Here is a 55,091-nt window from a genome sequence, read left to right on the forward strand (position 1 = left end):
TGGCGTCCTTGACCGTGTCGTAGACGCCGTAGCCGGCGGTCGGGATCTCGTGGCGTTCAAGGAAACCCTTCGAAAAGGCCTTGGAGGTTTCCAGCTGCGCCGCCTTGGCGGTCGGCCCGAAGCAGGGAATGCCGGCAGAAGCCAGGCGGTCGGCGAGACCGGCAGCCAGCGCCACCTCGGGCCCCACGACGACCAGGTCGGCTTTGATCTCTCTGGCCAGGGCGGCCAAGCCGTCGGCGTCGTCCGCCTTGACGGCGCGCAGCTCGCACAGTTTCTCGATGCCGGGGTTGCCTGGCGCCGCCACCAGGCGCGTGACCAGCGGCGACTGGGCGATCTTCCAGGCCAGGGCGTGTTCGCGGCCGCCCGATCCGACGAGAAGAATGTTCATGAGATCGGGCAATGACCGGCCGGCGCCGGCCGGTCAAGCGCCCGTCAGACTTAACGCCACATTCAGCGTCCTATCAGCGCGCCGGCGGAGTCCAGGCCGGCAGGGCCTGAAGCTGACCGGGCGTCAGATCGGTGACAAGATCCCGGTCGCCGTTGCGGTTGATCGGAGACACATCCGCGACTGGAACCAGCACCTTCATGTCGCCGGGTCCCTCCAGTTCGACGACCAGATGGGTCAGGGCGCCCGAGGCGTCCAGCACCAGGGTTTCCACGTCGCCCAGATCGACGTTGGCGCGCGAATACAGGTCCGCGTCTTCCAGTTGATCGCGCGTCATGTTGAACGCCAAGGCGGCGTTCGAGGCTGCGGCGTCGGCCTGCTGGTCCGGCAAGGCCACGGGCGCTGCGCCCGGCGCAGGGGCCTGGACCACATCGTCGTCGCGATCTGAGCAGGCGACGACGCCGCCGGTCAGGCAAAGAATGGCGGCGAGCGGGACGATGCGGTTCATACGGCCTCCTTGGGCGTTAGAGCAGGGCCGAGACGACATAGACGCCTAGCCCCAGCAGAATGATGCAGCCGATGATCAGCCACGGGCTCATGGCGCCGCCGCCCCCGGCGCGGCGCGACAGATCGCGCTCGTGCGGATCGCGGTCAGAAGGATCGGTTCCGGGCGGGTCGGCGGGCATGAAAGTCGAACGACAGGGCGCGCGCAGCGTTCCCGGACGGATCGACGCAGGCTAGGGTGGGCCCCATGAGCGACGACTCCTACGTATTCGAAGGCCCGGCCGAGGTCCCAGCCCCTCGCGACAACAATCCGCCCCTGTCGATCTCGGAGCTGTCGTTCGCGCTGAAGCGCACGCTGGAAGACCGTTTTGGCCATGTGCGGCTGCGCGGCGAGGTCTCCAAGGTCAACCGCCACGCCTCGGGCCACGTCTATCTAACGCTGAAGGACGACAAATCGGCTATCGACGGCGTGATTTGGAAGGGGTCGGTGCGCGGCCTTGGCGTTCAGCCCGAGGCGGGGCTGGAAGTCATCGTCACCGGCAAGATCACCTCCTATCCGGCGCGGTCGTCCTATCAGATCGTGATCGAGAGCATGGAGGCGGCCGGCGCCGGCGCCCTGCTGGCTCAGTTGGAGCGGCTGAAGGTCCGGCTGCGTGAGGAAGGTCTGTTCGAGCCGGGTCGCAAGAAGCCCCTGCCCGCTTTTCCCGCGACCATCGGCGTAATCACCAGCCCGACCGGGGCGGTGATCCGCGACGTGCTGCACCGGATCGCGGAACGCTGGCCCTGCCGCGTCATCGTCTGGCCTGTGGTCGTTCAGGGCGATTCGGCCTGCGGTCAGGTGTCGAACGCCATCCGCGGCTTTGATGCGATGACGCCCAACGGGCCGATCCCCCGCCCGGATCTGCTGATCGTCGCGCGCGGCGGCGGGTCGGTCGAAGACCTGTGGTGCTTCAACGACGAAGGCCTGGCGCGGACCGTGGCGGCGGCGCGCATTCCGATCATCTCGGCCGTGGGGCACGAGACCGACACCACCCTGATCGACTTCGTCTCGGATCGCCGGGCGCCGACCCCGACGGGCGCGGCCGAAATGGCGACGCCGGTGCTGGCGGACCTGCGCTACGCCGTCGCCGACATGGACCGGCGCATGGTGCAGGCGGGCGGACGGCTGATCGAGGATCGACGCACGCGCCTGCGGGCGGTTGCGCGCGGTCTGCCGGCGCGGCCCGAGGACCTGCTGGCCCTGGCGCAACAACGGCTGGACCATGTGTCGAGCCGGCTGGGATCGGGTCTGCAACGCAACATCGCCCTGCACGAGCGGCATCTGGCGGTGACCGGCGGCAAGCTCAGCCCGGCCCTGCTGCGCACCCGGATCGAGCGGGGGCAGGACCGGCTGCGCGGCGCGGGCGACCGGCTGGGCGCCGCGCTTCAGGCGAGCGTGGCGCGCGGCGAACGGCGGTTGTTGCAGGTCTCTGGGCGGCTGTCGCCCGAACCGCTGCATCGGCGGCTGGACCAGCGTCAGGCCCGGCTTGAAGCCGTCGGCGCGCGACTGGACGGGGTCTTGCCGCGCCGGCTGGAGCGCGAAGCCGCTCGCCTGGCGGCGCTGTCTCGCGCGCTGACCACCCTGGACCCCGGACGGCCCAAGCCCGGCTTCGCCCGCGTGGAAGATTCAGACGGCGCCTGGATCACCTCGGCCAAGGCGCTGGAGGCGGGTCAGGCGGTCCGGCTGGTGTTCGGCGACGGCGTTCAGCCCGCGACAATCGACGGCGGCGAACCCCGTCCGTTCCCGCCGCGTCCGGCGGCCAAGCCGAAGCCGTCCGCCGCCGATCAGGGCAGCCTGTTCTGACGGCGGCGGATATGATCCGCGTTTTCCGCTTCGCCCCGGCGCCGCTTCCTGCTAACCGCGCCGCATGAAGATCACGCGCCTCGCCGTCACCGCCTATGTGTTCGCCCTCCTGATTATCGTCCTGGATCAGCTGACCAAGGCCTGGATCATCAGCGGCCTGTCGCTGCAGGAAGTCGGCCGCATCCCCGTCTTCCCGCCGATCCTCAACTTCAGCTGGGTCGAAAACACCGGCGTCAGCTTCGGCCTGTTCGGCGGCGGCGAAGCGCGCTGGGGCCTGGCCATCTTCTCCATCGTCGTCTCGGTCGGCCTGGCCTGGTGGGCGACGCAGTCGAACCGGCGCCTGCTGATCACCGCCATCGGTTTCGTCATGGGCGGGGCGCTGGGCAATGTGATCGATCGGATCCGCTTCGGCTATGTGGTCGATTTCATCGACTTCTCGGGCACCGGCGTGTTTCCCTGGGTGTTCAACATCGCCGACAGCGCCATCACCATCGGCGTCGTGCTGCTGATCATCGACAGTCTGGTGTCTGACAAACCCGCCAAGGTTGGCGCGGCCGTCGAAAAGTCGTAATCACCCCGTCTTCACTATGCCGACTGCGCCATCGCGGCGCTTCCTGCATCAGCCGACCAGAGCCTGAAACCATGCGTATCCGCAGTGTCGCCGTCCTGACCCTCGTCGCCTCCTCCGCGCTCGCCGTCTCGGCCTGCGGCAGCATCAAACAGGGCATCGGCCTGACCAAGGTGGTGCCGGACGAGTTCGTCACCGTCTCGACCGCTCCGCTCAGCGTTCCGCCGGAATACGGCCTGCGTCCGCCCGCGCCGGGCCAGCCGCGCCCACAGGAACTGGCCCCCGAAAGCGCCGCGCGTCAGATCCTTCTGGGTCAGCGTCAGGCCGTCACCCGCACGCCGGGCGAACAGGTCCTGGTGGCCCAGGCCGGCGGCGATCAGGCCGACCCGCTGGCCCGCTATGTCGTCGATGACGAGTTCGGCGATCTGGCGCACAAGGACGAAAGCTTCGCCAACCGCCTGATGTTCTGGCGCAAGGACGACGCCTCGACCCAGGCCCCGACGGTTCGCCAGACCGCCGAAGGCCAGAAGACCATCGACGCCTCGACCGAGGCCGCTCGCCTTCAAGCTCTGACCGGCGGCCAGCAGGCCATCACGATCCAGCCGCGTCGCAGCAACGGCTTCAAACTGCCGGGCCTTTAAGAACCGACCGACGGACGCTTGCCACGGCGGCGTCCGTCCTTATTGTAAACGGACCTGACCAGGAGCCGTTTGCATGACCGAAACCGTCGATATCGCCGCCCTGTCCGGGATCGACCAACTGCGTCTGGGCATGACGGGCGCCTTCATCGCCCCCATCGCGCGCACCGTCGGCTTCGAACTGACCGAAGTGGAAGAAGGCCGGGTGGTGTTCGAGGCCATCCCCACCACCGCCGTTTACAACCCGCTGGGCACAGTCCATGGCGGCTGGATCGCGACGGTGCTCGATTCGGCCTGCGGCTGCGTCGTGCATTCCACGCTTCGGCCGGGCCAAACCGATACGACGCTGGAACTGAAGACGGTTTTTCACAAGGCGCTGACCGCCGGCACGCCCGTTCGGGCCGAGGGCCGGATCGTTCAGGCCGGTCGCCGCGCGGCCTTCTCGGAGGCCGATCTACGCGGCCTGGACGGCAAGCTCTATGCGACCGCGACCTCGACCTGCCTGGTGATGGAGCGCTGAGGGCAGCAAGCGTTTGCCGCGCCTCGCTTTAGCCGCTATCAGCGGCGAGCGTTGATGATCGGCCGCCGATCGTCGTGCGCCCTCTCTCGCTGTCGGAAAAATAAGCTGATGCGTCGCGTGTTCACCGCCCTGGCCGCCCTCTCCATCGCGGCCTCCGTCCTGCCCGTCGCCGCCGAGGCCCAGACCTCCCAGCGTCAACGCGAGCGCGGCGGGCAACAGCAGCAGGCTTCGGGTGAAGACGCCGCGCCGCGTCGTGCTCCCCGCATCGCGCCCCTGCGTCGCCGCGCCAACGCTGGCCCCTGCCCCTATGTGAAAATCCTCTACGACGCCGCCCGCTTCGTCGAACTGGAAGGCGGCCGCGCCGCCGTGGCCAACGTCGGCTACACCGGCGAGATCGAGGGCATCGCCTCGGACTGCGAATATCGCGAGGCTAATCCGATTCGCGTCGACATGGACGTGCTGTTCAACCTGGGCCGTGGTCCGCAGGCGGCGGGCGAACAGCGCACCTACCGCTACTGGATCGCGGTGACGGAGCGGAACAACGCCATCCTGTCCAAGGAATATTTCGACCTGCCGGTGAACTTCGAAGGCCAGCGCACCGCCTCGGTGACTGAAAAGCGCACCATCGTCATTCCGCGCGCCGGCATTGAAACCAGCGGCAGCAACTTCGAAATCCTGGTCGGTTTCGACGTGACGCCTGAAATGGCCGAGTTCAATCGCTCGGGCAGCCGCTTCCGCGTCAACGCCGGCACGACGCCGGCCGCGCCCGCGCCTGCCTCCGCACCGAGCCAATAATGTCTGATCTGAAGACCGTCCTCAGCGAAGCGGTCGCCGCCGCCTTCGCCGCCGAAGGCGTGGATGCGGCCCTGGCCCGCGTCACCCCGTCGGACCGCCCCGACCTGGCCGATTTCCAGTCCAATGGCGCGCTCGCCGCCGCCAAGGCGCTGAAAACCAATCCGCGCGAACTGGCCGGCAAGATCGCCGGGCGCCTGAGCACGGATGCCCGCTTCGCCTCGGTTGAGGTCGCCGGACCCGGCTTCATCAATCTGAAGCTCTCCGACGCCCTGCTGGCCGAACGGGCGACCGAGGTGGCGAACGACGCAGACCACGCGGGCGCCGCGACTGTGGCCGAACCGCGCCAGGTCGTCATCGACTACGGCGGTCCCAACGTCGCCAAGCCGATGCACGTCGGCCATTTGCGCAGCGCCATCATCGGCGAGAGCCTGAAGCGGTTGTTCCGCTTCCGCGGCGACCACGTCACCGGCGACGCCCACTTCGGCGACTGGGGCTTCCAGATGGGCCTGCTGATCGTCGCCTGCGGCGACGAGGGTCTGGCCGAGGCCTTCATGGCTGAAGGCGACGGCCCCTTCCCGGCCGAAAGCCCGGTCACCCTGGCCGACCTGGACCGCCTTTATCCGCAGGCCGCCGGCAAGGCCAAGGAGGATCCGGCCTTCCGCGACCGCGCCCGCAAGGCGACGGCGGAACTTCAGAACGGACGTCCCGGCTATCGCGCGCTGTGGCGGCATTTCGTGGCGGTCAGCCGTGAGGCGCTGAAGCGTGAATACGGCGACCTGTCGGTCGATTTCGACCTGTGGAACGGTGAAAGCGACGCCGATCCGCAGATGCCGGAAATGCTGGCGCATCTGAAAGAGACCGGCCTGCTGGTCGAGGACGACGGCGCCCAGGTGGTCCACGTCGCCAAGTCCGGCGAGACGCGCAAGAAAAAGCTGGCCGACGGCTCGGTGATCGAGGCCCCGTCCCCCCCGCCCCTGTTGGTCATCAGCTCGGAAGGCTCGGCCATGTACGGCACGACCGACCTGGCCACGATCCTGGACCGCAAGAAGGCCCTCTCGCCCGACCTGGCCCTCTATGTCGTCGACGAACGCCAGGCCGAGCATTTCGAACAGGTCTTCCGCGCCGCCTACCTGGCCGGTTACGCCGAAGAGGGCGCGCTGGAGCATCTCGGCTTCGGCACGATGAACGGACAGGACGGCAAGCCCTTCAAGACCCGCGCGGGGGGGGTGCTGAAGCTACGCGACCTGATCGATCAGGCGACCGAAAAGGCGCGCGAGCGTCTGCACGAGGCCAAGCTGGGCGACGACCTGTCGCCGGAAGAGTTCGAGGCCATCGCGCACAAGGTGGCCATCGCGGCCCTGAAGTTCGCCGACCTGTCGAACGCGCGCACGACCAGCTACGTTTTCGATCTCGACCGCTTCATGAGCTTCGAGGGCAAGACCGGCCCCTATCTGCTGTATCAGTCGGTCCGTATCAAATCCCTTCTGCGCAAGGGCGCCGAACAGGGACTGACGCCCGGCGCCATCGTCATCTGCGAACCGGCGGAGCGCGATCTGGCCCTGACGCTGGATGCCTTCTCGACGGCCGTGTCGGACGCCTACGACAAGCGAATGCCGCATCTGGTCGCCGAACACGCCTATCGCGTGGCCCAGTCCTTCTCGAAGTTCTACGCCGCCTGCCCCGTGCTGATCGCGCCGGACGAGGCGACCAAACGCTCGCGCCTCGCCCTGTCGGCGGCGGCGCTCAGCCAGTTGGAAATCGCCCTGAACCTACTGGGCATCGACACGCCTGAGCGGATGTAAGCAGGTCTCGATCCTCCCCCGTTCACGGGGGAGGGGGACCGCGAAGCGGTGGAGGGGGCGGATACGCCCCGCCGCCCGCCGGTCAGAACCGAGCCTGTTTTCGCCCCCTCCACTATGCTGCGCATGGTCCCCCTCCCCCGCCATGCGGGGGAGGATCGCCGTTTCGGATGACGCATCGAACCTGATCCTTTAGGCTGGCGGCCGTTACGGAGCCTCCCCTCATGTCTAATCTCGACGCCTATATCGCCGGCCTGCCCAAGGCCGAACTGCATCTGCACATCGAGGGCTCGCTGGAGCCCGAGCTGATGTTCGAACTGGCGCAGCGCAACGGCGTGTCCATTCCCTACGACAGCGTCGAGGCGGTGCGGGCCGCCTATGATTTCTCGAACCTGCAGGACTTCCTGGACATCTATTACGCGGGGGCCGCCGTCCTGCTGACGCGGCAGGATTTCGAGGATCTGGCCTTCGCCTATTTCCAGCGCGCGGCGGCCGATAATGTGCGCCACGCCGAAATCTTCTTCGATCCCCAGACCCACACCGACCGGGGCGTGCCGTTCGGCGTGGTGGTCGAGGGGCTGATCGCGGGCATGGACCGGGCCAAGGCGGAGCTGGGCGTCTCAAGCGGCCTGATCCTCAGCTTCCTGCGCCACCTGACCGAGGACGAAGCCTTTGCGACGCTGGAGGCCGCCAAACCCTATCTGCATCATTTCATCGGGGTGGGTCTGGATTCGTCGGAGGTCGGTCATCCGCCGTCCAAGTTCCAGCGCGTCTTCGCCGCCGCGCGTGAGCTGGGCCTGAAACTGTGCGCCCACGCCGGGGAGGAAGGCCCGCCCGCCTATGTGCACGAGGCGCTGGACCTGCTGAACATCGACCGGATGGACCACGGCAATCGCTCCATGGAGGACGAGGCGCTGGTCCAGCGGCTGGTCGCCGAGCAGATGACCCTGACCGTCTGCCCCCTATCGAATCTGAAGCTGTGCGTGGTCGATGACCTGAAGGACCACCCCGTCCCCGAGATGCTGCGCCGGGGCCTGCACGTCACCCTGAACTCGGACGATCCGTCCTATTTCGGCGGCTATGTGAACGACAACTACAGCCGGCTGGCTGAGGCCGTCGGTCTGACACGCGATCAGGTGACGCAACTGGCGAAGAACAGTTTCGAAGGGTCGTTCCTGGGCGAGGCGGAGAAGGCTGCGTTCATGGCGGAGGTCGAGGCCTACGCGAAGCGCTGAACCCTCCCTTCTCGTCATTCCGGGGCGTCCGAAGGACGAACCCGGAAGCCAGGAGGCTCACATCCGGCCTCAGCTGTATCGTGCAGAGAGGATGCGGCCCTGGGTTCCGGGTCTTCGCTACGCTGCGCCCGGAATGACGAAAGGGACAGGTGATCGCTTCCTCGAACCAGATGTTCCTGATATGTTCCGTCGATGGACCAAGCTGGCACCAAGGCTGAAGACAGCGCGAACCTCCGCTGGCTGTGCGTCGATCTGAACGCCTTCTTCGCCAGCGTCGAACAGCAGATGAACCCGGACTGGCGGGGCAAGCCGGTCATCGTGCGGCCGGCGGAGAGCGAATACACCGGCGCCATCGCCGCCAGCTATGAGAGCAAGGCCTGGGGCGTGCATACCGGGATGCGGGTGTCCGAGGCGCGCAAACTGTGCCCTGACCTGATCGTCGCCGAGGCGCGCCCCGACCTCTACGTCAAAATCCATCAGCAGATCATGGCCGAGATCGACCGCCATGTGCCGGTGTGGAAGGTCGGCTCCATCGACGAATGCTCGTGCGAGCTCCTCGGTCCAGAACGGCTGGAGGCGAACGCCGTCGCCCTGGCCCGACGGATTCAGGCGGGCATCCTGCAAAACGTCGGCGACTGTCTGCGATCGTCCGTCGGGCTGGCCCCGTCGCGGTTCCTGGCCAAGACCGCCTGCGGCATGCAGAAGCCCGCCGGGCTGACGGTGCTGCGCGCCAACGAACTGCCCGGGCCCTTGCTGGACCTGCCGCTGTCGAAATATCCGGGCATCGGCTCGCGCATGCAGGTCCGGTTGCAGGCGGCGGGCGTCACCGACACGGCCGGCCTTTGGAACATGAGCGCGAAACAGGCCCGTGCGATCTGGAACAGCATCGAGGGCGAACGCATCTGGCGCGGTCTGCACGGTCTGGACAGCGAGCCGACGCCGGAAAAACCGCCCGCCTCGATCAGCCACAGCCACGTCCTGGCCCAGGCCATGCGGACCCCGGACAAGGCGCGGGCCGTGGCGCGGCGGCTGGTGGTCAAGTGCGGAGCCCGCCTGCGGCGCATGGGCCTGACCGGCGCCAGCCTGACCCTGCATCTGGACATGGGCCCGAAGGCGACGCCCCGAAGCGGTCGACGCGGTTGGGAAACGGCGGCGATGAGTTGTCCCATCGCGCCGACGCAGGACACCTTCGCCCTTCTGGCCGCCCTCGACAGTCTGTGGCGCAAGGTCGAGCCGGAGCTGGAGGCGGGACGCCTGAGCTATGTCGGGGTCGGGGTGCACGGCCTGAAAGCCCGCGACGCCTTCGAGACCGACCTGTTCGCCGCCGGCCCGGATCAGGACGGCGAGGCCCCGTCCCTGCGCCTGTCCCAGGCGCTGGATGCGCTGAACCGCCGCTATGGCAAGGACACCGTCAGCATCGGCCCCAGGGCCGGCCTGCCCGACTATATCGGCGCCAAGATCGCCTTCACCCGCATCCCCGAGGCCGAGGATTTCTGGGAGTGAGGCCCATCTAGCTCAGCAGGGGCGCCGCCGCGATCTCCGCCACGCCCAAGGCCCGGAAACTGTCCCGGGCCGCCGCCTCGGTTTGCGGCGCGATGGCCCGGCTGGCGTCGGCGATCACCACGGCTTCGAACCCCTCGCACACCGCGTCTTCGGCGGTGAAACGGACGCAGTAGTCGAAGGCCAGACCGCACAGGAAGACACGCGTCACGCCCAATTCGCGCAACAGGCCGGCCAGTCCCGTCGGGGTGCGGTGATCGTTTTCGAAGAAGCCGGAATAGCTGTCGACCGCCGGATTATAGCCCTTGCGGATCACGGCCATAGCCTTCTCGACCGTCGGCGCTGCGTCGGGATGGAAGTCGGCGCCGGGCGTGCCTTGAAGACAATGATCCGGCCACAGCATCTGGCGACCGTAGGCCACCTCGATCTCGGTGAACGGCGCCGCGCCGGGATGGTTGGAGGCGAAAGAAATCTGGTCCGGCGTATGCCAGTCCTGGGTCACGATCACGCGGTCGAACCGGGCCGACAGCCGGTTGATCAGCGGCATGATCCCGGCGCCGCCCGCCACCGCCAGACGGCCGCCTTCGCAGAAGTCGTTCTGCGGATCGATGACCAGAAGGGCGTCGCTCATCACACGCCTGCGTAAGCGTCGATCTCATTGGCCGAGCCGAGCGCGACGGGGATGCGCTGGTGCAGATGCTGGGGCTGCACGTCCAGAATGGCCTGACGACCATCCGTCGTCGCCTTGCCGCCGGCCTGCTCGACCAGGAAGGCCATCGGATTGCCCTCATACATCAGCCGCAGCTTGCCCGGCTTGTTCGGCTCGCGCCGGTCCCAGGGATAGAAAAAGACCCCGCCGCGCATCAGGATGCGGTGAACATCCGCCACCATCGCCGCGACCCAGCGCATGTTGAAGTTCTTGGCCCGCGGCCCCTCGTCACCCTTCAGCAGGTCGCCGACATAGGTCTGCACCGGCTCGGCCCAGTGGCGCAGGTTCGACATGTTGATGGCGAACTCCTTGGTGTCCGGCGAAATGGCGATGTCGTCGTGGGTCAGGATCCATTCGCCGTCGTTCGACAGGGTGAACCCCTTCACGCCCGCGCCGGTCGTCAGCACCAGCATGGTCTGCGGCCCATAGACGGCATAGAGGGCGGCGACCTGATGGCGGCCGGGCTGCATGAAATCGGCCTCGGTCGGGGTCGCGGTCGCGGACTTCAACACCGAGACGATGGTGCCGACGGGGGCGTTGATGTCGATGTTGGACGAGCCGTCCAGCGGGTCGAACAGCACCAGATAGTCGCCGGCCGGGTTCGAGGCCGGCTGGACCTCGTCCATCTCTTCCGACGCGACGCCGGCGACGGCCGGGCTGGCCAGCAGGGCCTCGGTGAGCATGTCGTTGGTCATGACGTCGAGCTTCTTCTGCTCCTCGTCCTGCACATTGATCTGTCCCGATGCGCCCAGCGCCCCGGCCAGGGCGCCGCCCGCGACGACCTTGCTGATGTCCGCGCAGGTAGCGGCGACCACGGTCAGAACCGTCTTCAGCCCCTCGGGCGCATCCAGGGCGGCGATATGGGCGTCAAGGCGTGTGCGGGTCATGCGGTCGGTCCGGTTCTGGGCGTTGCGCCGTTTTGACCGGGGACAGGCCCCAGAGCAAGGCGACAGGGCGAGGCGACAACGAAAACGCCCCGGCGAAACCGGGGCGCTTCCTTATTCATCGGCGTTGTCGATCAGATCGGCAGAATCGCCGTACCGAACGCCCGTTTCAGTTCGTGAGCGGCGAAGGTCTGGGCCGCCGCCGCATCCGGCACGACCGCCGCCATGCCGAAGAACTCGTGCGTCGAGCCGTTGAAGGTCTTGTGACGCACGTCGACGCCCGCCTGCTCCAGCTTCTCGGCCAGCATTTCGCCCTCGGTGCGCAGCGGATCGATCTCGGCGCAGATCACCGTCGTCGAGGGCAGGCCGGACAGATTCGCCTTCTCGACGATATTGATGCGCGGGTCCTGAGCATCGGCCTCGTTGGCGAAGATGTGCTTCACGAACCACTTCATCATCGGCTTGTTCAGCGGCTTGGCGTCGGCGTTCTCGACGTAGGACTCATTGTCCATGTCCACGCCGGCGACCGGATAGACCAGCACCTGATGTTTGGGCGCCGGCAGGCCGGCGTCGCGCGCCATCATGGACACGCCGATGGCCAGGTTGCCGCCTGCGCTTTCGCCCATGACCGCCACCTTTTGCGGGTCTCCGCGGAAAGTCTGCGCATTCGCCAGGACCCAGCGATAAGCGGCCAGGGCGTCGTCGTGGGCGGCGGGGAAATGATGTTCCGGGGCCTGGCGATAATGGACCGAGACCACGATCACATCGGCCATCTTGGAAACGCCGCGCGGGCCGCCGTCATAGACGTCCAGATCCGCGATCACGAAGCCGCCGCCGTGGAAATAGACGACGACCGGATGCAGCTTGTCTTCGGAATGGTCGTGCGGCTTGTAGATGCGCGCCTGGATCGGGCCGGCGGCGCCGGGCATGGTGATGTCGCTGGTCTTGACGCCCATGTCGTCGCTGGGGTCCTTGCCGTCCTTGCGCAACAGCGATTTCACCGCGTCGGTCGGGGTCGGTTGCTGGCGAGCCTCCTCTGGCGACAGGGTCTCGATCGGCTTGCCGCCGAGGGACGCCAGTTCGTCCAGCACCTTCTGCATCGGGCCATCGGCCTTGGCGGGGGTGTCGCGCGGCTTGTCGTTGTCGCCAAACAGCTTGTCTATGATGGACATTTTCGCATTCCTGGGTTTGGTTTCGGGGTTCGGAACGACAACCCGCCGCACGCATCCTTGTTCCCGGCCCGCTTGACTTGGCGCTTGAGTCGATGCCTTAGGTCGCAGGCTCTCGCGGGAGAGATCGGGCGCTGGAAACAGGGTTCGACGCCGAAGGCGCAACCGCCCCGGAAACGCTCAGGCAAACGGACCGCGAAGCACACGGACGCTGGAAAGTCGCCCATTCGGGCGCGCCGACGGAGCAAGGCGACATGATTTGGTCGCCGGAATCTCTCAGGCTTCAGGACAGCGGGGGCGCGAGGACGGCGGAGCTCCGCCACAACACGCGACCGTGAAAGCCTGAACCATGACCGACCCGACCCTGAAGACCACGCCCCTGAACGCCGCGCACCACGCGCTGGGCGCCCGCATGGTGGGCTTCGGCGGCTATGACATGCCGGTCCAGTATGAAGGCGTTCTGGCCGAGCACCGCTGGACGCGGGAACACGCCGGTCTGTTCGACGTCTCGCACATGGGCCAGTGCAAGATCACCGGCGAGGACGCGACCGCCCAGTTCGAGCGTTTCGTGCCCGGCGACTATGCAATCCTGAAGGCCGGCAAACAGAAGTATTCGCTGCTGCTGAACGGCGAAGGCGGCATCATCGACGACCTGATGGCCGGACGGCCGGATCACGACGGCCTGTTCGTCGTCGTCAACGCTGGCAATAAGGACGAGGATTTCGCCTTCTGGGAAGCCAATCTGCGGGGCGACGCCAAGCTGACGGTGCTGGACCGCGCGCTGATCGCCATCCAGGGGCCGGAAGCCGCCGAGGTCATGGCCGCGCACGAGCCGATCCTGGCCGAAATGGGCTTCATGGAATGCGCCCGCCTGATGCTGTTCGGCGCCGACTGCTATGTCTCGCGCTCGGGCTACACCGGCGAGGACGGCTATGAGATTTCGGTCCCGGCGGACCAGGCCGAGCGCATCTGGAACACCATTCTGGAAGACGCTCGCGTCAAGCCGATCGGCCTGGGCGCCCGCGACAGCTTGCGTTTGGAAGCGGGCCTGCCGCTGCACGGCCACGACATCGACCCGGCCACCTCGCCGATCGAAGGCGCCCTGACCTTCGCCCTGTCCAAGTCACGCAAGGAACGCGGGGACTTCGCCGGCGCCGACCGGATCCTCAAGGAACTGTCCGACGGCCCCTCGCGCGTTCGCGTCGGCCTGATCGTCAAGGAAGGCGCCCCGGCCCGTGAAGGCGCCGAAATCGCCGACGCCGACGGTAACGTGATCGGCAAGGTCACTTCTGGCGGCCCCTCCCCGACCTTGGGCAAAAACATCGCCATGGGCTACGTCCCGCCGGCCCATGCCGCCCTGGGCACGGAACTGAAGGTCATCGTGCGCGGCAAGACCGCCGCCGCCGAAGTCGTCGCCATGCCCTTCGTGGCCCAACGCTATTACCGCAAACCCAAAGCCTGAGAGATCAGACCATGAAGTTCACCAAGGATCACGAGTGGGTCAGCCTGGACGGCGACATCGCCACAGTCGGCATCTCCAAACACGCCGCCGACGCCCTGGGCGACGTGGTGTTCGTCGAAGTGCCTGAAGTCGGCAAGACCGTCTCCAAGGGCGACAGCTTCGCCGTGGTCGAGAGCGTGAAGGCGGCGTCGGACGTCTACGCCCCCGTCTCGGGCGAGGTGGTCGAGGCGAACGACGCCCTGTCGACCGCCCCGGAAACCGTCAACTCGGGCGCCGAGGCCGACGGCTGGTTCGCCAAGATCAAGGTCTCGGACGCCTCGCAACTGGACGCCCTGATGGACCAGGCCGCCTACGACGCCTTCCTCGCCACCCTCTAAGCCCCATCGGACCCTCTGATTAAAAGTCAGAGGGTCTTCGGCCTTTCATGGCCTAGGACACGACCATGCGTTACCTCCCCCTGACGCCCGACGACCGCACGGCGATGCTCGCCGCCATCGGCGCGAAATCCATCGATGATCTGTTCGTGGACGTGCCCCAGGCCGCCCGTCTGGACGGGCCCGTGGATCTTCCCCGCGTCGCAGGCGAGTTGGAGGTCGAGCGCGCCCTGTCCGCCATGGCGGCCAAGAACGCCACGGCCGGCGCCGTGCCATTCTTCTGCGGCGCAGGCGCCTACAAGCACCACGTCCCGGCGACGGTGGATCACGTGATCCAGCGCTCGGAGTTCCTGACCAGCTACACCCCCTACCAGCCTGAAATCGCGCAAGGGACTCTGCAGTACCTGTACGAGTTCCAGACCCAGGTCGCGAACCTGACCGGGATGCCGGTCGCCAACGCCAGCCTGTACGACGGTTCGACCGCCATGGCCGAGGGCGTGCTGATGGCGACCCGCGTGACCCGTCGCAACAAGGCGGTGATCTCGGGCGGCGTGCACCCGCACTACATCAAGGCGACCGAGACCGTGGTTCACGCCGTCGGCGTCGAGACCCTGGCCCTGCCCGCCGCCGTGGACGCCGAGGCCGCCGTGATCGACCAGATCGGTCCCGACACCGCCTGCGTCGTCATCCAGACCCCGAACGTCTTCGGCACGGCCACCGACGTGACCAAGATCGCCGAGGCCGCCCACGCCGCCGGCGCCCTGCTGATCGTCGTGGTCACCGAAGCCGTGTCGATGGGCCTGCTGAAATCGCCTGGCGAGATGGGCGCCGACATCGTCGCGGCCGAAGGCCAGTCGATCGGCAACGCCCTGAACTTCGGCGGTCCCTACGTCGGCCTGTTCGCCACGCGCGAGAAGCTGATCCGCCAGATGCCCGGCCGTCTGACCGGCGAGACCGTGGACGCCGACGGCGAGCGCGGCTTCGTCCTGACCCTGTCCACGCGCGAGCAGCATATTCGCCGCGACAAGGCGACGTCGAACATCTGCACCAACTCGGGCCTGTGCACCCTGGCCTTCACCATCCACATGAGCCTGCTGGGCGAGACGGGCCTGCGCAAATTGGCCCTGCTCAACCACGAAAAGGCCGTCGCCACGCGTGACGCCCTGGCCGCCATTCCGGGCGTCAAAGTCCTGACTGACCGCTTCTTCAACGAGTTCGCGGTGCGCCTGCCCAAGAACGCGGCCGAGGTCGTGGATCAGTTGGCCGCCCATCATGTCCTGGCCGGCGTGCCCTACAGCCGCCTGGCCCCTGACGCCGGCATGGACGATGTCCTGCTGGTCGCTGCGACCGAGACGACGCTGGATGCCGACATCCAGATCCTCGCCAAGTCGCTCTCCAAAGTCCTCGGCGCGTAAGGGATACTGACCATGAGCACCATGAATACCGTCGGCCGCCCGACCGCCCCGAACCAGGTCCAGACCAAGCCCGCCACCCTGACCGGCGGCCGCGGCCTGTTGCAGAACGAAGCCCTGATCTTCGAGGGCGACGGCTGGGGCAAGACCGGCGTCGATCTTCCGGAACCCAAGACGGACGGCTCGGACCTGGGCGACCTGGTCCGCAAGGATCCGATCGGCCTGCCCGGCCTGTCCGAGCCGGAAACCATGCGCCACTATGTGCGCCTGAGCCAAAAGAACCACGCGATCGACCTCGCCATCTATCCGCTGGGGTCGTGCACGATGAAGCACAATCCGCGCCTGAACGAGAAGATGGCCCGCCTGCCGGGTTTCTCCGACATCCACCCGCTGCAGCCGATCTCGACGGTTCAGGGCGCGCTGGAGCTGATGGATGCCCTGGCCCACTGGCTGAAGACCCTGACCGGCATGCCCGCCGTCGCCCTGTCGCCCAAGGCCGGCGCCCACGGCGAACTGTGCGGCCTGATGGCGATCCGCGCCGCCCACGAGGCGTCGGGCCAGCATGAGAAGCGCCGTAAGGTCCTGGTGCCCACCAGCGCCCACGGCACCAACCCGGCCACCGCCGCCTTCGTCGGCTATTCGGTGGTCGAAGTGGCCCAGACCGAAGACGGCCGCGTGGACGTCGCCGACCTGGCGTCCAAGCTGGGTGACGACGTCGCCGCCATCATGGTGACCAACCCCAACACCTGCGGCCTGTTCGAGCGGGACATCCTGGAGATCAGCCGCCTGACGCATGAGGCCGGCGCCTATTTCTACTGCGATGGCGCCAACTTCAACGCCATCGTCGGCCGGGTGCGCCCCGGCGACCTGGGCGTCGACGCCATGCATATCAACCTGCACAAGACCTTCTCGACGCCCCATGGCGGCGGCGGTCCGGGCGCAGGTCCGGTGGTGCTGTCCGAGGCCCTGGCCCCCTTCGCCCCGGCCCCCTGGGTTGTGCATGACGAAGGCGGCTATCGCCTGATCGAGCGCGAGGAGGATAAGGCCGAGCAAGCCTTCGGCCGTCTGTGCGCCTTCCAGGGTCAAATGGGCATGTACACGCGCGCCCTGTCCTACATGATGTCGCACGGCGCCGACGGCCTGCGTCAGGTCGCCGAGGACGCCGTCCTGAACGCCAACTACATCAAGGCCCGGCTCGGTGACTTGATGTCGGCCGCCTTCCCCGACGGCCCCTGCATGCACGAGGCGCTTTTCGACGACGAATGGCTGAAGGGCACGGACATCACCACGCTCGACTTCGCCAAGGCGATGATCGACGAGGGCTTCCACCCGATGACCATGTATTTCCCGCTGGTCGTCCACGGCGCCATGCTGATCGAGCCGACGGAAACCGAGTCCAAGGCCGAGCTGGACCGCTTCATCGAAGCGATGCGCCTGCTGGCCCAGGCGGCGAAAGCGGGCGACGTCGATCGCTTCAAGGGCGCGCCCTTCCACGCGCCGCTGAAACGCCTCGACGAAACCCGCGCCGCCCGTTCGCCGGTCCTGCGCTGGACCGCACCGGAGGGCTCCAACAAGGCGGCATAACGCGACGCAACAGGTTTAACCGTGCCAAGCAGCGCTCGTCTCCTCGCCGGGGCGGGCGCTGTTTTAGTTTGAGACACTTCTTTTTCGTCATCCTCCGGCGAGCGTAGCGAGACCGGGGGACCCAGCGGCGCGCGAGAGCGCGAATCTGCGCGGACTGGGATGTTGGCAGGTTTGTGCGGCGGATGGATTTCGCCTTCGGCGCCGCTGGGTTCCGGGTCTTCGCTGCGCTGCGCCCGGAATGACGAAAGAATGAGAGGCGCCCGACCTTCGGCTCGTCCTAAAGTCCCCGCATGACCTGGACGACGAACGACATCCCCGATCTTTCCGGCCGACTGGCCATCGTCACCGGCGCGACCGGCGGGCTGGGGCTGGAAACCGCCATTGTGCTGGCCGGCAAGGGCGCGGAGGTCGTGTTGGCGGCCCGCAATCCCGACAAGGGGGCCGAGGCCGAACGGCTGATCCGGTCTCGTCACCCGAAGGCGGCCGTGCGGTTCGATCTGCTGGACCTGGCCAGCCTGGCCTCCGTCCAGGCTTTCGCCGAGCGCCATCTGGCGACGGGACGCCCCATCGACATGCTGATCGACAATGCGGGCGTCATGGCCCTGCCGAAGCGCCAGACGACCGTCGATGGGTTCGAGATGCAGTTCGGGACCAACTACCTGTCCCACTTCGCCCTGGTCGGCCGCTTGCTGCCTTTACTGACGGCTGCGAAAGCCCGCGTGGTCCAGCTGTCGAGCGTCGCCCACCGCAGCGGCCATATCCGCCTGGACGACCTGAACTATCAGACCCACTACCGCCCGTGGCCCGTCTATCAGCAGTCCAAACTGGCCATGCTGATGTTCGCCCTGGAGCTTCAACGCCGCAGCGACGCCCACGGCTGGGGCTTAACCAGCGTGGCGGCTCACCCCGGCTTCGCCCGCACCGACCTGATCGCCAACGGCCATGCCGGCAAGCCCGGCCTGTTCGCGCGCGGCGCCCGGCTGCTGGAGGCCGTGCTCAGCCATTCGGCCGCCGACGGCGCCCTGCCGATCCTGATGGCCGCGACCCTGCCGGATCCGACGCCCGGCGGCTATTACGGCCCCACGGGTTTTCAGGAGATGAAGGGGCCGCCCGGCGTTGCCGTGATCAAGCGCCAGGCCAGGGACGCAAACGTTGCCAGGCGTCTCTGGGCGGAATCAGAGCGTCTGACCGGCGTGACCTACGGCTGACGGCGCGGAGCGTGTCCGTCGCGCCACGGTGCGGAGCGATCGTCTCTTCATGACCAAAGCTTCACCCGCCGGACATCCATCCGCCATGGACGCAGGGCGTTAAGGGGTCTTGTGGCAAGGTCGTCACGGTCGCCTTTTCCTTTCCCGACGAGGGATCGCGCGCCCGTGGCGACCGTTGTCATGACGATCCTCCTCCCCATCTGGCGTAGTCGTGACCTCACTCCCCGTTCCCTTCATCCGCTCTGACAAGCCGCGCGCCTCGACGCTGCGGGTCTTCAAACGCTGGGCGCTGATGGTCGGCGGTCTGTTCGTCGTGCTGCTGGGCATTCTGATCGCCCCCCTGCCCGGGCCGGGCGGCATTCCAGTCATCGCCGTCGGCCTGATGTTAATCCTGAAAAGCTCGTTCTGGGCCAAGCGCCAGTTCATTCGCGCCCAATATGGGCGGCCGAAATGGGTCTATCCCTTCCGTCGCCTGATGCGGAAGAAGCCGGAGTTCGCGCCGGTCTTCTGGCAACAGGCGCTGCGGGCCGAGAAGATCGTCACCAGACGCTCCAGCCGTCGCCTCTCGCGCAGCCGCAAGAGCATTCGGCGCTATTTCCGCAAGCTCTTTCGCTAGTTAGCGCCTGATTTCGCGGTTGCGTTGCTGCAACCGCTAACCACAGGATCGTGAACACCGCTCTCCCAAGTCAGGCGTATCCTGTCTGCGCGTTATCAGAGAACCACTTAGGCGTTGGGAGGCGCTAAGGTCATGATGTCACGCGTACAAAAAGGTCTGATCGCCGGCGTTGCGGCGACCGTGGCCGTCTCACTGCTCGAAATACCCAATATGTTCCTGAACTGGTTCGATCCCTTCCAGGGGGTCATCGCCAGCATGCTTGGAATGCCCGGCAATATGGCCGTCGGCTGGGTCGTCCATGTCATCAGCGGCGTGTTTATCCTGGGGCCGCTGTTCGCCGTCCTGTGTCCGCGCCTGCCGACGGACACGCCCGAGACCAAGGGCATCGTCTTCGCCGTCGGCGCCTGGATCCTGATGATGGCGGCCATCGTGATGTTCGGCAACTACCGCACCTTCACGGCCGGCGCGGGCTTCGGCACCTTCGCCTGGCTGCTGATCACCCACGCGGTCTTCGGCATCGTGCTGGGCAACGTCTATGCCCGACTGGTGGCGCGCGACAAACGGATGGGCGCGACCATCATCGGCGGGGCCCACGCCCACTGATCACGGCTTGATGTCCAAAGAAAAAGGCCCCCGACGGCGACGTCGGGGGCCTTGTTTCATTCAGGATCAGCCCTGATCAGTTCAGGCGATCGCCGATCTGGGCGATGGCGCTGTCCAGCAGCGGATCCTTGGCGCCGCTGGCGAGCCGGGCGGCCAGAACCTGTTCCGCCGACTTGGCGGCCAGATCGGCGGCGGCGGCCTTCACCTCGGCCGAGGCCTGGGCTTCGGCTTGGGCGATGCGGGTTTCGGCCATCTTCTGGCGACGGGCCAGGGTTTCTTCCAGCTTGGCCTTGGTCTCGAATTCCAGGCGACGGGCGTCGGCTTCGGCCTGAGCCATCATCTCGGCGGCCTGAGCTTCAGCCTCGGCCTTTTCCTTGCGGATCTGGGCCAGCAGGGCTTCGGCCTCGGCGCGCAGGCGCGCGGCTTCGTCCAGATCGGCCTGGATCTTGACGGCCTTGGCGTCCAGCGCCTTGCCGGCCATCTTGGGCACGCCGGCGGCGATCAGGATGCCGAAGAAGATGATCAGGCCGATGCCGACCCAGATCTCCGCATTGGCGAAGCTCCAGATGCCGTGTTCGAAGATCAGGTTCATCAGGCGGCTCCCTTGACGGCGGCCAGCTCGGCGGCGGTCGCGGCCTTGCCGGTCAGACGTTCGACCATGGCGGCGGTCGTGTCGGAGGCGATGGTGGAGACATTGGCCATGGCGGCGTCGCGGGTCTTGCCGATCGAAGCTTCCGCCTCGGCGATGCGGGCGTTGACCACGGCTTCTTCGGCGGCCTGACGGGCGTTCGCTTCTTCGGTCACGCGCGCCTTGGCGGCGGCGGCCGTGGCGCGGGCGTCAGCGCGAGCCTTGGCGACTTCGGCCTGAGCCTGGGCGGCCTGTTCGGCGGCTTCGGCCTGAACCTGGCGCGCGGTCGCGACGGCGGTGGAAATGGTGTCGGCCCGTTCGTCCATCACCTTGCGAAGGCGTGGCGCGAAGACCTTGGAAACCAGAACATACAGAATGACGAACAGGATCAGCAGATAGCCGATCTGGCCCGCCCAGTGTTCGAACTGGAATTGCGGCAGGCCGCCCGAGCCGTGCTCGGCGGGGGTCGCCGTCTCGGCGTGCAGGTCCGCTTCGACCGAAGGCGGGACCGCGTCGATGGTGTGGGTGCTGGCCATGAACCGTCTACTGCAGGATCAGATGAAGCGGCGCGCGGGCGAACCCCGCGCGCCGTGATCGACTGATATCAGCCGAAGATCATCAGGATGCCGAGCACGAAGGCCAGGATGCCCAGGGCTTCGGCCAGAGCGGCGCCGACGAACAGGTTGCCGACTTGGCCGGCGGCGGCCGACGGGTTGCGCAGGGCGCCGGCAAGGAAGTTGCCGAAGATGTTGCCCACGCCCAGGGCCGAACCGATCATGCCCAGGGTGGCGAGACCAGCGCCGATGTACTTCGCGGCTTCAGCGTCCATGATTGTATTCCTAGATTAAAGTCGTTGGTGGTTGGGGTGAAGAGACTGGTCCGGCCCTTTAGTGGGCGTGGTCCAGGTTGACCACATCGTTCAGATAGATGCAGGCCAGAACGGCGAAGACGAAGGCCTGGAGGAAGGCCACCAGGAACTCCAGAGCGGTCAGGGCGACGACCATGCCCAGCGACAGGGCCGCGACCGGGAAGGCCAGCAGACCGATGCCGCCGCCCAGGCCCAGAAGGCCCAGCGACACGACGAAGCCGGCGAAGATCTTCAGCGCGACGTGACCGCCCAGCATGTTGCCGAACAGACGCAGCGCCAGGGTGACCGGGCGAAGCAGGAAGGACACGAACTCGATCAGGCCGACCACCGGGCGCAGCGCCAGCGGCGCGCCCATCGGCCAGAACAGCTTGAAGAAGCCCAGACCGTTCTTGGCGAAGCCGACGACCAGCACCAGACCGAAGGTGATCAGGGCGAAGGTGGCGGTGATCGCCAGCTGCGAGGTCGCCGTGAAGGTCAGGAACAGACCCAGGATGTTCATGCCCAGGATCAGGATGAACAGGGTGAAGATGAACGGGAAATACTTGCGGCCTTCGTGACCGATGATGGAATCGGCCAGATTGTCGATCAGGCCGAACAGGCCCTCGCCGGCGGCTTGGAGCCGGCCGGGCACGACCTGGGCGTTCGCGGTCACGGCGGCCAGGAAGCCGACGATCAGCACGAAGGCGACCGTCATGGCGATGTGCGAGTTGGTGATCGCCAGATCGACCGTCCCCAGCACAGGCAGGGTGACGTCGCCAAGGTCGACGACCTTTTGAATCGCAAACTGATGAATCGGATCGGCCATGAAGCCCTATCGTTCCCCGTCTTCGTCGGCCTCGACGTAGGGCTCGGCCGGAGCCGTCGTCCCTTGCGCCTTGGCCTGCGCCATCAGCCGGTTGGCTGTGCGACGCGCCATGTAAATCGACAAGGCGAAGCCCAGAAGGACCCCGCCGATCAAACCCCACGGACGGGTCCCGAGGGCCCAGTCTGCGATCGCTCCGAACGCCAGTCCCACGAAGACGCCGCCGAGAAGTTCGGCGATGATCTTGTAGGCCTGACCCGACACCTGATGGCCGGTCAGTTCGGCGGATTTCTCCGCCGTGGTCCGCGCCTCCAATGCGGATGCGCTGTCTTGGAGGCGTTTGATCGCCTCTTCGCGCGATTCCGACATGGGGGATAGGACCTGTGCGTTCGGCGTCCAGACGGTGCGTCCGGACGGGTCTGAATTCGGCGCGGAAACTAATCGTGAGCGGCCTACAGGTCAAGGCGTCGTGATCATAGCCTAAGACATTGTAGAATATCGACTTTCCATTCTCGCCCGCCCGCCGTGACGATGCGCCGCTGCTGCGGGCGACAGAATCCGTCGCATCCGCCCATCGGCTCCGATGGCGGTCAGCGCCGCAAACGACTAGGTTCGCCGCCATGAATGCGCATGTTCCTGTCCCCAACGCTCCGCTTCGCCCGCTTTCGGTGCGGTTGGCCACCCCGCGGGGCTTTTGCGCCGGGGTCGATCGCGCGATCCAGATCGTCGAGCGCGCGATCGAAAAGTTCGGCGCCCCCGTCTATGTGCGCCACGAGATCGTCCACAACAAACATGTGGTCGAGCGGCTGAAGGCCATGGGCGCCGTCTTCGTCAAGGAACTGGATGAATGCCCCGACGACCGGCCGGTCGTCTTCTCGGCCCACGGGGTGCCCAAGTCCGTGCCGGCGACGGCGCGGGCGCGCGAACTGGTCTTCCTGGACGCGACCTGCCCCCTGGTGTCCAAGGTCCACGTCGAGGCCGAGCGTCATCATGCGGCCGGCCGCCACATCATCCTGATCGGCCACGCAGGCCACCCCGAGGTCGTCGGAACCCTGGGCCAGTTGCCGCCCGGCGCCATCACCCTGGTCGAGACAGAGGCCGACGCCGAATCGTTCGAACGCCCCGGCGACGCGCCCCTCGCCTATGCGACCCAGACCACCCTGTCGGTGGACGACACGGCGGGCATCCTGAAGGTGCTGAAGCGCCGCTTCCCCGAACTGCCCGATCCGCACAAGGAAGACATCTGCTACGCCACGACCAATCGCCAGGACGCGGTCAAGGCGCTGGGCGAGGGCTGCGATCTCGTGCTGGTCGTCGGATCCAAGAACTCGTCCAACTCGGTGCGCCTGGTCGAGGTTGCGATGCGAGCCGGCGCCCCGGCCGCCTATCTAGTTGACGATGCGTCCCAGGTGGATTGGTCCTGGTTCGACGGCGTGAACACCGTCGGCGTCACCGCCGGTGCCTCGGCCCCCGAGCCGCTGATCGAGGCCCTGGTCGACGCCATCCGTGCGCGCTTCGACGCCACGGTAAGCGAAGATGACGGCGCCCGCGAAACCGTCACCTTCAAACTGCCGCGCCTGCTGACGGCCTAGCCGACCGCCTCCAAAGGCAAGACGACGCGGAAGGTGCTGCCGGCGCCGGGCGCGGTGACGATCTCGATCTTGCCGCCCATCAGGGCCGCCAGACCGTGCGCCGCCGTCAATCCCAGTCCCAGCCCTTCGGCGGTGCGCGTCGCGCTTTCATCGCCCTGGGTGAAGGCCTCAAACAGGCGCGCCGCCTCCGCCGGCTCCATGCCCGGCCCCGTGTCCTCGACCTCCAAGGCCAGGCCCGCGCCCTCCCCCTCGCCCGGGGGCGCGACGGCGCGCAGCATCACGCCGCCGGTGCGCGTGAACCGCACCGCATTGTCGGTCAGCGCCGCCAGCAGCTTTTCGACGTGAACCGGGTCGCCCAGCCATTCGCCCTCGGCCGCCTCGACCGAAATCTTCAGGCCCTTGGCCTCGGCCGCGCCCCGGAAGTCGTTGGCGACCCGCCGCAACAGGTTGTCAGGCCGGAACGGCCGAGTCTCCAGCGCCACCGCCCCGTCGCGCAGCCGCACCACGTCAAGCAACTCTTCGACCAGCCTCAGTTGCTGACGCCCCGAGGCCTTCAGGATTTCCAGCCGCTCGCGCTGCTGCGGCGTCACCAGATCGGCCCCGATGATCTCGGCCATGCCCAGAACGCCGTTCAGGGGCGTGCGCAGTTCGTGACTGACGTTGGACAGGAACCGCGTCTTGGCTCGATTCGCCGCCTCGGCCCGCTCCAGCGCCGCCGACAGGGCGACCTCGGATGCTCTGAGGCGCCGCACGTCCGCCGTCGTGTTCCACAGCAGCGACCCCATGCCGATCAGCAGCACGATGAACAGCAGCAGCAACAACGGCCCGGCCTCGGTCAGGATCTGATAGCCGGGCTTTTCCGGCGCCCAGACGACACGCCCCAACAGGACGCCGCCGACATCGCGCACATCGACGCCGATCATGCCCTTGGGAGGCTCCGCATCGCCGGGCTGGAAGTGAATGTGGTCCAGCGCCAGTCGCGTTCGCAGCAGATCGAGCTCGCCGGCGAACGGTTTGAACGACGCGACCACCGGATCGGACGCCGGCGTCGATCCGCCCGCCGTATGCCGCACGACCGTGGAGGCCCCCAGCACATAGACGTCGTCGCCGACGCGAACGAACGCCGCCTTCAGACGCACCCCGGCATCCGCCGTGACCGATCGATCGCGCCCGGCGGCCTCAATCCGGAGCGCGTCGATCAGCGGCCGGGCCGCCTGACCGAAAGGCTGGCCGATCTGCGGCTCGGCCGGTCGGCCCAGGGTGCTGATGCGAAACAGCCGCCCGGTGCCGTCATAGCCCAGGGTGAACTGATGCTTGTGCTGGGCGGCGTAGAAGGCGCCGAAGTTGCGGTCGTACCAGGCCACATCGCCCGCCGTCATCCGATCGACGGCCTCGTCCCAGACCGAGGCGGTGGTCAGGTTTTCGCCGATGGTCTCCAGCGCGCGCGTCAGACGTAGGCGCACCAGACCTTCTTCCTTGCTGGCCTGGTGGGCGTCGATGCCGCGGCTGACGATGGCCAGAACCCCGGCCATGCCGACGATGGACGACAGCATCAGGATCATTGCGATCCTGAACGTGCTCCACGCCCGCCAACCCGTCTTCGATGTCACGCCACTCATACGGTCTGGCTTACGGCGCGCAGACTAAGACGGCGTGAACATCACGCAGGGTCAGCTTCGTTCGCCGACGAAATCCTGGGCGAACTCGGGCGCCTCGTCTTCCAGCGGCAGGGTGCCGTCCTCGTCGTCCGCCTCGGAAGCGCGACTGGGATCCGGCACCTCGAACCCAACGGGCAGCGACAGATCGAGCAGGCCCGCCGCCTTCATCTCCTGCACGCCCGGCAGATCGTACAGGGTCGCCAGGCCGAAATGCTCCAGGAACCGGTCGGTGGTCGCATAGGTGACGGGCCGTCCCGGCGTGCGCCGGCGTCCGCGCAGCCGCACGAACCCCATCTCCAGCAACAAATCCAGCGTGCCCTTGGAGATGCTGACGCCGCGTACGCTCTCGATCTCGGCGCGGGTGACGGGCTGGTGATAGGCGATGATGGCCAGCGTCTCCAACGCGGCCTTGGACAGACGACGCGGCTCCTCGCGCTCCTGCGTCATCATGAAGGCCAGGTCGGGCGCGGTGCGGAAGCGCCAGCGGTCGGCGACGCACTCCAGCTCGACCCCTCTCCCCTCATAGCGGGCGCGCAGACCCGATATGGCGCGCGCGACGTTGCAGTTCTCGGGCAGGCGCGCGGCGATCTCGGCGGCCGTCAGCGGCCCGGCGGCGGCGAACAGCAGGGCCTCGACCCGCCGTTCAATCTCGGCCTCGTCGGGCTGGAACGAGAGGTCGCTCACGGCGTCAACTCCAGCGGCTGGCCCGGTCCGCGCCGCTTCAGATACAGGTCCGCAAACGCCTCGCTCTGCCGGATGTCCATCGCCCCCTCCTTGACCAGCTCCAGACTGGCCGACAGGGTCGAGGCCGTAAAGCTGGCCTGGCTGGGCCCCTCCTCGTCCTCACGATGGGGCGCCACCTGTTCCAGCGGCGTCCAGTCCGCCAGCTTGGGCATGATCTCACGCAGCCAGTCGCGCGCGGCCTCCAATGGAAAGGCCTCGACCCGCTGGCCGGGGGCATAGCGCCGGGCCTCCTCGCGCCGACGCTGCACCACATAGGCGCTCATCAGTTCGTACAGGCTGGCGTCGATCCGATCCGACGGCACGATCACCGTCGCTTCGGGATCGCCGCGTGTGAAGACGTCGCGCTTCAGCTGGGGCCGGGCCATCAGCTGTTCGACGGCCTTTCGCATCGCCTCCAGCTTCTGCAGCCGGAACGCCAGGGCCGCAGCCATCTCTTCGGCCGGCGGCTCTTCGGCCTTGCCCTTGTCGGTGCGCGGCAACAGCAGACGCGACTTCAGATAGGCCAGCCACGACGCCATCACCAGATAGTCCGCCGCCAGGGCGAAGTTGCGCCGTCTCGCCTCGTGCACGAAGGCCAGATACTGTTCCGCCAGCTGGGTGATCGACAGCTTCAGCAGATCGACCTTCTGGTTTCGCGCCAGGGCCAGCAGGACGTGCAGCGGTCCCTCATAGCCTTCCAGATCGACGACGAAGGCCTCGCGCTCCTCGACCTCCTCGGCGTTGAAATCCAGGTTTGGCTGGAACGACTCCGTCATAGGTCTTTAGGCCTGCGCCTCACCCACGTCCGGCCCCTTGGCGACGTCCATGCGACCGCCCATGGCCTTGAAGAAGCGGTCGTGCCCCGCGACGGGATCCAGCGGCTCGGGCGTGCGCACGATCCGGGCCAGCGCGGCGTCCGCCCGGCGGCGCGCCCCGCCCTTCAGCGGCCCGACGCCCTCGGCGACCTGGCGCATTTCGTCCATGTCGCCGTTCCAGTGGACGACGAGATCGCACCCCGCCTTCAGCGCCTTGTGCGCGCGCTGGGTCAACGAGCCCGAAAGGGCGTTCATCACCAGATCGTCGGACAGCAGCAGGCCGCCGAATCCCAACCGCTCGCGGATCAGGCGAATCGCCTTCTTCGACTGCGTCGCCGGATGTTTACGATCGATTGCGGTGAAGACGATGTGCGCCGTCATGCCGATCGGCATGTCCGACAGGGCCTTGAACGGCGCAAAGTCCCAGGCGTCCAGCGTGTCCAGATCGGCATGAACCGTGGGCAGGTCCTTGTGCGTGTCCGCAAACGCCCGGCCATGGCCCGGCATGTGCTTGATGCAGGGCAGAACCCCGCCCGCCAGCAGCCCCTCCGCCGCCGCCCGGCCCAGCACGGCGACCGTCTCGGGATCGACGCCATAGGCGCGGTCGCCGATGATGTCGTGGGCGCCGGGAACCGGCACGTCCAGCACAGGCAGCAGGTCGACGGTCACCCCGACCTCGCGCAGATCGTGCGCCATCAGCCGTGCGCCCAGCCGCGTCAGCTCACGCGCCTGAGCCAGCTCGTTCGTCGCCTTTAGATAGGCGTTACCCGGCGGGTATTTGGGCCAGTGGGGCGGCCCCATCCGCTGGACCCGACCGCCTTCCTGGTCGATCAGGATCGGCGCCTCGGGATCGCCGATGGACGCCCGCAGTTCGTCGGTCAGGGCCCGCACCTGTTCCGGCGTGTCGATGTTGCGCCGGAATAGGATGAAGCCCCAGGGTCGGACCTCGGCGAAGAAGGCCTTTTCAGCCTCCGTCAACCGATGTCCCAGGCAGCCGTAGATGGCGGCGGACGTCACCGGACGATGCAGTCCCGGCCCGCCGCCTTCAGCGCATTGCAGAAGGCCACCGCCCGTTCGCGCGACAGGCCTGAGAAGGCCGTCCGGTACAGGGTCGATCCGCTGGACGAGGTCACTTCGGTCACGCGCTTTTCAGCGCCCGAGGCGTACGCGCCGAAGCGGCCGGCGACGGCGGCGTATTCACGGTCCGCGATCTCGGTCGAGGAGAAGGCGCCGATCTGGACCGAGGCCGATCCGCCGGTCGCGGCCGGAGCCTTGGTCGCCGGCGCAGCGACGGGCGCGGGCGCCGGAGTCGTCGGACGCGGCGCAGGCGCGGCCGGCGTCGCCGTATTGGCGGGCGGCAGGCCTTGTCCGGTCGGTGCGGCGGTCGGCGGCGCGGCCGGACGCGGCTGGGGCGCCTCAGGAGGCGGAGTGAAGGTCACCGGCGCATCGGTCGTCTCGGCCTCGTCGCGATAGACGCGCACGCCCTCGGCCGGGTCGATCGGCTGGGCGTCGATGGGCGCGGCGGTCTTCATCTCGCCGACGGGCTGGCCCACCGCCGGCGGCGCGTCGGTCGAGGCGCGCATGCCCGAGCGATAGAAGAAGATCACCGCCACGATCAGCAGCAGCAGGACCACCGCGCTGATGATCAATGTCACCGGCGGCGCCTTGCCCCCGCCCGAGCCGACATTGCGGCCGCTGCGCGGGTCATAGCTGTTGCGGCGGAACGGCAGGTCGTCGTCGGTCGGCGGCGTATAGGCGCCCCGGCCGGGTTTGTTGTCGTCTTCAAAGGACATGGTCGCGCTCCGCCGTCTGTCGGCGCGAATCGGCGCGCCGAACGATCACTCTACGCCCCCGCGTGCATCTTTCGAATCACAGATCGAGGGCGAGGTCGAGGCTGAACAGCTTCTGGTGCACTTCTATGGCGTAACGGTCGGTCATGCCGGCGATGTAGTCGCACACGGCGCGCGCCCGCTGTGTCTTGTCCGGGGTCATGGCGGGTTCGCCCCACTCCGGCGGCATCACCTCGGGCTCGGCCATGAACAGTTCGAACAGTTGCGACAGCACGCGCCGCGCCTGACTGCGGGTGCGGTTGACGCGGTAGTGGCGATACATCCGCTCGAACAGGAACTTCCTCAGCACCGCCAGATCGACGTGCATGGCGTGCGAAAAATCCACCATCGTGCGCCTGGCCATCCGCACGTCCTCGGTCGTGACGATCCGGTCTTCCTCCAGCCGCCGCCCCGTCTCGGCCAGCACGTCCTCGACCATCACGCCGATCATCCGCCGCACCGCCTCGATGCGCAGCATCCGGTCGTCGATGTCAGGATACTCGCGGCGCACCTCGGCCAACATGGGCCCGATCAGCGGCACCTGATCCAGATCGCGCAGGGTGATCAGACCCGCCTGCACCCCGTCGTCCACGTCGTGATTGTTATAGGCGATGTCGTCGGCGATGGCCGCACACTGGGCCTCCAGCGAGGCGAACGTCCCCAGCCGCAGGTCCCACCCCGCCTCGCCGCCGGCCGCATAGGGGCGCACGACCGACCAGGCCGGCTCGTCCAGCCGGTGCGATACCGGGCCGTTGTGCTTGATGACGCCCTCGACCGTCTCCCAGCTCAGGTTCAGCCCGTCGAACTGCGGATAGCGGTTCTCCAGCTCGGTCACGACGCGGAAGCTCTGAACGTTGTGATCGAACCCGCCATAGTCGCGCATCTGCACCACCAGCTCGTCCTCGCCGGCATGGGCGAAGGGCGGATGGCCCAGGTCGTGGGCCAGGGCGATGGTCTCGGCCAGATCGTCGTCCAGCCTCAGCGCATGGGCCAGCGACCGCGCGATCTGCGCCACCTCCAGCGAATGGGTCAGACGGGTGCGATAGTGATCGCCCTCATGCGCCACGAAGACCTGCGTCTTTTCCTTCAGCCGCCGGAACGCCGTCGCATGGATGATGCGGTCACGGTCCCGCGCAAAGGCGGTGCGCGTGCGGCTGGCGGGCTCGAAAACGCGGCGGCCCTTGGTCAGGTCGGCGCGCTCGGCGTAGGAAGCGAGATCTGTGTGGCTCAAGTCATCAACTTTAAAGCGGCGGCCCTTTGCGAACGGCCCTGCCCGCCTCATATAGACAGCCGTGAGCACCGTCCAATCCACAGAACCGTCCACACCCGCCTTCACCGTCGCCCCGCGCACGCCGGAAGGCATCGTCCTGGCCGCCAGCGCCGCCAAGCGGCTGGCCAAACTGGGGGCGGCCGAGGGCAAGACCCTGATGTTGCGGGTCGCGGTGGACGGCGGCGGCTGCTCGGGCTTCCAGTATCGGTTCGAACTGGTCGAGACGGCCGAGGACGACGATCTGCGCATCCAGGCCGACGGTCAGACCGCCCTGATCGACCCCGTCTCGGTCCCCTTCCTGAAGAACTCCGAGATCGCCTATGTCGACGAACTGGCCGGCGCCCAGTTCGTGGTCAGGAACCCGAACGCCGCCTCCAGCTGCGGCTGCGGCGTCAGCTTCTCGATCTGACGACGGCCCAGCCGGTCGCCAGGATCGGCGTGGCCAGCAAGGCGGCAAAGGCCCAGTCCCACACCCCATCCTGCAACAGTGCGCCCACCAGCCCGATCAGGCTGAGCGCAAACAGAACGATGGGCGCACGGAAGATGGCCCACAGGGTCAGATCCCTCGGGTTGTGACGGCGACGGCTCACGCCTTCCGCCTCCCCTTGCCCAACCACAGATAAAGACCGGACCCCAGGATCACGATGGTGGCGATGTCCAGCAGCGCCCACAGGATCTTCAGCGCCAGCCCGCCATAGTCGCCAAAATGCAGCGGCTGCGACAGCGACAGGGTCTTCACATACCAGGGCGCCGGCGCCACCGCCGCCAGTTCGCCCGTTCGCGCGTCGATCAGGGCCGGCGTCGTCATATGCGTCGTCAGCGGCGTGTCGCCGTGGAAGAAGACGGCATAGTGGTGGTCGGTCGAATAGTCGGTCCCCGGAAACGCCACGAACTGCAGCTCCATGCCCGGCAGCGCTGCCTTGGCCCGCTCCACCGCCGCGTCCAGCGAGGCCCGGCCCTGCGCGGGCGCCGGCGTATCATAGGCGACGGTCAACTCCTTCAGCGCCGTCTCTTTCCAATAGGCCAGGATGGGCGTGGCCAAGGTGTTGACCACCCCCGTCAGCCCCACAACCAGCACCCAGGCCGCCGTCACCACGCCCAGCAGATTGTGGTAGTCCAGCCACCGCGTCCGCGCCGCCTTCTTGACCCGCACCGTGCCGAAGGGCAGCCGACGCATGAAGGGCGCATACAGCACCACGCCCGACACCACGGCGACGACCAGCAACAGCCCCATCGCGCCCAGAAACAGCATTCCCGGCAGACCCAGGAACATGTCTGTGTGAAGCTGAAGCAGGAACTCCATCACCGGATGACCGGCGACCAGCGGCGCGCCCTCGCCGCTGGTCTGATCGATGGGCTCGAAACTGTATTTGCCGGCCGGGGCGTCGGGCGCGCGGCTGGTGACGTTCACCACCGGCCGGTCCTCGTCGAAGCTCATGAAGGCCGGAACCTCGCCCGGATGTTTGGCCAGACCGGCGGCCAGCACCTCGTCCAGCGTCAGCAGTCGGCCGTCCGGGTTCTTCGGCGCCCACGGCTCATGCAGCAGCGCCTCGTTCAGCTCGTGGCTGAACACCAGCGGCAGCCCCGTGACGCACAGCATCAGCAGGAACAGGGTCGAGATCAGGCTCGACCACTTGTGCGTCCAGGTCCAGGCGCGGATCGTCCGGGCGTGCATCGGCCGACGCGGATCAGAACTCGGTCGAGACCGACAGACGCAAGGTCCGCGGCGCGCCCAGCGTCAGATAGTTCGATCCCGGATAGCCGCCGACGGCGACCCACTGATCCTCGTCCGCGACATTCTCGACCCGCGCCCGCAGAGTCACTGGCTTGTCGCCCGCCGTGAAGGCGTAGCGCACCCCGGCGTCGAACCGGGTCCAGCTTTCCAACTCCAGCGTATTCGTCGCATTGGCCGGCTGGGCGCCGGTATGGACCGCGCGGCCCTCGACCGTCAGGCCGCTGACCATCGGCACGTCCCACTCGACGTTCAGATTGGCCTGGAAGTCCGGCACGCCGATCGCCGACTTGCCCGCATTGGCGGCGGTCAGCGAACGATTGATCTCGGCGTCCAGCCATGTCGCGCCCCCAATCAGACGCAAGCCTGCGACCGGTTCGCCATAGACGGTCAGCTCGACGCCCTTGTTTTCCTGCTCTCCGCCGTCCGAATAGACAGCGGTATTCGGATCGAAGAAGGCGCTAGGCAGGGTCGTGCGGAAGACGCTCAGCGTGCCGCCATATGAACCGGCGTCGTATTTGGCGCCGATCTCGGCCTGCTCGGCGCGGAACGGCGACAGCACTTCGCCGCCGTTCGCCACCGTCACGCCATTGACCACCGCCGGCGCGGTCGTGCCCGGAACCAGGGCTTCAGCATAGTTGGCGTACAGCGAGATCGCGGCGCTGGGCTTGTAGACCACGGCGAAGGCCGGCGTCGTCGCGTCGCTGGAATAACCCGACGCAAATGCGCCGTCGGCGTAGGCATAGGATCGGGTCTCGATCTCCTGATGGCGAACGCCGACGGTCGCCAGCAGCCGTCCGTCCAGGAAGGACATCACATCGGCGACGGCGAAACTGGTGTTCTTGACCCGCTCGGTGACGTTGGGATCGTCCAGATCGCCTGAAACGCTTGCGATGGCCGGCGCCGGCGACAGCAGCGGATTGGTCAGCGTTCCCATCGCATAGCCGGCGAAGTTGGACGCCGCCCAGGCATTCTTGGACTTGGACTGGATCTGCGAGGCCGAGGCGACCAGGCGATGGTTGATCGGGCCGGTCGTCAGGTCGGCGCGCACGCCGATGTCGCCCGACCACACCGTGTCCTCGCGGATATTGTCGAAGCGATAGCCGCGGATCGCGCCCGCCGCATCGGCGCGCGGATTGGCCAGGCTGTTGTCTTCCTCGCCCTGACGCCCACCGAAGGCGGCCCAGGCGCTGATGCTGTCGGTGAGGTCGAGCTCGCCGCGTACGGCGCCGAACAGCTGCTCCTCGTCGGTGTAGGTCCAGCGCTGGGCGAAGTTCTTGTCGGCCGAGGGCGCGTCCGGGATGGCGGTTCCCGGCGTCACGCTGGGACGGGGCGCGTCGATCCGGTGATCCTGCCAGCCCAGATCGGCCGAAAACCGGGCGCGATCGCCTCGGCGGTCCAGTCCAAGGCCGACGACCCGCAGCTGGCCGGTCTCGTCCTCGACGGCGCTTTCGCCCGCACGGCTGGCGATATTCAGGCGCGCGCCCCATTCGCCGTCGTCGCCGAAACGGCGGGCCAGGTCGGCGGCGGCATAGATCTCGTCACGGCCCGACACGCCCCCGGTCAGGCGCGTCACAGGGGCGTCGCCCGCCCGCTTCGGCGTCAGGTTGAAGGCGCCGCCGACCCCCGTTCCGCCCGGCGCAGCGCCGTTCAGGAAGGTTGAGGCCCCGCGAAACACCTCGACCCGCTCGACCAGTTCGGCCGCCACGAACTGGCGCGGCAAGACGCCATAGAGCCCGTTGTAGCTCATGTCGTCCGAGTAGACCGGGAAGCCGCGAACGACATACAGCTCCTGGAAGTTGCCGAAGCCCTTGGACACACGCACCGTCGGATCGTTCTGCAGCACGTCGCCGATGCCGCGCGCCTGCTGATCACGCACCAGTTTTTCGGTGTAGTTGGCGGTCGAGAAGGGCGTGTCCATCACGCCCAGATTGCCCAGCAGGCCGATGCGCCCCCCACGCGCCACCTGACCGCCCGCCGCCGGCGCCGTCAGCCGAACCTGCGACCCCGTCACCACGATCTCGCCCAGCTCCGCCGGGGCCGTCGCCTGCTGCGCCAGGGCCGGCGAGGCGAACGTCATCGCAAGGACACTGGCGGTCAAAAGAACGGAGGCACGGCGAAGGCAAAGCATTTTGATACGCATTCTCAAAATCAAGTTGCGCGTCCCTAGCCCGATCGGTGGGCGCAATGCAATCCGCCGCGCCCGCGACATATTGCATTTAGCTGATTTCCTAATTAGGAAGGTCGCTATGAACATCCTGTTCAAGGCCCTGTCGCATCCGGTGCGTCGTCGCATCATCGCCATGCTGCGCGCCGGTCCGCTGGCCTCGGGCGATATCGCCGCCGCCTTTGACATGAGCTGGCCCACCATCACCGGCCACCTCAACGCCCTGAAGGAGGCCGGCTTGGTCAGCCCGGAGCGCGAGGGCCAGACCATCCGCTATCGGCTGGAAATCTCGGCGGTCGAGGAAGCCATGGCCTTTCTGATGGACATTGTCGGAACCGGCGAAGCGAGCGAGACCCTGCCCCAGCCCTCAAAGGAAACACGCCGATGAAGGATCGCCTGTCCCTGCTGGACTATCTGACCCTCGCCGTCTTCGGCGTGCAGGCGGCGTTCGCCCTCTACATCGGCGTCAACGGCCCGAGCACGCCGCTGCCGATGCACTGGAACGCGGACTGGCAGGTCGATCGCTGGGGCGACCGGGTGGAGTTCGCGACCTTCGCGGGCGGCATGGCGGTGATCGGCTTCATTGCCGCCGCCGGCCTGGGTCTGGCCGCAATGCGCGCTGAGGACCAAGGCGACGCCTCAAGGCGCCGCTCAATGCGGATCGGCCAGGGACTGACCGTGTTCATCGTCGCCGCCATCGGCCTGGTGATCACCTGGGCCAGCTTGGGGCACGCGACCGTCGATAGCGGCCCCGCCGTCATGACCGGCGCCCTGTCGCTGATCCTGCTGGTCGTCGGCGCCTTCCTCGGCCGGGTCGCGCCCAATCCCCTGATCGGCGTGCGCACGCCCTGGAACTACAAGAGCCGCCTGGCCTGGGATCGCTCGAACCGTCTGGCCGGCCGGTTGTTCTGTCTGGTCGGTCTGGCCGGTCTGATCGCCGCGCCGCTTGCGCCCCCGCCCTATGGCGTCACGGCCCTGGTCGCCGCCGCCATCGTGGTCGCAGGCCTTTCGATCTTCGAAAGCTGGCGCGTGTGGCGCGCCGATCCCGACCGCCAACCCTTCTGAAGGAGACTGCAATGCTGACGCTGACCCACGCCCTTCTCGCCGCCAGCCTGCTCGCGGGCCCGGCTTCGACCGACATCGCCCTGCCCGCCCAGCCCGCGCCCCTGCATGGCACGCTGCTGACGCCGGAGGCGCCCACGGCCGTCGCCGTCATCCTGCCCGGGTCCGGCCCGACCGATCGGGACGGGAACAGCCCGATGGGCGTCGCCGCCTCGACCTATCGCCTGCTGGCCGAGGGCCTGGCGGAACAGGGCGTCGCCACCGTGCGCATCGACAAGCGCGGCATTGCGGCCAGCGCCGCCGCCGGGCTCGACGAAACCAAGCTTCGCTTCGACGACTACGCCGCCGACGCTCGCGCCTGGACCGCCGAGGCCGCCTCGCGGACGGATCAGCCCTGCGCCTGGCTGATCGGCCACAGCGAAGGCGCCCTGGTCGCCCTGAAGGCGGTCGAGGGCGGCAACGACAAGATTTGCGGCCTGATCCTGCTGTCCGGCGCCGGTCGCCCGGCGGGCGTAGTGATCCGCGAACAGCTTCAAGCCGGCCTGCCCGAGCCCGTGAAGACCCAGGCCTTCGCCGTCCTGACCGAGCTCGAGGCCGGCCGCACCGTCGCCGACACGCCGCCCGCGCTGGCGGCCCTGTTCCGCCCGTCGGTCCAGCCCTATCTGATCTCGTGGCTGCCGCTGGACCCCGCCGCCCTGCTCGCCGCCTACTACGGCCCGGTCTTCATCGGCCAGGGCACCACCGACCTCCAGATCGGCGTCACGGACGCGCAAGCCCTCGCCGCCGCCGATCCCAGGGCCACGCTGAAACTCTGGGACGGCGTCAACCACTTGCTCAAGACCGCCCCCGCCGACCGCGCAGCCAATCTGGCGACCTACGCCGACCCGGCCTTACCGCTGGTGCCAGGCGTGGCTGAGGATGTGGGGGCGTTCATCCGGGCGAATGGGAGGCACTGAGGTTAAGCTCAATCTCTCGCGTCGCTTCATCGCCCATGCGCCGGTTTAGTTCGATCAATAACGGATCGTACTTTGGGTCCGGATCTTCGGTGATCTGCAAGAACGCATGGAGAGCCATCAAAAATCCGTGGCTGGCGTATCCCAGCATCTTGCCGACGTTCTTTTCATCAACTCCGATCTGGGGAACAAGCACGCCTGGTGCTGCCTCAGTCAGATAGTGCTGAATCGAGGTGACGGTTGGGTGGGCTGCGATCCCACACAGGCTTTTGTAGAACGCGAAATGCATCGAGTAGCCCGCGCGTATTGCGACCGTCTCGATGCTGGGCTTATCGCGCCCGACCAAAGCCGCCTTGATCTTGTCCGACTCTTTCCGATGCATCGACGCGCGTTCAGGTTCATCGGCATAGACCTTGACGAGTTGCTCCTCTCGACCTTTCGCGCCTTTGAGCTCGTCGGTCCAAAAATCTTGTCCCGCTCGGATCGCGTCTTTGTGGAGGTAGCCTATCCAAAACCCTGCCTCGTAGATCGACCGAGCCATGGTTCCTGCCTCGATGGTCATCCCACGTTTAGCTAGAATTACAGAAGCGGCGAAGGCGTCGAGACACCGTGCCATGAGCGGGATGGCGATGTTGATTGCTGTCCCGATACTCTCGCCTTTCCCATCCAGCGAGTGATCAACCCATTTCGGAGAGGCGAAATCGTTGATCCGGGTAGTGAAGTCGAACCAGCCAGCGTGGGTCTCTTCGATGAATGGCGCGAAGCCATCAATGACCGGCGAAAGCATCCCTTGGGCAATGATGGCGTCTTTGATTTCGTCATCCGTCATGCGCCGATATGGCACCTCGTTCGCCGCGCAGCGCAACCCCGCTCCAACGCTCGCAGCTGCTTACGCGCCTACGGAGTAATCCACCTTCGCACTTTCATTTACCCCCCCCCCGCGCCTCGTCCGCCAATGCGAAGAATCGCTCCCGAACCTCCGCCGCGAACGGGTTGTCGCGTTCGATGGCGCGGAAGACGGCGGGGCTGTCGTGGCGGACCATGTCGACGGCCTGCATCAGCCGGTCGAAGCTGGCGGTGGTCATGCGGGTCGGCAGGGGCTCCATCGCCATCAGGACGCGGGCGATCAGATGGGTCAGGCCCTGCACCGTCGCGGCCTCGCGGTCATGGTCCTCGGGGCTGACCTGAAACACCTTCAGGCGCAGCGCCCGGCGGCAGACGGCGGCGACGCGGCGCGCGTCCTTTCCGCCCCGCACCTCGCACACGGCGATCCGCAGGCCCGCGATGCCGTCCTTGCCGCTCTGCGGGCCGAACAGGGGATGGGTGCCGACGATCCGCACGCCGGGCGGCAGCAGGGCGTCCATCGCCTGCGCCGGCTTCACCTTCACCGAGCCCACGTCGACGACCAGGGCGTCGGGCCTCAGGTGCGGGCCGATGGCGACCAGTGTCGCCTCCAACGCCTCGACCGGCACGGCCAGCACCACCGTCGGACAGGCGGCGGCGGTCGCCAGATCGGTCAGGGTCGCGAGGCCCTCGCCATCGCTCGCCGCCGGATCATGCGCCAGAATATCGAACCCGGCCGACAGATGCCGCGCCGTCAGCCGCCCGAAGGCGCCGAAGCCGATCAGGCCGAGCCTTTCCCTCACAGCGTCTCCATGAACCGCACCGGCCGCCCGTGCGCCGAGCCGATCAGTTCGCCGTCCTGCATCACCACCCGGCCGCGCACGATGGTCGCCATCGGCCAGCCGGTCGCCTCCAGCCCGTCGAACGGGGTCCAGCCGCAGCGCGTCGCCTGCTGATCGTGCGTGATCTTCCGCTTCGCCTTCAGATCCACGAGGGTCAGGTCGGCGTCATAGCTGACCGCCATCCGCCCCTTGTTCGCCGTGCCGAACACTCGCTGCGCCCCCGCCGAGGTCAGGTCGATGAAGCGCTCCAGCGACAGGCGCCCGTTGGCGACATGGGTCAGCATCAGCGGCACCAACGTCTGCACCCCCGGCATGCCGGACGGCGAGGCCGGATAGGGTTTGGCTTTCTCCTCCTTGGTGTGCGGCGCGTGGTCGGAGCCCAGCACGTCGGCCACGCCCTGCTGCATCCCCCACAGCCACAGCGCGTCCACATGCTCCTGCGACCGGATCGGCGGGTTCATCTGGGCATAGCTGCCCAGCCGCTCATAGGCTTCCGGTCCGACCAGGGTCAGGTGCTGGGGCGTGATCTCGACGGTGGCGACATCCTTGTGGAAGCGCAGATATTCCATCTCGTCCCGGGTCGTGACGTGCAGCACGTGGATGCGCGCGCCCGTCTCCTTGGCCAGGCCGACCAGGCGCCGGGTGGAGCGGATGGCGCTCTCGGCGTCACGCACCTCCGGGTGGCTGGTCCAGTCGCCGGTGCGGGCCAGGCCGCGCCGCTCGACCAGACGGTATTCGTCCTCGGAGTGGAAGGTGGCGCGTCGGCGCACATTGGACAGCACCTTCCTCACCCCCTCGTCATCGGCGATCAGCAGGTCGCCGGTCGAGGCGCCCATGAAGACCTTGACCCCGCAGCAGCCCGGCAACCGCTCCAGTTCGCCCAGATAGTCCGCATTCTCATGCGTGCCGCCGACGTAGAAGGCGTGGTCGGTCCACATGCGGTCCTTCGCCCGCGCCAGCTTGTCGGCCATGGTGTCGGGGTCGGTGGTGTTGGGATTGGTGTTCGGCATCTCGAACACGGCGACGACGCCGCCCAGGGCCGCCGCGCGCGATCCCGTCTCCAGATCTTCCTTCCACTCCAGCCCCGGCTCGCGGAAATGGACCTGGGTGTCGATCACGCCGGGCAGGACCGTCAGCCCCGTCGCGTCGAAGACCTCGCCCGCCGAGGCCTGGCTCAGGTCGCCGATGAAGGCGATCTTGCCGTCGATCACCCCGACATCCGCCATGCCCCGCCCCGCATGGTTCGCCACCTCGCCGCCACGGACGATCAGGTCATAGGTCTGGGTCATGGGGCGGTTCCTGGGGGATGAGCGATGCGCTCTTACTATATCTCCGCTCATCCCCGCGAAAGCGGGGACCCAGCGCTTTGGGCGCGCTAACCCCGCACCTTCAACATCCGCTGCGCCGCCTTCAGCACCCGCTCCCACGGCAGATCCATCATATGTTGGATCGCCTGGTTCAGGCGCGGATCCAGCTTCTTGAACTCTTCATAGGTTCGCGGCCCGCGCACGGCCTCGCCCTTCCAGGGTCCGCGCACGGTCTCGTCCGACGGCCCGAAGGCGGCGACGACCGGTACGCCCGAGGCTACGGCCAGCTGGGTCCAGATCGAGTCCGCCCCGATGTACAGCACCGACGTCGACAGGGCCGCGACCGTCTGCAGCCGCGTCAGCTTGCCCTGAAGCTCGATCACCCGCGCGCGCGGCACGGCGTAGCGGATCGTGTGCGCCGCCTCGCGGTCGATCTCCTCGCCCACGATCATCAGCCGCCCGCCCGCCAGACGCCCGTCGTCGGCCAGCAGCTTGGCCGCCACCTTGGCGTAGCGTTCGGCGGGCCAGCGCTTGCCCATCCATTCCACGCCCGGCCCGACCGCCAGGATCGGCCCATCCCCGCCCGTCGTCGGGATCAACGCCTCGACCTGGGCCCGCGTCTCATCCGAGACATAGAGTTTCGGCGCCGGGATCTCATCGGGCTCCAGCTTCAGCACCGCCGCCGCCGCCTCGACCGCATGCAGGCCCGGCTGATCCTTGCCCCGCACCGCGCGCTTGTGCCGCCTCAGCTTGCCCGACAGGTCCGAGCCGCGCATGTCCACGACCAGTCCCCATTTGGTCGCCCGCACCTGGTTCCACAGGGCGATCCAATCGAAATGGCCCTCGCGCTCCAGCACGATCAACTTCGTCAGGCGCGGCGTATCGGCGAACAGCGGCGCGCTGGCGGCCGATCCGACGATGGTGAAGGTCGCGTGCGGCAGGCTCTCGACCAGATGCGCCAGCACGCCTGAGGACAGCACGGCGTCCTCGGCGTCCGCCTCGGCGATGTACAGGATGGGAAACCGCCCGATCATCCGTCGACGGATACAGGGATTCTATCTGCGGTTCAGCGCCAAACGCGTGTTTCCACAGGAAGGCCCCATGCGCTACAGCGACACGCATGAGCCAGACGCCCGACCCAGCCCCCGATCCAGAAGCCGCAGCCGCCCTCGAACGCTTCAAGGCCCAGCGCGTGACGGCGATTTATCGGCTGGACCTGATCGCCAAGGGCGCGACGATTTCCTACGAGGACGGCACGCCCATCGACATGGCCTCCGAAAAGGCCCGCCTTGAAGCGGTCGTCGCCGACATGGACCGCCGCATCGCCCGGCTGGAGCGTTCAGCCGGGTGAGCCTGCCCCTCCTTCCCGGCCGGACCTGCGGCGGTTGCGTCGAATGCTGCCGGGTCATTCCGCTGAACCTGCCGGAATTGGCCAAGCCGACGGGCGAGCTGTGCGCCTATTGCGTCGACGGGGCCGGCTGTTCGGTCCACGCGATCCGGCCGAACACCTGCCGCATCTGGTTCTGCCTGTGGCGTGTGGTCGAGCTGTCCGACGACTGGCGACCGGATCGCAGCGGCGTCATCGTCCGCCCCGACGGCGTCGAGGACGGGGTCATCACCCTGTATGTCCTGCGCCGCTCGGACTTCCTGGCCTCGCCCGACTTCTTCGTGACGGTCGCCGGCTGGGTCGCGGCAGGCATAGAGGTCGCGCTCAGCATTCCCGGCCCCGTTGGAACCTATCCCGCCCGCGCCGTTGTCACCGACTGGCTGCGCCCGGCGATCGAGGATGGCGACACCGACGCCTTCACGACCCGCGTCCTGATGTCCCTCGACCGGCTGGCCGAACACGATTTCCAGCCGGACGGCGTCGTCGCGCGATATGCGGTGACAACCCAGGATCGGCCTGAAGCTTAGCCGAAGCTTAAGTCCTTGGCCCTACGGTGAAATCCGTAACGCCGTCGCTGGAAAGGGCACGCCGTCGATGCAGGCCTGGGACGCGCTGAAACGACCGATCTGGATGTTCGATCCGGTCGCCTTGCGCGGGGTCTACGCCAATGCGGCCGCGCTCGACCTCTGGGGGTCCGACAATCTCGACGCCCTCCTGGCGCGCGATTTCAGCAACGTCTCCCCCGCCGTCCTGGCCCGGACCGAGCGTCTGGCGCGCGAGACGGCCAATGGCGAGACCCTGACGGAAGACTGGACCTTCTATCCACACGGCCGACCGCTGACGGTTTCGGCGGTGATCTCGACCTATCGCCTGACGGACGGCACGCCGGTTCTGCTGTTCGAGGCCGCCCCGATCACGGTCGAGCACGAGGAGCGTCGCGCGGTCGAGGCCCTGCGTCACACCTCGACCCTGATCACCCTGTTCGACAGCGAAGCCCGCCCGATCTTCTCCAACCCGTCGGCCTTCGCCGCCTACGGATCGACCGCGCACCCCTTCGAGGCCCGGTTCGCTCAGCCCGAGCGCGCCCAGCCCATGCTGGCGACCGCCCTGTCAGGTTCAGCGATTTCCGACGTCTGCGAGATCATCACGCGCGAGGGTGTGCGCTGGCACCATCTGGACATCCTGCCTGTCACCGACCCCGTCACGGGCCATCTCGGCGTGATGCTGAACGAGATCGACGTGACCGACCGCGTCGAGGCCGAACAGGCCCGCGTCGCCGCCGAGCAGAAGACTTCGATGGCCGAGGCCCGGCAGAAGTTCCTGACGGACATGTCGCACGAACTGCGCACGCCCCTGAACGCGGTCATCGGCTTTTCCGACCTGTTGTCCAAGGCCGGCCTGCCCGACGAACAGGCCGATCAGGCCGCCCGCATCAATGGCGCGGGCCAGCGCCTGCTGTCCGTCGTCAACGACATGATCGACCTGTCGGCCGACAACGTCGTTCCCCTGGCGCCCTCAGACACCCCAGCCGAGCCCGCCCCGCCGGCCAATGAGGACGCTCAAGCCCTGCGCGTCCTCTACGTCGACGATCACGACAGCAACCGCGCCCTGGTCATGGCGGTGTTGACGGCCCAGGGCATCGCCTGCGCCACCGCCAACGACGGCGAACAAGGCGTCGAGGCCGCCCGCACCGGCGACTGGGACGTGATCCTGATGGATATCCAGATGCCTGTAATGGACGGCGTCGAGGCGACCCGCGCCATCAGGGCCCTGCCCGGCGTGACAGGCCGCACCCCCATCCTGGCCCTGACCGCCAACACCCTGCCGGAACAGCTGACCCAGTACGAACAGGCCGGCATGGACGACTGCATCGCCAAGCCGATGAACATCGTCGATCTGGTCATGCGCGTCACCGCCTGGGGCGCCAGCGACTGGCGCACCTTCGATCCCCGCCTTGAGGACGCAGCAGCCGCTGTCGCCTAAAATTCGGCGCGGCGTCTTCTGAAGCCACGCCGTCGGCCCTATCTTCGCCCCATGCCCATCGCCCGTCTCGACAGTCGCGCCCTGATCTCCGTCACGGGTGAGGAGGCGAAACCCTTCTTGCACAATCTGCTGACCCAGGACGTGGAGACGCTGGCCGACGGGGAACTGCGGTTCGGCGCCCTGTTGTCGCCGCCCGGCCGTCTGCTGTTCGACCTGTTCCTTCTGGGGCAGGCTGATGGCGTCGTTCTGGATGTCGCCGCCGACCGCCGCGACGCCCTGATCCAGCGCCTGTCGATGTACAGGCTGCGCGCCAAGGTCGCCGTCGCCGCCGACGACCGCCCGGTCTTCGCCGCCTGGCCGGACGCCCCCGCCGGCTTTATCCCCGACCCCCGCACCCCCCTGATGGGCGGTCGTCTCTATGACGAGGCGACTTCCGACGCCGCCGAGGCCGACTACCACGCCCACCGCCTGTCGATCGGCCTGCCCGATCCGACCGCCGACGCGCCCCAGGACAAGACCTATCCGATCGAGGCCGACTTCGACCTGCTGAACGGCATCGACTTCCACAAGGGCTGTTTCGTCGGCCAGGAAACGACCTCGCGGATGAAGCGCCGGGGCACGATCAAGAACCGGATGCTGCCGCTCGATTTCGATGGTCCGCCGCCCGCCTTCGGCGCCGAGGTGCTGAAGGGCGAACTGCGCGCGGGCGAGGTCCTCTCGGGGCAGGACGGTTCGGTCATAGCTCTGCTGCGCATCGACCGCCTTGACGGCGACCTCACGGTGGATGGCCGCCCGGTACGCTTGCGCAAACCAGCCTGGATGGGCGAGGACGTCCTTTCCTCCTCCAACGCGTGAGTCCTCCCATGAAGATCGCCGATCAGATCGTCCTCGTCACCGGCGGGGCGCGCGGCGTCGGCGCCGCCTGCGTCCGCGCCTTCGCCCATGAAGGCGCCCGCGTCGTCATCAACTGGAGGAACAGCGGCGAAGCGGCGAACGCCCTGGCCGCCGAAATCGGTGAGCGCGCCCTCGCCCTGCAGGCCGACGTGACCGACCGCGCGGCCGTGGACGCCATGGTCGCGGCCGCGCAAAGCCGTTTCGGCGCCCCTGTCACTACCGTCGTCAACAACGCCCTGGATTACAGCTTCAACGGCGACGCCCGCTCCCAGATGACCGCCATCGGCTGGGACGAGATGGATCGTCAGTTCTCGACCGTCGTGCGCGGCGCCCTGAACCTGATCCAGGCGACCGCGCCCGGCATGGCCGCGGCCCGGTTCGGCCGCATCGTCAACATCGGCACCAACCTGTTCCAGAATCCGGTCGTGCCCTACCACGACTACACCGCCGCCAAGGCCGCGCTTCTGTCCCTGACCCGCACCGCCGCCGGCGACCTGGGGCCCGACGTGATCACCGTCAACATGGTCTCGGGCGGTCTGTTGCGCACCACCGACGCCAGCGCCGCCACGCCCGAGGCCGTCTTCGACCTCATCGCCGGCATGACCCCGCTGCGGTCGGTGACCACGCCCGAAGAGTTCGCCGACGCCGTCCTCTTCTTCGCCTCGCCGTGGAGCCGCGCGGTGACAGGCCAGAACCTGGTCGTGGACGGCGGATTGGTTCGGGACTGAATGATGACCGTCTCCTCCCTATCGCGTAGCGATGGGGAGGTGGCGCGGCGCTCTTGCGCCGTGACGAAGGGGCTCTTAGCCGCCTCACCGCCGCCTGTGGGACTTCAAAGAGCCCCTCCACCGCTTTGCGGTCCCCCTCCCCATTTCATGGGGAGGAGACGAGATACATCCTATTCGCGCAGGATATTTCAAAGGACTTCAGTCGCTTGGCCTTCAGCAGCGTCAATCGACATCCCTTCCCCTCAAGCGCCCTTACAATGCGCAGTTTGACGATCAAGGGAGATGAAGATCTGGATTCATTGGACTGCTTTTCCGCCATCCAACTTCACACCTCGAAATTGCACTTTCTTGCACTTTGCACGCGTTCTTGAGGTGCAGTGCAATTTCCAACCACCGCCCTGAGATTAGACGAATTAGACACTTTAGACGGTGTTTTTCCTCCGTCGCCCCGACGCCGAACGCCCTTTCTTCAATCGGAACAGACTGGCAACTTAACGCCATGATCGACTCACACGCCCCCGAGGTTCCCGGCGGCCGCTGCGGCTGGTGCGGGACCGACCCCCTCTATGTCGCCTATCACGACACCGAATGGGGCGTGCCCGAGCGCGATCCTCGCGCCCTGTGGGAAAAGCTGGTGCTCGACGGCTTTCAGGCCGGTCTCGCCTGGATCACCATCCTCAGAAAACGCGAGGGCATCCGCGACGCTTTCGATGGTTTCGATCCCGAGATCGTCGCCCGCTACGACGAGGCTGATATCCAGCGCCTGCTGAACGATCCGCGCATCATCCGCTCGCGCGCCAAGATCAACGCCGCTATCCGAGGCGCCCAGATCTGGCTCCAGATGCGCGATGACGGCGAGGACTTCTCCGCCTGGCTCTGGTCCTTCGTCGGCGGCGAACCGATCCAGACCCCCTACGCCGACTATCGCCAAGCCCCGACCCAGACCGAACAGTCCGTCGCCATGGCCAAGGCGCTGAAGAAGCGCGGATTCAACTTCTGCGGCCCGGTCATCGTCTACGCCTTCATGAGGGCGGCTACAGTTTGACAAACTAACGGCGCGGGGTATGTGGGGATCATGAAAGTCCTCGCCTACGCCCGTTATTCCGGCTCCACCCAACGTAAGCCCTGACACGCTGGATTGGGACATCGTGGACAACAAGATCGTTGGCCCGCGCGTCCTCGAAGTCGCACCCGGCATCTTCGAAGAGCGTCCGCACACCCACATCCCTGCCATCGTGATCGAAGGCGGCGTGAAGGACGGCAACGTCAACAAGGTCATCGTTGAGACGCGCCCGCATCCCTACACCGGCCCGATCACCCCGACCGATCCCGGCGACGGCGGCGAAGAGCCGAACACCGGCGATCCGCACTTCGACAAGGTGACGATGCTGACGCAGTTCGACGGGTTCGTTGAAGGCTCGCCCATGCCGAACTACGGCTCCGAGAACATCGCCTTCAACGGCGACCTCATGAGCCTCGACTATCCGATTGGACCGACCGGTTTCGGCACGACCGTCCGCCTTCGCCACGAAGACTATCTGGCGACCGACACCGCGCCCTCGGCCTTCGGATCAGGCGATTTCACCGTTGAGCTTCGCTACCTGTCGGAAGACGAAGCGCCGCCCCACTACCTGATCGGCCAATACGGCGATCAGACGAACCAGCGGTCTTGGACGCTCGGCCTCAAGAACTTCCAACTCTTCGCCAAGGTGTCGTCCAACGGCGCGTCGGCCGACATGGTGGATCAAGAGGATTTCGCGGCTCTCGAACCCGGCTGGAACTCGATCTGCATCGAACGCGGCGGCGACATCATCCGCGTCTACCGCAACGGCGAAATGGTGATGAAGCAGACCGTCTCCGGCCCGCTCTTCGCCTCGAACGCACCCCTGACGCTGAACGGCTTCATGGAAGGCGACACCGCTGGAGGCAGCGGTCAGTTCGATGAAGTGCGGATCACCAAGGGTCTGGCCCGCTACAATGACGACCAAGGCTACGTCCACTCCACCCTGCCGTTCCCCACGGTCGAGGGCGAAGCACCGAGTGGTCCTGCTTTCGAGTTCGAAGAGCCGAACGTCGTCAGCGCGTTCGCTGGCCAACCGAACCAATACAATGGCCGGAACTCTTATCCGGTCACGATCTCTCGCGACGGTCACCGCGCCATCTACTTCCGCAAGGGTAGAGGCTGCGACATCTTGGCGACCGAGAACGGGTCCATCGTCAAGAGTGTGCCGGTCTCAAAGTTCAAGGACGATTTCGACGCCCATCATCCGAACCATGGGCTGTTTCTCAACGCCGCTCACTCGATGGATGACCTGCCGGGAACGAACTTCGTCATCGTCAACATCGGCTATTACAACGCCAACTTCATCACCGGTTTCATGATCTATGAGATCGTGGGCGATGATCTGGTCTACTATGGCTCGCGCGTGGTCCCCACGCCGATCCTCGGCGACATGATGGCTGTCGGCTTCGACGCGGGCGGTCGCATCTGCATCGCTTGCACTGCGGAGTCTTACTACGCCGAACGTCCTTGCCTAATCACGCTTCCGCCCATCGACCGGGTGAACGGCGACCTCTGGCAAACCAACCACTGGAATGGCTCGCAAACGGCTCTCGACGCCGACACCACGGTCGTCTTGGGTGGCGCTGGCGAGAAATATTTCATGTCAGGGTTCTACACCAACGGTCGCGTCGGCGGACGTAATGGCGGCGGCTTCATTGTTCCGTCCGAGAACGGTCCGCGCTGGTATTTCTACGTCTCCAGCGGCCGGGTGAACTACAACGTCACGAACGAGAACGGTCGTTGGGATTTCGCTTATCGCGAGGGGCTTCGCCGACGCCCTCGACGCGACCAGCCAAACCCCTTCGTCCGCTCTCGACCCCTCAGCTTGAGCGTTCTCCTGCGAAACTTCATCGGCGAGAGCGGACGAAACCCTCTTCAATAAATACGGTGTGCCTTACACTCTCTCGAAACGCTCCACCGACGCCCTGATCGGCGTCGAACCCCGACTTGTCCGTGTCGTCAAACGGGCCATCACCCACACCACCCAAGATTTCGTGGTGATCCAAGGCGTCCGCACCAAGGAACAGATGTGGGAGAACTACGGAAAGGGCCGAACGGTCGCCCAATGCGCCGCCAAGGGCGTCCCTGCGATCTACGCCAAGCCCGCGCTCCGCAAGGTGACCTTCCTTAATAACCCGCTGGCGTCGAACCACCGCGTCCATGCAGACGGCTTCGGCCATGCCGTGGACATCGTGCCGTTCCCCGTCGATTGGGACACCGAGAAGAAGTTCGCCGACATCGCCGCAGCCATGAAGCGCGCCGCCCATCTGGAAGGCGTGAAAATCGCTTGGGGTGGAGATTGGACCGGCGGCATCCGCGATCTCCCCCATTTCGAACTGATTTAAGCGACTACTCTCATTTGCAGAACTGTAGTTGCCTTCATGCAGGCCGTCGGCATGGTCAACGATCACCAGACGACCTGCTTCCGTCACGCCCAGGTTCGTGCGATGGCGGACCATGGCTAAAGCCCCCGCAAACCCGAAAGCCTTCCCGACGCTCGCGCTGGAAACCGTGCTGATCCAGCGTGTCGGCGGCCTCGTCTGCGGCGTGGACGAGGCCGGACGTGGTCCCTGGGCCGGGCCGGTCTCGGCGGCGGCCGTGATCCTGAACCCTGACGACCTGCCGCCCGGCATCGACGATTCCAAGGCCCTGACCGAAAAGCGCCGCGCCGCCTTGGAGCCCGAGATCAAGGCCCGCGCCGTCGCCTGGGGTGTCGGCTTCGCCTCGGTGGACGAGATCGAGGAGCTGAACATCCTGCATGCCACGGGCCTGGCCATGTGCCGCGCCATCGAGGCCTTGCAGGTCCAACCGGTCGCCGCCCTGGTCGATGGCAACTATCGCTTCAAGCTTCCGTGCGAAATCCAGACGGTCGTCGGCGGCGATGGACTGTCGCTATCCATCGCGGCGGCCTCGATCCTGGCCAAGACCGCACGAGACCGGTTGATGATCGATTTGGATGCCCAATACCCCGGCTACGGCTTCGCCAGCCACAAGGGCTACAACGCGCCAATCCATCAGAACGCCTTGAAAACCCTGGGCCCCTGCCCCGCCCACCGGCGCAGCTGGTCGCCGATCAAGGCGCTGTTGCAGGAGGCCTGACGCCCTCTCAGATGTGCAGGAAGCCGCCCAGCAGCGCGCCCATCAGGGCCGCCACAGCCGCCCCGGCGATCGCCATCATCCAGCGCGGCGGCGGCGCCACCTCGGGCTCGACATCGATCTGCTCGATGGGTTGAGCCGCTTCGACCGACCGCGTGTAGCGTGCGGCGTTGTGGGTGAAGGTCGCATCCGCCGTCCGCGGCGCCCACGAGCGCGGCTCGGCCGCCGGACGCACACGGTAGTCGTCGGGGCGATCGGTCTTGGGGGCGGTGTACGGGTGCGGTTGCATAGTCCCACAACGGCACGCAGCGATTCGCGTTCCGCCCTACCCTCCGTTGTTTTCGTCGGTGTCTATGCAGCAACGGGCAGGGACACCGGCCGCTCGGTGACCACGAACAGGTGCTCGACATTCTTGAGCCGCCCGATCTGCCCGACCTTCTCGCCCTTGGGATTATGGATCCCGATCCGGGCGCCGACATAGCGGGGATGCGCCACCTCCAAGACCTGCACATGACCCCGCGCCGACAGCATCTCGACCAGGTCCGCGCGGCTCAGATACCCCTCGTCGTTGAAGCTGACGATCAGGTTCGGCGCCTTGACCCGCTCGATCACGGACCGCAGCGCCGGGCCGATGCCGGGCCGGCTGTTGAAGGCGCTCTTGCGCGTCCTCACGTCCACCCGCTTGTTGGCCACGCCATAGGTCTCGGGCCGGTCCCACAGCACCAGGCTCTCCCAGCAATGGTAGTTCCCAAGATAGGAATGCTGGTTGTACGGCGGGTCTAGATAAACCAGGTCCGCCTCGATCTGTTCAGCGATCTCGACCGCATCGCCCTGCGTCGCTCGGCATGGCCCGTCCACCGCCGGAACCAGGTCCGGGCTGCGCAGCTCCAGCGTCTTCAACGCCCTCGGCGCCCACTGCTTCATATAGGCCATCTGGACCCCGGCGGTGGAATCCACCCGATCCGCCGCCTCCATCAGGCTGACCAGGGCGATGGCCTTGAGTTCCGGCTCCAGTCCCATCGCCTCGATCCGGTCGCGCATGGCGTCGATCCGCGCCCCGTTGTCGGGATGGAAATACCGCGCATCCTGACAAAAGGCCTGGGTGAACCAGCCCGCCTCGGGCTTGACCGTCCGCAGCTCGGCCAGCACGCCCTCGGCCCGCTCGATCCACCGCTCCCGATCCGCCTGAACATAGGTCGTCGCCAGGGCGTGGGCATAGGCGTTCAGGTCGTTCGACCAGACCTGAAACCCCTGCTTCTTCAGGGCGTGCCCGACCCTCGCCGTGCCCGAGAACAGATCGCACACCCGCCCGCCCTGCGGCAGCACCCCCGCCACCGCACCCGTCACATGCCCCAGCAAGGCGCGCTTGGAGCCGATATATTTGATCATGACGCGGCCCGACTCATCGCGGCAGCATAGCGGTTGTCGCAAGGCGCGCGAAGTTGCCCGGATCGTCGGAATTCAACCGCCGCGTCTAGCTTCAGGCCAACGCGCGGTCCATGCTCAATGCGGCGATTATGGAGAAGGCGCATGCCCCACAGCGAAACCCATCGGGTCGATCGGATCGGCTGGCTTAGGGCGGCGGTGTTGGGGGCCAATGACGGGCTGGTGTCGACGGCCAGTCTGGTGGTGGGCGTCGCGGCGGCGGCGACCAGTCATGGCGGCATATTGATCGCGGGCGTGGCAGGACTGGCGGCGGGCGCCATGTCGATGGCGGCGGGCGAATATGTCTCGGTCAGTTCGCAGTCCGACACGGAAAAGGCCGATCTGGCGCGTGAGGCGGTCGAACTGGCCGGCGATCATGAGGCGGAGACGCGCGAACTGGCCGGCATCTATGTCGGGCGAGGCGTCGCGCCGGATCTGGCGACCGAGGTGGCGCGCCAGATGATGGCGCATGACGCGCTGGGCCCCCATGCGCGCGACGAGCTGGGTATTTCTGAGATCACCACCGCACGGCCGATCCAGGCGGCGCTGACCTCGGCGATCACCTTCTCGGCCGGGGCCGCCCTGCCTCTGGTTGTCGCCGCTGTCGCGCCGCTGGACACGCTGGCGATCTGGGTCGCGGCTTCCGCCCTGCTGGGTCTGGCCGTGCTGGGCGCCCTGGGCGCCCGCGCAGGCGGCGCGCCGATCGGGCGATCGGTTCTGCGCGTGGTTTTCTGGGGCGCGCTCGCCATGGCCATCACCGCAGGCGTGGGCCGCCTGTTCCACATCGCCGCCTGATCAGAACCGCGCCGTCAGGGCCAGGCGGGCGGTAAGCGGTCGTTGCGGCGTGCTGATGTCGCCCGAGGCGTAGAAGGGATTGCCAAAGGTGAAGGTGTCGTCGCTGCGGTTGAACAGATTGTCCGCCGCCGCCCTGATCGCCCAGCGATCGATCTCGACGCCGACGCCCAGCGAACTGGTCAGATAGCCGGCCGAGGCGCCGGTGGAGGTCGGCGAAAGAGCGATATCGGTCGGGCCGACATAGCCCAGACGAAGCTCGGATCGCACCGTCGCATGCGCCAGATGCGCCTCATGCACGACGCCGGCCTGCACGCTGAAATCGGCGACCGCGGGCAGTCGCGTGTCGGTCCCCAGCGCGAAACCGGGGTCGGGGCGGGTCAACTCGGGATCATTGAAGACGGCATGCGCATCAACCGTCCACGGGCCGTCGCGCCATTCGACCTCGCCCTCGATGCCGCGATTGCGGCCATCGCCCAGATTGGCGGTGAAGGGCAGGCCCCGGGCGTCGAACCGGTCCGACTGGATGTTGCGCCAATCGGCGACGAAGACCGCGCTTCGCCCCCGCAGTCGCCCTTCGAACAGGGCGAAGCGCGCGCCCGCCTCGCCGGCGACGATCTCGTCCGGCTTCACCTGTCGCGCGGGCTGCTGATCGCCGCCCGGCACGACGCCGGCGTTGAAGCCCGGCCCGCGATAGCCCTCCGTCGCCAGCGCGTAGAAGACGAAGGGCCCACGATCATATTCGACCACCAGACGCGGGGTGATATCGACCAGGGCGTCTTCTCCAGACACCTGCGTCGGATCGCCATCGGTTTCGCTGCGATGCTCCACCCCGATGCGTAACAGGCGCGCGCCGGCCGTGATCTTCAGGCGGTCGGTCAGCGCATAGGCGGCGTCGCCGAACAGAGCCGCCTCATCCACATGGTCGCGCCTGTGCTGTCGATAGACCTCCGGCCCGCCCTGCCCGTCCGAGATCGCGACGGTGCGGGTGTGGGTATATTCCGAGAAGAACAGCCCGGCGCTCCACTTCAGTCGCGCGCCGAAGTCGCCGTTCAACCGCATCTCATGCACCGCAGCCGACAGGTCGTCGGCCTGGTCCAGCGCCGCTGTTCCCGTAAGCCCGAACAATCCGGCCGCAGGCGTCGCATCGTAGCGCGCATCGAGGCCGTGCGACTGAACGCTGGATGAGGCCCGCAGCCGCGCCCAGCCCAGATCCCCGTCCACCGAGGCCCAGACGCCGTCGAAATCGTTGCGGCTGGGCTCCGTCAGGCTGCGCCGACGCGCATAGGGTTGGTCGGCGCCCAGGTTGGCGTACTGGCTGTCATCGACGTCGATGGTCTGGGCGAGGAATCCCGTCTTCAAGGTCCAGCCGGGGGTCAGACGAAACAGCGCCGCCGCCCTCAGCCCCTGTCGATGCATGCCGCCGGTATTGCTAAGGCCAAGGACGTGATCATCGACGTAGCCCCCGACCGTCTCGTCATAGCCGACGACCCGGACCGCCAGGCGATCACGCAGGATCGGGGCGTTGATCATCAGCTCGACGGCGTCGCCCGGCGCGCCGCCGGCCGTCAGCGCCCCCTCCGCCGTCACGCGTCCATAGACGCCGTCCAGGTCCGGCGGGCGGCTGACCATCTGGACGACGCCGCCCATCGAACCCGCGCCGTACAGCGCCCCCTGCGGCCCACGCAGGACCTCGACCCGTTCGATGTCGGCCAGACGCAGCGCCGGGTCAGGCGCGTCGTAGGTCAGGCGCACGTCATCGAGATAGAGCCCGATCAGGCTTTGCGCCTGTCCCGCAACGGGTCCGTCCGCCAGGCCGCGAATGAAGAGCTTGTCGCGCCCCGGCCCCAGATTGGTGACCGTCAGGCCCGACACGCGCGCGGCGACGCCGTCGAGGTCGCTGATCCCGGCCCGTTCCAGCGTCACCCCATCCAGCGACGACAGACCGTAGGGGGCGCGCGACAGCAGCAGATTGTCCGTGCGTGACGCCGTCACGACGACTTCATCCAGCGTCGTCGGGGCCACGGACGCGGGCGGCGTCGAGATCGTCCGCGCGACGACGGGCGGCGCGGCGGCCACCCGCACGATCCTGTAGGCGCCGTCGCCGACACGGGTCGCGACACAGTGCGTGCCCAGCATCAATCTAAACAAGGCGGCGTCGACGGAAAGTCGGCCTCTCACCCCGCGCGTGGGGCCGCATCGCTCGGTTCCGGCGGCGTCGATGCTGACGCCCGCCTGCAGGCCGAAGTCGAGGACGGCGGTCCGCAACGGCTGAGGCGAAACCGACACCTGAAGCGACGAACGCCCTTGGGCCATGCCGATCGACGGCGTGGTCACACCGCAAACGACGACCAGGGCGCAGAGGAAGGCTCGTACCAAAAGGCGACGTCCGAAGCAGGTTCAGCGCCGTTCTAGACGAACCCCTTGCGGCCCGCGAGTGGCCTTGATCGGCAGGAACCGTTCCAGCCGACCGATCACCGCCGCTTCGTCATCAAGAACCAGCGTGCCGGAGAAGCGCAGGTTGGCCGCATTCGGCGCCACGGTCACCGGCGTAGCGAAGGCGCGGCTGAGGTCGGCGGCGATCTCTCGCAGCGGCCGATCGTCATAGGCTCGTCGCCCTTGGGTCCAGGCGGCGGCGGTGCGGACATCGACGGGGGCCACGGTCATGCGGTCGTCGGCGTCGTCGCGCTGGACCGACTGACCGACCGTCAGACGCACCCGCCGCGCGGGCTGTTTCAGGTCGCTGACCTCGACGACGCCCCGCAGCACCGCCACCTGGGTGTCATCGGCGGATCTGCGGATGTTGAACGCCGTGCCGACCACGCGCACCTGGCTTTCGCCGACATCGATCAGGAACGGTCGGCCGGCGTCATGCGCGACATCGAAGGTCGCCTCGGCCTGATCCATATGCACCAGACGCCGTCCCCGCTCCATCTTCACCGACAGGGTCGAGCCGCCGTTGATCTGAAGCCGCGATCCGTCGTCCAGGGTCACCGTCCGCGTTTCGCCGGGCGCGGTGGTGTACACCACGGTCGGCGCGGTTTGCAGCAACGGACCCAGGAAGATCGCCGCGGCGAGGGCCGCAGCCATCGCCGGGACGGCCACCATCCATCGCCGCCCCGGTCCCTTGCGCCGCTCGCGATGCGCCGACAGGTCGATGACCGACGCCGGCTGAACGTCGGACAGGTCGTCCGAAGCGGTCCACAGCCCCTCGGCCTCGTCGAAGGCGCGCCGATGGGCCGGGTCTTGATCGAGCCAGGCCGTCGCCGCGTCGATGTTCGCAATCGTCACGTCATCGGCGCGCAGACGCACGACCCAGGCGGCGGCCTGGGCGGCGATCTCCTCGTCCTTGATGACGGCGTCCTGGGTCATGATCCGGTCCGGGCCCGAGCGGGCTTTGGGGGAGAGACGACGCGGTCGCGCCGCATCCTCAATGAAAAATGGCGAAATCCGGTCGTCATGGCCAACCGACCCGCAGCAGCAGTTCCTTCAGCGAGGCGGAAACGTATTTTTCGACCGCGCTGCGCGAGACGCCCATCCGCTTGGCCACCTCGGCCTGGCTGAGCCCGGCCATCTTGTGCAGACGGAAGGCCTCTGCGGCCTTGGGCGGCATCCGGTCGATCGCGGCGACCACCTTTTCCAGTTTCAGCTTGGCCCAGACGGCGTCCTCGGCCGACGGCGCATCCTGGGCTTCGGCCGCATCATCGATAGCGGAAGCGCGCCGCCATTCCAGATCGCGCGCGCCCGCGCGTCGCTGGGCCTTGGACGCATCCAGGGCCAAATTTGCGGCGATCCGATAGAGGAAGGCCTGCGGGTGGCGTACCTCGGCGGCGGCCTCCTCGGTCATCGACTGCAGCCGCACCCAGACATCCTGCGCCAGATCTTCGGCCGCAGCCGACGATCCCGTGCGCGCCGTCAGAAAGCGCACCAAGGCCGGGCGGCTGTCCAGCCACGCGTTCGCCAGAGCGTGCCGCGCCGGTCGGCTTGGGTCGTGCTGAGGGGGACCGAAAGAGGCGTTCACCACCCCATCGTGGGTTGCTGCGCCCTTTGCGGCAACCGCGATTGCGACGGCGAAAGATTTTTTTGTGGGGGTCGCCGCACCGCGTCGTCTCTGGCCCGAAGTCCCCTGGCCCGAGGCCCGCATGTTTCCACTCCGCCTGCCCGAAGACGCCGATCCGGTTCAGCCGCGCGCGCGCCGCACGCTGTCGTCGCGCATCATCCGGTTCGACGATCCGTGCCGAGGCGAACGTCGCCGCGTGGAGCAGTTCATCGAGGCGGCCTATGCCGAGGCCTATGGCGGCCAGATCCAGGCCCATTTCCCGACCCTGATGAGCGTTCAGGACGAGGCTGGCGTCATCTACGCCGCCGTCGGCTTCCGACACGCCGCCGAAGCGCCCCTGTATTTGGAGCAATATCTGGACAGCTCCGTCGAGACCGTCCTGAGCCAGGCCATCGGCGCCGTCATTGACCGCGCGCAGGTGGTCGAGATCGGCAGCCTGGCCTCCAGCGGACAGGGCGCGACGGTCTTCCTGTTCGCCGCCATGGCCCATCATCTGCAGTCCGAAGGTCTGAGGTTCGCCGTCGCCACCGCGACCGACGAACTGCGCCGCATCTTCCACAAGGCTGGCTTGGGCGCGCTTCAACTCGCGCGCGCCGATCCGCGCCGCCTGGACGACGGCGGCGGCAGTTGGGGCGCCTACTATCAGACCGATCCTGTGGTGCTGGCCGGCTCGATCGACGCGGCGACCGCGCCGCTGGATCACTTTTCCGAAACAGCGCCGGTCGGACGGGCCGTCCGCACCCGCCTGCACTACGAGGATCGCT

At 67.2% G+C, this 55,091-nt stretch carries 60 protein-coding genes, 1 pseudogene and 2 riboswitches (2 of these 63 running past the window's edge); of the genes and pseudogenes, 32 read left to right on the plus strand and 29 right to left on the minus strand.

Translation table 11 applies throughout. The features are described from left to right. From purD to VH88_RS16220, 3 genes are all read right to left on the minus strand, one after another. Positions 1-388, minus strand: the 5' portion of a protein-coding gene (gene purD / locus VH88_RS05405; RefSeq protein ID WP_045810324.1) for a phosphoribosylamine--glycine ligase. It extends 887 nt beyond the left edge of the window; 388 of the gene's 1,275 nt are visible here — the first part of the coding sequence; it begins with the start codon at positions 386-388; its stop codon lies beyond the left edge, outside the window. A 73-nt stretch (positions 389-461) separates the two neighbouring features. Further along, on the minus strand, positions 462-893 hold the full coding sequence (locus VH88_RS05410; RefSeq protein ID WP_052689496.1) for a PRC-barrel domain-containing protein: 432 nt from the start codon (positions 891-893) through the stop codon (positions 462-464). Between the two features lie 16 nt (positions 894-909). After that, positions 910-1,071: a hypothetical protein gene (locus tag VH88_RS16220; RefSeq protein ID WP_167334148.1), complete on the minus strand. Its 162-nt coding sequence runs from the start codon at positions 1,069-1,071 to the stop codon at positions 910-912. Between the two features lie 65 nt (positions 1,072-1,136). On the opposite strand from VH88_RS16220, the gene xseA reads away from it, so the two are divergent. The 8 genes from xseA (at position 1,137) to VH88_RS05450 (ending at position 9,790) form a co-directional block, all read left to right on the plus strand. Further along, positions 1,137-2,732, plus strand: coding sequence for an exodeoxyribonuclease VII large subunit (gene xseA, locus VH88_RS05415; protein WP_045810325.1), 1,596 nt, complete (start codon positions 1,137-1,139; stop codon positions 2,730-2,732). A 64-nt stretch (positions 2,733-2,796) separates the two neighbouring features. After that, a complete protein-coding gene (gene lspA / locus VH88_RS05420; RefSeq protein ID WP_045810326.1) occupies positions 2,797-3,303 on the plus strand; it encodes a signal peptidase II in 507 nt (168 codons plus the stop codon). A 71-nt stretch (positions 3,304-3,374) separates the two neighbouring features. Next, positions 3,375-3,941 carry a DUF3035 domain-containing protein gene (locus tag VH88_RS05425; RefSeq protein ID WP_045810327.1) on the plus strand — a complete coding sequence of 189 codons (567 nt, stop codon included), beginning with the start codon at positions 3,375-3,377 and terminating at the stop codon, positions 3,939-3,941. Between the two features lie 73 nt (positions 3,942-4,014). After that, positions 4,015-4,458: a PaaI family thioesterase gene (locus tag VH88_RS05430; protein WP_045810328.1), complete on the plus strand. Its 444-nt coding sequence runs from the start codon at positions 4,015-4,017 to the stop codon at positions 4,456-4,458. A 108-nt stretch (positions 4,459-4,566) separates the two neighbouring features. Beyond that, positions 4,567-5,253, plus strand: coding sequence for a hypothetical protein (locus tag VH88_RS05435; RefSeq protein WP_045810329.1), 687 nt, complete (start codon positions 4,567-4,569; stop codon positions 5,251-5,253). Next, the gene (argS, locus tag VH88_RS05440) at positions 5,253-7,055 is read left to right on the plus strand and encodes an arginine--tRNA ligase (protein ID WP_045810330.1); all 1,803 of its coding nucleotides are present in this window, start codon (positions 5,253-5,255) and stop codon (positions 7,053-7,055) included. Before VH88_RS05435 ends, argS begins: the two co-directional genes overlap by 1 nt. Positions 7,056-7,276: 221 nt before the next feature. Further along, positions 7,277-8,287: an adenosine deaminase gene (locus VH88_RS05445; RefSeq protein WP_045810331.1), complete on the plus strand. Its 1,011-nt coding sequence runs from the start codon at positions 7,277-7,279 to the stop codon at positions 8,285-8,287. 192 nt (positions 8,288-8,479) lie between these two features. Next, positions 8,480-9,790 (plus strand): type VI secretion protein ImpB, encoded by a 1,311-nt coding sequence (locus VH88_RS05450; protein ID WP_045810332.1) that lies wholly within the window; start codon positions 8,480-8,482, stop codon positions 9,788-9,790. Positions 9,791-9,797: 7 nt separating this feature from the next. Here the strand turns inward: VH88_RS05450 and VH88_RS05455 are convergent, their stop codons facing one another. The 3 genes from VH88_RS05455 to VH88_RS05465 all read right to left on the minus strand — a co-directional run bounded on the left by VH88_RS05455 (position 9,798) and on the right by VH88_RS05465 (position 12,552). Beyond that, positions 9,798-10,418, minus strand: a complete 621-nt coding sequence (locus VH88_RS05455; protein ID WP_045810333.1) for a nicotinamidase — start codon at positions 10,416-10,418, stop codon at positions 9,798-9,800. Then, positions 10,418-11,383: a class 1 fructose-bisphosphatase gene (locus tag VH88_RS05460; protein WP_045810334.1), complete on the minus strand. Its 966-nt coding sequence runs from the start codon at positions 11,381-11,383 to the stop codon at positions 10,418-10,420. The genes VH88_RS05455 and VH88_RS05460 overlap by 1 nt, the downstream gene beginning before the upstream one ends. 131 nt (positions 11,384-11,514) lie before the next feature. Then, a complete protein-coding gene (locus tag VH88_RS05465) occupies positions 11,515-12,552 on the minus strand; it encodes an alpha/beta hydrolase (protein WP_045810335.1) in 1,038 nt (345 codons plus the stop codon). Positions 12,553-12,657: 105 nt separating this feature from the next. Next, positions 12,658-12,755: riboswitch (glycine riboswitch) on the plus strand. 3 nt (positions 12,756-12,758) lie between these two features. Next, positions 12,759-12,843: riboswitch (glycine riboswitch) on the plus strand. A 55-nt stretch (positions 12,844-12,898) separates the two neighbouring features. Between VH88_RS05465 and gcvT the strand changes: the two genes are divergently transcribed. The 7 genes from gcvT (at position 12,899) to VH88_RS05500 (ending at position 19,808) form a co-directional block, all read left to right on the plus strand. Beyond that, complete coding sequence (gene gcvT, locus VH88_RS05470; protein WP_045810336.1) at positions 12,899-14,011, plus strand: glycine cleavage system aminomethyltransferase GcvT; 1,113 nt, start codon at positions 12,899-12,901, stop codon at positions 14,009-14,011. Positions 14,012-14,022: 11 nt separating this feature from the next. Next, positions 14,023-14,388, plus strand: coding sequence for a glycine cleavage system protein GcvH (gene gcvH / locus VH88_RS05475; RefSeq protein ID WP_045810337.1), 366 nt, complete (start codon positions 14,023-14,025; stop codon positions 14,386-14,388). Positions 14,389-14,453: 65 nt separating this feature from the next. Continuing rightward, positions 14,454-15,800, plus strand: a complete 1,347-nt coding sequence (gene gcvPA, locus VH88_RS05480) for an aminomethyl-transferring glycine dehydrogenase subunit GcvPA (protein WP_045810338.1) — start codon at positions 14,454-14,456, stop codon at positions 15,798-15,800. A gap of 12 nt (positions 15,801-15,812) precedes the next feature. Beyond that, entirely contained in the window at positions 15,813-17,381 is a 1,569-nt protein-coding gene (gene gcvPB / locus VH88_RS05485) for an aminomethyl-transferring glycine dehydrogenase subunit GcvPB (protein WP_045810339.1), read from the plus strand. Between the two features lie 290 nt (positions 17,382-17,671). Further along, positions 17,672-18,589: an SDR family oxidoreductase gene (locus VH88_RS05490; protein ID WP_045810340.1), complete on the plus strand. Its 918-nt coding sequence runs from the start codon at positions 17,672-17,674 to the stop codon at positions 18,587-18,589. 211 nt (positions 18,590-18,800) lie between these two features. Then, a complete protein-coding gene (locus tag VH88_RS05495; RefSeq protein WP_082064382.1) occupies positions 18,801-19,205 on the plus strand; it encodes a PGPGW domain-containing protein in 405 nt (134 codons plus the stop codon). 132 nt (positions 19,206-19,337) lie between these two features. Beyond that, the gene (locus VH88_RS05500) at positions 19,338-19,808 is read left to right on the plus strand and encodes a DUF6789 family protein (protein ID WP_039245438.1); all 471 of its coding nucleotides are present in this window, start codon (positions 19,338-19,340) and stop codon (positions 19,806-19,808) included. A 76-nt stretch (positions 19,809-19,884) separates the two neighbouring features. Here the strand turns inward: VH88_RS05500 and VH88_RS05505 are convergent, their stop codons facing one another. The 5 genes from VH88_RS05505 to VH88_RS05525 all read right to left on the minus strand — a co-directional run bounded on the left by VH88_RS05505 (position 19,885) and on the right by VH88_RS05525 (position 22,475). Further along, positions 19,885-20,400 carry a F0F1 ATP synthase subunit B gene (locus VH88_RS05505; protein ID WP_045810341.1) on the minus strand — a complete coding sequence of 172 codons (516 nt, stop codon included), beginning with the start codon at positions 20,398-20,400 and terminating at the stop codon, positions 19,885-19,887. Beyond that, positions 20,400-20,972 carry a hypothetical protein gene (locus VH88_RS05510; protein ID WP_017505299.1) on the minus strand — a complete coding sequence of 191 codons (573 nt, stop codon included), beginning with the start codon at positions 20,970-20,972 and terminating at the stop codon, positions 20,400-20,402. The genes VH88_RS05505 and VH88_RS05510 overlap by 1 nt, the downstream gene beginning before the upstream one ends. A 68-nt stretch (positions 20,973-21,040) precedes the next feature. Beyond that, the gene (locus tag VH88_RS05515) at positions 21,041-21,265 is read right to left on the minus strand and encodes a F0F1 ATP synthase subunit C (RefSeq protein ID WP_017505298.1); all 225 of its coding nucleotides are present in this window, start codon (positions 21,263-21,265) and stop codon (positions 21,041-21,043) included. A gap of 58 nt (positions 21,266-21,323) precedes the next feature. After that, positions 21,324-22,109 carry a F0F1 ATP synthase subunit A gene (locus VH88_RS05520; protein WP_017505297.1) on the minus strand — a complete coding sequence of 262 codons (786 nt, stop codon included), beginning with the start codon at positions 22,107-22,109 and terminating at the stop codon, positions 21,324-21,326. Positions 22,110-22,115: 6 nt separating this feature from the next. Further along, entirely contained in the window at positions 22,116-22,475 is a 360-nt protein-coding gene (locus tag VH88_RS05525; protein WP_017505296.1) for an AtpZ/AtpI family protein, read from the minus strand. A 251-nt stretch (positions 22,476-22,726) separates the two neighbouring features. Between VH88_RS05525 and ispH the strand changes: the two genes are divergently transcribed. After that, on the plus strand, positions 22,727-23,698 hold the full coding sequence (gene ispH, locus VH88_RS05530; protein WP_045810342.1) for a 4-hydroxy-3-methylbut-2-enyl diphosphate reductase: 972 nt from the start codon (positions 22,727-22,729) through the stop codon (positions 23,696-23,698). Here the strand turns inward: ispH and VH88_RS15365 are convergent. From VH88_RS15365 to VH88_RS05560, 6 genes are all read right to left on the minus strand, one after another. Next, entirely contained in the window at positions 23,695-25,260 is a 1,566-nt protein-coding gene (locus VH88_RS15365) for an ATP-binding protein (protein ID WP_052689497.1), read from the minus strand. The two genes, ispH and VH88_RS15365, sit on opposite strands and share 4 nt — an antisense overlap. A 108-nt stretch (positions 25,261-25,368) precedes the next feature. Beyond that, entirely contained in the window at positions 25,369-26,040 is a 672-nt protein-coding gene (gene scpB / locus VH88_RS05540) for an SMC-Scp complex subunit ScpB (RefSeq protein WP_045810343.1), read from the minus strand. Beyond that, positions 26,037-26,855: a ScpA family protein gene (locus tag VH88_RS05545; protein ID WP_045810344.1), complete on the minus strand. Its 819-nt coding sequence runs from the start codon at positions 26,853-26,855 to the stop codon at positions 26,037-26,039. Before VH88_RS05545 ends, scpB begins: the two co-directional genes overlap by 4 nt. 6 nt (positions 26,856-26,861) lie before the next feature. Next, entirely contained in the window at positions 26,862-27,911 is a 1,050-nt protein-coding gene (gene nagZ / locus VH88_RS05550) for a beta-N-acetylhexosaminidase (protein ID WP_045810345.1), read from the minus strand. Beyond that, positions 27,908-28,687, minus strand: a complete 780-nt coding sequence (locus VH88_RS05555; protein ID WP_045810346.1) for an SPOR domain-containing protein — start codon at positions 28,685-28,687, stop codon at positions 27,908-27,910. The genes nagZ and VH88_RS05555 overlap by 4 nt, the downstream gene beginning before the upstream one ends. 76 nt (positions 28,688-28,763) lie before the next feature. Then, complete coding sequence (locus VH88_RS05560) at positions 28,764-29,954, minus strand: deoxyguanosinetriphosphate triphosphohydrolase (RefSeq protein WP_045810347.1); 1,191 nt, start codon at positions 29,952-29,954, stop codon at positions 28,764-28,766. A gap of 61 nt (positions 29,955-30,015) precedes the next feature. Here VH88_RS05560 and erpA point away from each other — a divergent pair, with 61 nt between their 5' ends. After that, positions 30,016-30,402, plus strand: a complete 387-nt coding sequence (gene erpA, locus VH88_RS05565; protein ID WP_156146759.1) for an iron-sulfur cluster insertion protein ErpA — start codon at positions 30,016-30,018, stop codon at positions 30,400-30,402. Here erpA and VH88_RS05570 read toward each other — a convergent pair. The 3 genes and pseudogenes from VH88_RS05570 to VH88_RS05580 form a co-directional block, all read right to left on the minus strand. After that, positions 30,386-30,583, minus strand: a complete 198-nt coding sequence (locus VH88_RS05570) for a hypothetical protein (protein ID WP_045810348.1) — start codon at positions 30,581-30,583, stop codon at positions 30,386-30,388. The genes erpA and VH88_RS05570 overlap by 17 nt on opposite strands. Continuing rightward, positions 30,580-31,772: pseudogene (locus VH88_RS05575) on the minus strand (PepSY-associated TM helix domain-containing protein). The gene VH88_RS05570 and the pseudogene VH88_RS05575 overlap by 4 nt, the downstream one beginning before the upstream one ends. Then, the gene (locus tag VH88_RS05580; RefSeq protein ID WP_369796260.1) at positions 31,682-33,805 is read right to left on the minus strand and encodes a TonB-dependent receptor; all 2,124 of its coding nucleotides are present in this window, start codon (positions 33,803-33,805) and stop codon (positions 31,682-31,684) included. The pseudogene VH88_RS05575 and the gene VH88_RS05580 overlap by 91 nt, the downstream one beginning before the upstream one ends. Before the next feature lie 169 nt (positions 33,806-33,974). On the opposite strand from VH88_RS05580, the gene VH88_RS05585 reads away from it, so the two are divergent. The 3 genes from VH88_RS05585 to VH88_RS05595 are packed head-to-tail and all read left to right on the plus strand — an operon-like array spanning position 33,975 to position 35,910. After that, positions 33,975-34,280: a metalloregulator ArsR/SmtB family transcription factor gene (locus VH88_RS05585; RefSeq protein ID WP_045810351.1), complete on the plus strand. Its 306-nt coding sequence runs from the start codon at positions 33,975-33,977 to the stop codon at positions 34,278-34,280. Further along, a complete protein-coding gene (locus VH88_RS05590; RefSeq protein WP_045810352.1) occupies positions 34,277-34,957 on the plus strand; it encodes an SdpI family protein in 681 nt (226 codons plus the stop codon). Before VH88_RS05585 ends, VH88_RS05590 begins: the two co-directional genes overlap by 4 nt. Before the next feature lie 11 nt (positions 34,958-34,968). Continuing rightward, complete coding sequence (locus VH88_RS05595; protein WP_045810353.1) at positions 34,969-35,910, plus strand: alpha/beta hydrolase; 942 nt, start codon at positions 34,969-34,971, stop codon at positions 35,908-35,910. On the opposite strand, the gene VH88_RS05600 is transcribed toward VH88_RS05595, so the two are convergent. From VH88_RS05600 to VH88_RS05615, 4 genes are all read right to left on the minus strand, one after another. Beyond that, positions 35,885-36,736, minus strand: a complete 852-nt coding sequence (locus tag VH88_RS05600; RefSeq protein ID WP_045810354.1) for a DUF5677 domain-containing protein — start codon at positions 36,734-36,736, stop codon at positions 35,885-35,887. The two genes, VH88_RS05595 and VH88_RS05600, sit on opposite strands and share 26 nt — an antisense overlap. A gap of 94 nt (positions 36,737-36,830) precedes the next feature. Beyond that, positions 36,831-37,553 carry a prephenate dehydrogenase/arogenate dehydrogenase family protein gene (locus tag VH88_RS05605; protein ID WP_045810355.1) on the minus strand — a complete coding sequence of 241 codons (723 nt, stop codon included), beginning with the start codon at positions 37,551-37,553 and terminating at the stop codon, positions 36,831-36,833. Then, positions 37,550-38,881, minus strand: coding sequence for a dihydroorotase (locus VH88_RS05610; RefSeq protein WP_045810356.1), 1,332 nt, complete (start codon positions 38,879-38,881; stop codon positions 37,550-37,552). Before VH88_RS05610 ends, VH88_RS05605 begins: the two co-directional genes overlap by 4 nt. A gap of 86 nt (positions 38,882-38,967) precedes the next feature. After that, entirely contained in the window at positions 38,968-39,933 is a 966-nt protein-coding gene (locus VH88_RS05615) for a glycosyltransferase family 9 protein (RefSeq protein WP_045810357.1), read from the minus strand. A gap of 86 nt (positions 39,934-40,019) precedes the next feature. Here VH88_RS05615 and VH88_RS05620 point away from each other — a divergent pair, with 86 nt between their 5' ends. The 10 genes from VH88_RS05620 (at position 40,020) to VH88_RS05660 (ending at position 48,053) form a co-directional block, all read left to right on the plus strand. Further along, positions 40,020-40,250, plus strand: coding sequence for a hypothetical protein (locus VH88_RS05620; RefSeq protein WP_045810358.1), 231 nt, complete (start codon positions 40,020-40,022; stop codon positions 40,248-40,250). After that, positions 40,247-40,813: a hypothetical protein gene (locus VH88_RS05625; RefSeq protein ID WP_045810359.1), complete on the plus strand. Its 567-nt coding sequence runs from the start codon at positions 40,247-40,249 to the stop codon at positions 40,811-40,813. Before VH88_RS05620 ends, VH88_RS05625 begins: the two co-directional genes overlap by 4 nt. 67 nt (positions 40,814-40,880) lie before the next feature. Further along, positions 40,881-42,269 (plus strand): response regulator, encoded by a 1,389-nt coding sequence (locus VH88_RS16645; protein ID WP_045810360.1) that lies wholly within the window; start codon positions 40,881-40,883, stop codon positions 42,267-42,269. Between the two features lie 51 nt (positions 42,270-42,320). After that, entirely contained in the window at positions 42,321-43,124 is an 804-nt protein-coding gene (locus VH88_RS05635; RefSeq protein ID WP_045810361.1) for a folate-binding protein YgfZ, read from the plus strand. 8 nt (positions 43,125-43,132) lie between these two features. Continuing rightward, positions 43,133-43,891: a 3-oxoacyl-ACP reductase gene (locus tag VH88_RS05640; RefSeq protein ID WP_045810362.1), complete on the plus strand. Its 759-nt coding sequence runs from the start codon at positions 43,133-43,135 to the stop codon at positions 43,889-43,891. Positions 43,892-44,390: 499 nt separating this feature from the next. Continuing rightward, a complete protein-coding gene (locus tag VH88_RS05645; protein ID WP_045810363.1) occupies positions 44,391-44,936 on the plus strand; it encodes a DNA-3-methyladenine glycosylase I in 546 nt (181 codons plus the stop codon). Positions 44,937-45,039: 103 nt separating this feature from the next. Continuing rightward, positions 45,040-46,836, plus strand: a complete 1,797-nt coding sequence (locus VH88_RS05650; RefSeq protein ID WP_045810364.1) for a LamG-like jellyroll fold domain-containing protein — start codon at positions 45,040-45,042, stop codon at positions 46,834-46,836. 7 nt (positions 46,837-46,843) lie between these two features. Next, positions 46,844-47,299 (plus strand): M15 family metallopeptidase, encoded by a 456-nt coding sequence (locus VH88_RS05655; RefSeq protein ID WP_045810365.1) that lies wholly within the window; start codon positions 46,844-46,846, stop codon positions 47,297-47,299. 12 nt (positions 47,300-47,311) lie between these two features. Continuing rightward, entirely contained in the window at positions 47,312-47,419 is a 108-nt protein-coding gene (locus VH88_RS16590) for a DNA-3-methyladenine glycosylase I (protein WP_255360394.1), read from the plus strand. Beyond that, the gene (locus VH88_RS05660) at positions 47,412-48,053 is read left to right on the plus strand and encodes a ribonuclease HII (RefSeq protein WP_045810366.1); all 642 of its coding nucleotides are present in this window, start codon (positions 47,412-47,414) and stop codon (positions 48,051-48,053) included. The genes VH88_RS16590 and VH88_RS05660 overlap by 8 nt, the downstream gene beginning before the upstream one ends. A 7-nt stretch (positions 48,054-48,060) precedes the next feature. Here VH88_RS05660 and VH88_RS05665 read toward each other — a convergent pair whose 3' ends face one another. Then, positions 48,061-48,339 (minus strand): hypothetical protein, encoded by a 279-nt coding sequence (locus tag VH88_RS05665; RefSeq protein ID WP_045810367.1) that lies wholly within the window; start codon positions 48,337-48,339, stop codon positions 48,061-48,063. 62 nt (positions 48,340-48,401) lie between these two features. Next, positions 48,402-49,439, minus strand: a complete 1,038-nt coding sequence (locus VH88_RS05670; protein WP_045810368.1) for a DNA adenine methylase — start codon at positions 49,437-49,439, stop codon at positions 48,402-48,404. A gap of 141 nt (positions 49,440-49,580) precedes the next feature. Here VH88_RS05670 and VH88_RS05675 point away from each other — a divergent pair, with 141 nt between their 5' ends. After that, positions 49,581-50,270 (plus strand): VIT family protein, encoded by a 690-nt coding sequence (locus VH88_RS05675; protein ID WP_045810369.1) that lies wholly within the window; start codon positions 49,581-49,583, stop codon positions 50,268-50,270. Here the strand turns inward: VH88_RS05675 and VH88_RS05680 are convergent, their stop codons facing one another. The 3 genes from VH88_RS05680 to VH88_RS05690 form a co-directional block, all read right to left on the minus strand. Further along, positions 50,271-52,646 (minus strand): TonB-dependent receptor, encoded by a 2,376-nt coding sequence (locus VH88_RS05680; protein ID WP_156146760.1) that lies wholly within the window; start codon positions 52,644-52,646, stop codon positions 50,271-50,273. It lies immediately after the preceding gene. Between the two features lie 21 nt (positions 52,647-52,667). Continuing rightward, a complete protein-coding gene (locus VH88_RS05685) occupies positions 52,668-53,639 on the minus strand; it encodes a FecR domain-containing protein (RefSeq protein WP_045810370.1) in 972 nt (323 codons plus the stop codon). A gap of 85 nt (positions 53,640-53,724) precedes the next feature. Next, a complete protein-coding gene (locus VH88_RS05690) occupies positions 53,725-54,288 on the minus strand; it encodes an RNA polymerase sigma factor (RefSeq protein WP_231576583.1) in 564 nt (187 codons plus the stop codon). Between the two features lie 121 nt (positions 54,289-54,409). Between VH88_RS05690 and VH88_RS05695 the strand changes: the two genes are divergently transcribed. Then, positions 54,410-55,091, plus strand: partial view of a thermostable hemolysin gene (locus VH88_RS05695; RefSeq protein ID WP_045810371.1) — the 5' portion only. 5 nt of this gene lie beyond the right edge of the window; 682 of the gene's 687 nt are visible here — the first part of the coding sequence; its start codon is at positions 54,410-54,412; the stop codon falls past the right edge of the window.

This window comes from Brevundimonas sp. KM4 (assembly GCF_000964075.1).
Classification (GTDB): Bacteria; Pseudomonadota; Alphaproteobacteria; order Caulobacterales; family Caulobacteraceae; genus Brevundimonas; species Brevundimonas huaxiensis.

Excerpts from the sequence above, each read along its gene's own strand:
- VH88_RS05685 (WP_045810370.1), bottom strand. The coding sequence starts at position 53,639 with ATGACCCAGGACGCCGTCATCAAGGACGAGGAGATCGCCGCCCAGGCC.
- gcvPA (WP_045810338.1), top strand. The coding sequence starts at position 14,454 with ATGCGTTACCTCCCCCTGACGCCCGACGACCGCACGGCGATGCTCGCC.
- VH88_RS05430 (WP_045810328.1), top strand. The coding sequence starts at position 4,015 with ATGACCGAAACCGTCGATATCGCCGCCCTGTCCGGGATCGACCAACTG.
- VH88_RS05545 (WP_045810344.1), bottom strand. The coding sequence starts at position 26,855 with ATGACGGAGTCGTTCCAGCCAAACCTGGATTTCAACGCCGAGGAGGTC.
- VH88_RS05520 (WP_017505297.1), bottom strand. The coding sequence starts at position 22,109 with ATGGCCGATCCGATTCATCAGTTTGCGATTCAAAAGGTCGTCGACCTT.
- VH88_RS05510 (WP_017505299.1), bottom strand. The coding sequence starts at position 20,972 with ATGGCCAGCACCCACACCATCGACGCGGTCCCGCCTTCGGTCGAAGCG.
- VH88_RS05500 (WP_039245438.1), top strand. The coding sequence starts at position 19,338 with ATGATGTCACGCGTACAAAAAGGTCTGATCGCCGGCGTTGCGGCGACC.
- VH88_RS05585 (WP_045810351.1), top strand. The coding sequence starts at position 33,975 with ATGAACATCCTGTTCAAGGCCCTGTCGCATCCGGTGCGTCGTCGCATC.
- xseA (WP_045810325.1), top strand. The coding sequence starts at position 1,137 with ATGAGCGACGACTCCTACGTATTCGAAGGCCCGGCCGAGGTCCCAGCC.
- VH88_RS05450 (WP_045810332.1), top strand. The coding sequence starts at position 8,480 with ATGGACCAAGCTGGCACCAAGGCTGAAGACAGCGCGAACCTCCGCTGG.
- VH88_RS05515 (WP_017505298.1), bottom strand. The coding sequence starts at position 21,265 with ATGGACGCTGAAGCCGCGAAGTACATCGGCGCTGGTCTCGCCACCCTG.
- VH88_RS05675 (WP_045810369.1), top strand. The coding sequence starts at position 49,581 with ATGCCCCACAGCGAAACCCATCGGGTCGATCGGATCGGCTGGCTTAGG.
- VH88_RS05555 (WP_045810346.1), bottom strand. The coding sequence starts at position 28,687 with ATGTCCTTTGAAGACGACAACAAACCCGGCCGGGGCGCCTATACGCCG.
- VH88_RS05505 (WP_045810341.1), bottom strand. The coding sequence starts at position 20,400 with ATGAACCTGATCTTCGAACACGGCATCTGGAGCTTCGCCAATGCGGAG.
- VH88_RS05670 (WP_045810368.1), bottom strand. The coding sequence starts at position 49,439 with ATGATCAAATATATCGGCTCCAAGCGCGCCTTGCTGGGGCATGTGACG.
- VH88_RS05615 (WP_045810357.1), bottom strand. The coding sequence starts at position 39,933 with ATGATCGGGCGGTTTCCCATCCTGTACATCGCCGAGGCGGACGCCGAG.
- VH88_RS05580 (WP_369796260.1), bottom strand. The coding sequence starts at position 33,805 with ATGACGTTCGCCTCGCCGGCCCTGGCGCAGCAGGCGACGGCCCCGGCG.
- VH88_RS05455 (WP_045810333.1), bottom strand. The coding sequence starts at position 10,418 with ATGAGCGACGCCCTTCTGGTCATCGATCCGCAGAACGACTTCTGCGAA.
- VH88_RS05600 (WP_045810354.1), bottom strand. The coding sequence starts at position 36,736 with ATGACGGATGACGAAATCAAAGACGCCATCATTGCCCAAGGGATGCTT.
- VH88_RS05590 (WP_045810352.1), top strand. The coding sequence starts at position 34,277 with ATGAAGGATCGCCTGTCCCTGCTGGACTATCTGACCCTCGCCGTCTTC.
- gcvT (WP_045810336.1), top strand. The coding sequence starts at position 12,899 with ATGACCGACCCGACCCTGAAGACCACGCCCCTGAACGCCGCGCACCAC.
- argS (WP_045810330.1), top strand. The coding sequence starts at position 5,253 with ATGTCTGATCTGAAGACCGTCCTCAGCGAAGCGGTCGCCGCCGCCTTC.
- VH88_RS15365 (WP_052689497.1), bottom strand. The coding sequence starts at position 25,260 with ATGATCCTGATGCTGTCGTCCATCGTCGGCATGGCCGGGGTTCTGGCC.
- VH88_RS05460 (WP_045810334.1), bottom strand. The coding sequence starts at position 11,383 with ATGACCCGCACACGCCTTGACGCCCATATCGCCGCCCTGGATGCGCCC.
- gcvPB (WP_045810339.1), top strand. The coding sequence starts at position 15,813 with ATGAGCACCATGAATACCGTCGGCCGCCCGACCGCCCCGAACCAGGTC.
- lspA (WP_045810326.1), top strand. The coding sequence starts at position 2,797 with ATGAAGATCACGCGCCTCGCCGTCACCGCCTATGTGTTCGCCCTCCTG.
- VH88_RS05465 (WP_045810335.1), bottom strand. The coding sequence starts at position 12,552 with ATGTCCATCATAGACAAGCTGTTTGGCGACAACGACAAGCCGCGCGAC.
- VH88_RS05640 (WP_045810362.1), top strand. The coding sequence starts at position 43,133 with ATGAAGATCGCCGATCAGATCGTCCTCGTCACCGGCGGGGCGCGCGGC.
- VH88_RS05410 (WP_052689496.1), bottom strand. The coding sequence starts at position 893 with ATGAACCGCATCGTCCCGCTCGCCGCCATTCTTTGCCTGACCGGCGGC.
- VH88_RS05620 (WP_045810358.1), top strand. The coding sequence starts at position 40,020 with ATGAGCCAGACGCCCGACCCAGCCCCCGATCCAGAAGCCGCAGCCGCC.
- VH88_RS05445 (WP_045810331.1), top strand. The coding sequence starts at position 7,277 with ATGTCTAATCTCGACGCCTATATCGCCGGCCTGCCCAAGGCCGAACTG.
- gcvH (WP_045810337.1), top strand. The coding sequence starts at position 14,023 with ATGAAGTTCACCAAGGATCACGAGTGGGTCAGCCTGGACGGCGACATC.
- VH88_RS05645 (WP_045810363.1), top strand. The coding sequence starts at position 44,391 with ATGATCGACTCACACGCCCCCGAGGTTCCCGGCGGCCGCTGCGGCTGG.
- VH88_RS05595 (WP_045810353.1), top strand. The coding sequence starts at position 34,969 with ATGCTGACGCTGACCCACGCCCTTCTCGCCGCCAGCCTGCTCGCGGGC.
- VH88_RS05610 (WP_045810356.1), bottom strand. The coding sequence starts at position 38,881 with ATGACCCAGACCTATGACCTGATCGTCCGTGGCGGCGAGGTGGCGAAC.
- VH88_RS05435 (WP_045810329.1), top strand. The coding sequence starts at position 4,567 with ATGCGTCGCGTGTTCACCGCCCTGGCCGCCCTCTCCATCGCGGCCTCC.
- VH88_RS05525 (WP_017505296.1), bottom strand. The coding sequence starts at position 22,475 with ATGTCGGAATCGCGCGAAGAGGCGATCAAACGCCTCCAAGACAGCGCA.
- VH88_RS16645 (WP_045810360.1), top strand. The coding sequence starts at position 40,881 with ATGCAGGCCTGGGACGCGCTGAAACGACCGATCTGGATGTTCGATCCG.
- VH88_RS05660 (WP_045810366.1), top strand. The coding sequence starts at position 47,412 with ATGGCTAAAGCCCCCGCAAACCCGAAAGCCTTCCCGACGCTCGCGCTG.
- VH88_RS05635 (WP_045810361.1), top strand. The coding sequence starts at position 42,321 with ATGCCCATCGCCCGTCTCGACAGTCGCGCCCTGATCTCCGTCACGGGT.
- VH88_RS05490 (WP_045810340.1), top strand. The coding sequence starts at position 17,672 with ATGACCTGGACGACGAACGACATCCCCGATCTTTCCGGCCGACTGGCC.
- VH88_RS05665 (WP_045810367.1), bottom strand. The coding sequence starts at position 48,339 with ATGCAACCGCACCCGTACACCGCCCCCAAGACCGATCGCCCCGACGAC.
- VH88_RS05425 (WP_045810327.1), top strand. The coding sequence starts at position 3,375 with ATGCGTATCCGCAGTGTCGCCGTCCTGACCCTCGTCGCCTCCTCCGCG.
- VH88_RS16220 (WP_167334148.1), bottom strand. The coding sequence starts at position 1,071 with ATGCCCGCCGACCCGCCCGGAACCGATCCTTCTGACCGCGATCCGCAC.
- ispH (WP_045810342.1), top strand. The coding sequence starts at position 22,727 with ATGAATGCGCATGTTCCTGTCCCCAACGCTCCGCTTCGCCCGCTTTCG.